A 56299-nucleotide genomic window follows, 5' to 3' on the forward strand; every position below is an offset into this window, starting at 1 on the left:
CCCGAGGCCGCCCGTGCCGTGCGGGTGGCGGCCTGGGCCTGCCTGGCGGGGGTGATGCTGATCGGTGCCTGGTTCCTGTGGCGGGCGGGGCCGGTGATGCTGCTGTATGGCCTGGCGGGGCTCGGCCTGGTGCTGGCCTACACCGGTTGGCTGACGCGCCGGCCCTGGCTCTGCCTGCTCGCCCCGGGGGCGGGTTTCGGCCTGCTGATGGTACCGGGCGCCCATCAGGCGCTGACCGGCACGCTGTCGGCCACGGTGGTGGCGGCAGCGCTGGTGCCCACGCTGATGGTCAGCGCACTGTTGCTGATCAACCAGGTGCCCGACATCGACGCCGACCGCCGGGTGGGGCGCGATCATCTGGCGATCCGCCTGGGGCCGCTGCGGGCCGCCCGGCTGGTGGCGCTGCTGCTGGCGGCCGCCTTCGCGGTGGTGCCCCTGGCCTGGTGGGCCGGGGCGTTGCCCACCACGGCCTGGCTGATGTGGCTGGCGCTGCCGGTCCTGGCGTGGCTGCTGCGTGGCCTGTGGCGCTTGCCGGCGGGCGTGGCGCAGGGCGAGCTGGCGCCGCTGCTGCCCTTGATGGGACTCAACGTCGTGCTGCTGCTGGCGAGCCTGGCGCTGCTCAACGTCGGGCTATGGCTGGCGGGTTGAGGTGCGCCGAAGCCCGGTGACGCGCCATCCTGCGCGGCGGAGAGGGATTCCAAGTGGCAGACGAGCTCGGACTCTGACAGGCTTGGGGTAGCAGGGTCCTGCTCCCCGGGCGTAGCCCGGGGTTGAGTCGAGCGGGATCGATCCCAAGGTGTACAGGTGGTACCTGGCCAGTCAGCACAAGGAGACCGTGATGATGCCCGATATTTCCGAGGAGCTGCGTCTGCCGGTGGCCTGCCCGAACTGCGGCAGCCACCTCTATCGTGTCTCGAAGGTTCATAACCCCGACGACAAGGTGTTCTGTGCCTCCTGCAAGCGTTTCCTGTGTCTCTACCATGAAGCGCAGGGCATGCTGGACAAGGGGCCGGGCGATGAGCTCGAGGCCATGATCGAAGAGGTCGTCAACCGAAACCACCACTAAGGCGCGCGTCGCGTATGCCGCCATTCGGTGAGTCGCTGCTGGCCGTGGCCTTGCTGCTGCTGGCGGTGGTGACGCTGCTCGAACGTCGCCTGGTGCGAGCCTGCATAGGGTTCGTGCTCTTTGCGCTGACGGTGGCGCTGGCCTGGGCCCGGCTTGGGCTGGTGTGGCTGGCGCTGCTCGAGCTGGTGCTGGGAGCCGTGCTGACCGGAGCCTTCCTGTTCCATGCCCTGGGGGTGTCGCTGCAGGCCAGGCCCCGCGGGGGCCGCCGGTATGACCCCGAACCGCTGGCCTGTCGGCCTGCCCTGGCATGCCTGCTGCCGGCCGCGGCGGTTCCTACCCTGATCGGCGTGGCCCTCGTTGCCCAGGAGGTGAGCCTCCTGGACGCGCTGCGTCCCGCCGGGCTTGGCCTGCTCGGGGCTGGGCTGTGGGCCTTCTCGCTGCATCGCCACTTGCTGCGGCGCCTGCTGGCCTTCAACGTCATCGGCACGGGAATTTTCCTGCTCCTCATGTCCCTGGCCGGGGACGGGGCCAGAGCGGCTGCCCATGGGCTGGTCATCTCCGGCCTGCTGGTGGCGCTGCTGGGCACGGCCCTAGGGGCGCTGCTGATCCGCCGTCTCGAGGACCTGGAGCCACCCGGCGCGGCGGCATCGGCGCACGGCGACGGGGCGCCATGATCGAGCGCCTGGGCTTGGCCACCGACCTGTCTGGGCAGGCCGACGCTCCGCTGATGCTCTACGCCGTGCTCGGCCTGCCGCTGCTGCTCGGGCTGCTGGGCGGCGTGCTGCGGCCCGCACGTGGTTGGCCCGTCGCCCTGGTGGGGCTGCTGCCGCTGTCGGCCCTGGGCTGGCTGACAGCCGCATCGGCCGGCGGGCCGGGGCAGTCGGGAACGTTCGAGGTCGGCTCGCTGATGCTGCATTGGCGCCTCAACGGCCTTACGCTCGTCCTGCTGCTGCTCACCCAGGCGATCGTCCTGGCCAGTGCGCTCTATGCGCCGTCCTACCTGCGCGAGATGGCCCAGGCCAGCCGTCGCGGCCAGGCCGGGTTCTGGCCGCTGCTGGGCGTCCTGGCCGCCAGCCTCTCATTGATCTGGGTGGCGGCAGACCTGCTGTTGCTGTACATCGGCCTGGAAGTGATGGGGCTGGCCGTGGTGGGGCTGCTGCTGCTGCCGGGCAAGGCCGACGCCCTGGTGGCGGGGCTGCGCTACCTGCTGCTGGCGTTGGTGGGGTCGCTGGCTTACCTGCTGGGCAGTGCGCTGCTGCTGGGCGCCTGGGGGCGGCTGGACCTGGCGGGCCTGGCCGAGGCGGCCGAACCCGGCGCCTTGCCGTGGGTGGCCGTGGCCCTGCTCAGTGCGGGCTTGCTGCTCAAGGCCGCCGTGTTTCCCCTGCACGCCTGGTTGGTGCCAGTGCATGGTGCGGCCTGGATCCCCATCAGTGCGCTGCACGCGGGCCTGGTGGTCAAGGCTTCCTTCTTCATCGCACTGCAGCTGTGGCTGGTGCTGGTGCCGGCAGCGGCGTCGGCGGCTGCGCTGATAGGCGTGATGGCGGCCGGGGCGGTGACCTGGGGCGGTGTGATGGCCTGGCGCGCGGCGACGCTCAAGGAGGTGGTGGCCTGGTCGACCGTGTCGCAGCTGGGTTACCTGCTGCTGGCGTTTCCGCTGCTGGTCGGCAGCGGAAAGGCTGTCGCCGCGCTGGCCTGGGACGGCACCTGGCTGCAGCTGGCCGCCCATGGCCTGGCCAAGGCGGCCATGTTCCTGGCCGCGGGCAACCTGATTCTCGCCACTGGCGAAGCCCGGGTGGAGGGGCTGGCCGGTGCCAGCCGCCGCTTCCCGATCTCCCTGCTCAGCTTCGGCATGGCGGCGATCAGCCTGGTCGGGCTGCCGCCGAGCATGGGCTTCACCGCCAAATGGCTGCTGCTGCATGCCGCGTTGGCGGGCGGCCATTGGGCCTGGATGGCGGTGCTGGCCATCGGCACGCTGCTCAGCGCCGCCTATGTCTTCCGTATCTTTCGCTACTCCTTCATCGAGGACGCCCCGGAATACGAGTATCGCCGGGTGCCCTGGGGCATGGAACTCATTGCCCTGCTGCTGGCGCTGGCGGCGCTGCTGCTGGGATTGGCGGCCGACTGGCCGCTGTCGCTGCTGCGCGGCGCGGGAGGCGAGCCATGAGCCAGGGCTGGCTGCCGGTCTTCACCCTGGCCACCTCGCTGCTGGTGGCACCGCTGATCTTCGCCCTGCCGGAGCGGGCCTGGCGGGCGCGCGCGGCAGTCAACCTGGCGGCCGCCGTGCTCAAGCTGCTGCTGGTCGCGCTGCTGGTGCTGGGGTTCTATCAGGGGCGTGACTACAGTTTCGGCTTCACGGTGGTGGAGGGCGCCAGCTTCCTGCTCCAGGTCGATGCCCTGGGGTTGATGTTCGCCGGCCTCTCGTCGTTGCTGTGGCTGGCCACCACGGTCTACGCCATCGGCTATCTCGAGGATTCGCCCAACCGCAAGCGCTTCTTCGGCTTCTTCAGCCTCTGCGTGGCCAGTACCGTCGGCATCGCCCTGGCCGGCAACCTGTTCACCTTCCTGCTGTTCTACGAGCTGCTCACGCTCTCCACCTATCCGCTGGTGGTGCACCGCGGCCACGCCAAGGCGCTGGCCGCGGGCAAGGTCTATCTGCGCTACACCCTGACCGGCGGGCTGGTGTTGCTGCTCGGCGTGGTGGCGCTGCACGCCCTGGTGGGCGATGTCGCCTTCGGGCAACGCGAGAGGCTCGCCGACCTGGGGCCCGAGGCCCATCCCATGCTGACCGTCCTGTTCCTGGTGCTGCTCGTCGGCCTCGGGGTCAAGGCGGCGCTGGTACCGCTGCACGGCTGGCTGCCGCGGGCCATGGTGGCGCCTGCGCCGGTCAGCGCGCTGCTGCATGCGGTGGCGGTGGTCAAGGCCGGGGCGTTCGGCATCGTGCGGCTGGTGTACGACGTCTTCGGCATTTCGCTGGTCCACGAACTCGGCCTGCTGATGCTGCTCGGCGTGATTGCCTGCGTCACCATCCTCTACGGTTCGGTGCGCGCCCTGTCGCAGCAGGAGCTCAAGCCGCGGCTGGCCTACTCCACGGTCAGCCAGGTCTCCTATATCGTGCTCGGCATCAGCCTGTTCGGCCCCTTCGGCACCATCGCCGGGCTCGTCCACCTGATGCACCAGGGGCTGATGAAGGTCACCCTGTTCTACTGTGCCGGCAACTACGCCGAGGAACTCGGCGTTCATCGTATCGACGAACTCGACGGCGCCGGGCGGCGCATGCCGCTCACCAGCTTGGCCTTCACCGTGGGGGCGCTGGGTATGATCGGCCTGCCGCCGGTCGCTGGCTTCATCACCAAATGGTACCTGGGGCTGGGGGCGGTCCAGGCCGGCATGCCCTGGGTGATCGGCGTGATCGTCACTAGCAGCCTGCTGAACGCCGCCTACTTCCTGCCCATCCTTTACCGGCTGTGGTTCCGGCAGGGGCTCGGTCGCTGGCCGGAAGAGCGCCGCCTGGGGCGCTACGAGACCAGCGCCTGGCTGCTGCTGCCGACTGCCGCCACGGCGCTGTTCAGCATCCTGGTGGGGCTGCTGGCGGGGGTTTCCTTCAGCCCGCTGGACCTGGCGACCTTCATGGCGACGCAGGAGTACCTGCCATGAGCCTGCTGCTTGCTGTGGTGCCGCTCTGGCCGCTGCTGGTGATGCTTTATGCCGGGCTGCGGCTGGCCCTGGCCCGGCTTGGCTCGCGCCGCGGCCGGCCGCGGCTGGAACTTTTCGATGCGGTGTGGCTGTCGGCACCGCTGCCAGCCCTGCTGCTGGCGCTGTGGCCCGGCGAGCTGGCACTGTCTATGCAGAGCTGGATGCTGGGCGGCCTATGGCAGCTCGACGGGGCGCGCCGGCCGTGGCTGCTGTTCGGCGCCCTGCTGTGGCTGCTGGCCGGCTGGTATGCGCGTGGCTACCTGGCCCACGAGCGGCGCCAGGCCGGGGAGGGCGACGCGGATGCCGTTGGCCGCCTGCTGGGCTTCACGCTGCTGTGGCCGCTGACGCTGGCCGGCAACCTGCTGCTGATCCTGGCCGAGGACATTCCCAGTTTCTATCTGGGCTTCGTCACCATGACCCTGGCCGCCTACGGCCTGGTGGTGCACGCCCGCGACCGCGACGCCAGGCTCGGTGGACTGGCCTACATCGTCATGGCGCTCGTCGGCGAGGGGCTCATCCTGGCCGGCCTGCTGTGGTCGGCGGGCAGTGCGGAGGCGCTGACCCTGAGTGAGCTGCGGGCGGCCATCGTCGAGGCCGAACGGGGGCCGTGGATGGCCACCCTGCTGTGGCTGGGGTTCGGCGTCAAGGCCGGCGTGATCGGGCTCCACGTCTGGCTGCCGTTGGCGCACCCGGTGGCGCCAACGCCGGCCAGCGCCGTGCTCAGCGGGGTGATGGTCAAGGCCGGCGTGCTGGGCTGGCTGAGCACGCTGCCGCTGGGCGTCCCCGAGGCGGGGCTGGTCCGGCTCGGCGAGGCGATCGTCCTGGCCGGGCTGGCGGGGGCCTTCGTCGCCGCCCTGCTGGGTGTGACCCAACGCCAACCCAAGGCGGTGCTGGCCTACTCCAGCGTCAGCCAACTGGGCATGCTAGCCAGCCTGGTGGGCGTGGGGCTGGCGGCGCCAGCGCTGTGGCCGGCGCTGCTGGTGCCGGTCACGCTCTTCGCCGCTCACCACGGCATGACCAAGGGTGCCCTGTTCCTCGGCGTGGGCATCAGCGAGCATCCGCCGCGGCTGCCGGCCTGGCTGATCGTGACGCTGCTGTCGGTGCCGGCGCTCTCCCTGGGCGGTGCGCTGACCTCGGGGCTGGTCGCCAAGGGGTTCATCAAGGAGGCGCTCTACGGGAGCGAGTACGCGGCGCTGACGAGCTGGCTCAGCCTGGCAGCGGTGGGCAGCACCCTGCTCATGGCACGTGCGCTGTGGCGCCAATGGCGGGGACGGGGCGAGCCTTCCCTTCCCTGGCGTGCGCCCATGTCGCTGGCCTGGCTGGGCGCCGTGCTGGCGGCGGTCTCGGTGCCGCTATGGCTTCCCATCGACGGCGCCAAGTGGCCACCGCTGAAGGATCTGCCGGGGCTGCTGTGGCCGGTGGCCCTGGGGCTTGGCCTGGCGGGCCTGGTGCTGCTGGCGGCCAGGGCCAGGTCGGGCGAGTGGGGTGTCGCGGCTCGCCTGCCCGCGGGCGACCTGTGGTGGGGCTACACGGCCCTGGCGCGGCGAGTGGTGGCGGGGCTGACGCGAGCAGGCGCCGGGCTTGTGGCCAGCGGGCAGCGGTTACGCGCGCGCCTGGTGGAGCGGGAGCATCGCGCCATCGACTGGCTCGACGGCCTGACCCACGCCGAGCGGGTCTTTACCCGCCTGGCCGTGCCGCTGATGGTGGGGGTGGCGGTGCTGCTGCTGCTGGGGTTCTGGCTGGGCTAGGCCCGGCGGCTGCCGGGCCTGGCCGCCTCGAGCTACAGCAGTTCTTCGCCGGCCAGCGCCAGTCGCGAGCGCTCGACGCTGCGCAGCGTCACGTGGCCGGCATGCGGCCAGTTGCTGAAGCGCTGCACCACCGCCGCCATGCCGCAGGTGTTGGCGGTGAGGTAGGGCGTGTCGATCTGGCCGACGTTGCCCAGGCAGACGATCTTGGTGTTGCGCCCGGCCCGGGTGAGCAGGGTCTTGAGCTGCTTGGGCGTGAAGTTCTGCGCCTCGTCGATGATCAGGAAGGTATCGTTCAGGGTGCGCCCGCGCATGAAGCCGGGGGCGCGGATCTGCACGCGTGAGCCGATCAGGGTGCGCGTGGCGTCCTGGCTCCAACTGGTGCTGCCGTCGTGCTCGTCGCGCAGCAGGTTGTCCATATTGTCGTGGAAGGCACCCATCCACGGCGACATCTTCTCCTCCTCGGTGCCGGGCAAAAAGCCGATGTCCTCGCTCATCGAGATTGGCGCCCGGGTGAAGACGATGCGCTCGAAGCGCTTGGCGTCGAGCGTCTGCTGAAAGGCCGCCGCCAGCGTCATGAAGGTCTTGCCGGTGCCGGCGCTGCCGGCAATGGTGACGAGGTCGATATCGTCATCCATCAGCAGGTTGAGGGCGAAGTTCTGGCGGCTGTCGTGGGCGTGGACACCCCAGACGCCGTCCCTGTGGCGGTAGTTGGTCAACAGCTGGAGCCGCGCCTGGTTGGGCCCCAGTTCGCGCACGATAGCTTCGAAGCTGGCTCCGTTCTCGCTGTCGGACACCAGCATGCCCAGGTGCCAGCCGCCGGGTATCTCGCCCTGCAGCCGGTAGAAGGTGTGGTGGTCGACTCGCTCCACCTCGACATTGACATCCATCTGATCCCAGGGGCCGCTGCCGCCCTCCGCTTCGGGATAGATGCGTACCCCCTCCAGCATGACGTCGCTGTCGCTGAAGGCGCGATCGGTCAGGTAGTCCTCCACCGGCACGTGCAGGGCGGCGGCCTTCACCCGCAGGTTGATGTCCTTGGTGACCAGGATCACCGAGGCATCGGGGCGCTCGTCGCGTAGCCGGCAGGTCTCGGCCAGCAGTACGTTGTCGGGGCTCTCCGCCAGATGCTCGAGCGGTTCGAGTTCGGGGTAGCAGAGGAAACGTAGCTTGCCGAGGGTGGTGCCATCGGCGCGGGGTATCGGTATGCCTTGCTGAATTTCGTCGAAGGTGACCTGGTTGGTGAGGTCGGAGAGGGTACGGCTGACCTGGCGGGCGGTGCGAGCGATCTCGCGCAGGCCATTCTTGTGCTTGTCGAGTTCCTCGAGCACGGTCATGGGAATGACCACCTCGTGTTCCTCGAACTGATACAGCGCAGCGGGGTCGTGGAGCAGGACGTTGGTATCCAGCACGTACAGCCGCTTGGCTTTCTTGTCGAGTCGTACCATCGGGGCAGCGCTCCTGAGTTGACGGCACCTACAACACTGGCCTTCACATCGTTCCGTGGTATGACAGTCCCGGCTCACTGGCGGCCAGTGTCACTTCGCGGGCGTGGCTCCTCTGTGGCTTCGTTTCCTAGAGCATGGAGTTTTCCACCCGCGGTTGCCATCGAAATTCTTCAACGCAAGCCGCTGGAACGCCTGCTACGGCACATTGCGCTCTGCCGGCGATACCGCTCCATCGCCGCCGTGGGGGAGCCCATGGCGGGCCGAACGAGGGGAGGGGCGAGTTAACGTTGATTGCGCATATAGCGATACGAAACGCAACGGCGTAAGGTAGAGCCAATAACAAATGGCCCGACACGGCGTTGCCTGGACGAACGTAGACGCGTGCGATCGGAAGAGGGCGCGGTGCTTGGGAAATGCCTCGTGGGCCAGCTAAAGGCAGAGGTACGCAGGATGGATCCGGTCGTAGCGGTACTGATCGTGGCGGGAGTGGCGTTGCTGCTCTCGATGGTATGCATGGTGGCCTTCGTGAAGAGCCGCGGTGCTCGCAGCGAGCTCGAGGAAGCGCCGCTGACAACGCGCCGCGTGGCGGAGGCCGCCCCCGATTCCCGCGCGGTGGAGGCGCCTCGGCCGGAAGCCGGAACCCTGCCCGAGCCGGATGTGCCGGAGCCGATGCACCGTTTCAAGATTGCCTCGGGCAAGGACATCAAGCAGTGCCTGTTCGTGATCCTCGACTGGCCGGGGCTGGACACCAACCGCCGCCTCGCTCGCCTGCTCAAGGAGTACAACGCCAACTATGACGCCAAACTGGGCGTCTACAAGATTCGCGACTCCCTTGCCGGCTACAAGCTGACCATTGCCAACTCGTCGCCGCCCGGGACTCTGCCACCCATCCACGAGGGCGACGACCAGCCCACCGTGCCCGGTGTCTCCATCCTGATCCACTTCGTCAGCAAGCGCAGCGTGGCGCGCAACCCCGAAACGCTGATCCAGATCACCCAGACGATCGCCTCCCTTGGCGGCCACATTCTCGACGCCGAGCGCAATGTCGTCAGCAACGAGGAGTTCGAGCTGCTGCGACAGCATGCGCAGGCGTCACAGGCGGCCGCGACGAGAGTCCGGCATCCCTCATGAGGCCGGCAACCCCAAGCGGCCGGCGCGTGTCGCCCGGTCCTGGTCTAAACTGACAGGCTATCTCCGCCAGAGCCGTTTGCGAGCCGTGATGCTGCCAGGGAGGGCACGATGTTCGAGTTGGAAACGCTGCGTCTACGGCTGCGCCCCCTGGCGACCGGCGATTTGCCGGAGCTGTCCGCGATGCTGGCCGACCCCGAGGTGATGCGCTACTCGCTGCGCGGCGTTTGCGACCAGACGGCGACCCGGATCTTTCTCGACTGGTGCTTCGACTGCTACATCAACCATCGCACGGGGCCATTGGCGCTGGTGGACAAGGACGAGCGGAATTTCGTCGGCTTCTGTGGCGTATCCCCTGAACGCGTCAAGGGCACTGCGGAGTTGAGCCTGGGCTACCGGCTTGCCCGGCGTTACTGGGGGCAGGGGCTGGCGACCGAGGCCGCGATCGCGGTGCTCGGCCATGCCTTCGACGATCGCCGCTTCAACTCGGTGGTCGCCATCGTCGAACCGGCGCACAAGGCCTCGCTGCGGGTGGCGGAGAAGGTCGGCTTCGAACGCTTCGAAACGTGCGAGTTTCACCAGCGGCCGGTGTGCCTGTCGCGAATGCGGCGAGCGCAGTGGCAGCAGCGCTTGGCTGCCGAGGCAGGCACAGCAGGCATGGACTGACTCAACACGAGGAAGCGGCATGAATCTGACGACGCTCTGGCTCTTCATCCCGGCATGCTTCGCGCTGAACCTGGCACCGGGACCCAACAATCTGCTTTCCATGAGCAATGCCAAGCGCTACGGCGTGAACGTGGCCTGCCTGGCGGGCATCGGTCGTCTGGTCGCTTTCATGATGATGATTGCGCTGGCGGCTTCCGGGCTTGCCACGCTGCTGTACGCTTCGGAGAGGCTGTTCCTTGCCGTCAAGCTGCTGGGGGCAGTTTACCTGTTCTGGCTGGCCTATCAGTTGTGGTTCGCCGCGCCTGGCGAGGAGCAGGCGATCGAAGGCCGGCAGCGCAGCCTGCTGGGATTGGCGCGTCAGGAGTTCCTGTTGGCCGCCGGCAACCCCAAGGCGATATTGATCTTCACCGCCTTTCTGCCGCAGTTCGTCGACCCGGCCGGTCACATTGCCCTGCAATTTACTATCCTCGGCGCGTTGTTCCTGCTGCTCGAGTGGATCGCCATTGCCGGTTATGCCTATGTCGGTGCCTTCCTGCGCCAGTGGTTCTCCCGTCCAGCCATGCGGCAACTGTTCAACCGCAGCTGCGCCACCTTGCTGGCCAGCGCCGGCGTCGGGTTGCTGGTCGCTCGGCGGGAGTGAGATCGTGGCCGCTAGGTCGTTACCTCGTACCATACCCACAGGCCGAACAGCGCCAGGCCCAGTACGCCGAGCGAGCGGGAGTGGCGCCGCCACAGGCGCAGCGCGGCATCGCCGGTGATGGCGACCAGGGCCGCCAGGCCGAAGTAGCGAACCCCGCGGCCGAGCATGGCCGCCAGCAGGAACAGCGGGAAGGGGTAGCCGCTGGCGCCGGCGCCCAGCATGGCGATCTGGAAGGGCACCGGCACCACCCCGATGGTGGCAATGGCCACGAACCCCTCCTCCTGCAGCCGTGAGCGAAAGGCCTCGTAGCTCTCCTGGCTGCCGAACAGGCCGATCAGCTGATCGCCCCATTGCTCCATGACGGAGACGCCCAGCAGGTAACCGAGCGTGGCGGCGGTCAGGTTGCCGGCCAGTGCCACGCCGGCGATCGCCCACTTGCGCTTGGGATGGCAGAGCATCCAGGGGATCAGGATGACCTCGATGGGGATCGGGATCAGCAGGGTCTCGAGCATCGACAGGGCGAACAGCAGCGTCAAGGCATGGCGCGAGCGGTCCAGGCGGTCGAGCCAGTCCTTGGCGGAGGTCAGTCGGTGGTGTGACATGGCCATGCGGCATCCTTGCGGGTGAGAACGCTAAGAGCTTAGCTGTCTCCACGCGCGGCGTGTATTGCTCAGGAGACGACAGGGGAGGAGAGACATGAAGCCACGGATCAGCATGATCACGCTCGGCGTCCGCGACCTTGCGGCGTCGATCCGGTTCTACGAGGAGGGGCTAGGCCTGCCGCGCATGGAGTCGCCGCCGGAGGTCGCCTTCTTCACCCTCGACGGTACCTGGCTTGCGCTCTATGGCCGCGAGGCGCTGGCCGAGGATGCCGGTGTCTCGCCAGAGGGCAGCGGCTTTACCGGCATCGCCCTGGCGCACAACCTGGCCTCCGAGGCGGAAGTCGACGAGCTGCTGGAGCAGGCGGTCGCCGCCGGCGCCAGGCTGGTCAAGCCCGGCCAGAAGGTGTTCTGGGGCGGCTACTCGGGTTACTTCGCCGACCCGGACGGCTATCTCTGGGAGGTGGCCCACAACCCCTTCGTCTGGATCGGACCCAAGGACGAGTAGCGCTAGGCAAGCAATTGCACGTGCCTGGCGATAAACTAGGCAGCTGCTCCACTGATGGAATCACCCATGACACAACGACGCCCTGCCTCACTCCTCGGCACGGTGGGCAGTTTGCTGCGCGAAGCATGGAAGGTCTACTGGACCCTGCTCAAGGTGATGGTGCCGGCACTGCTGATCGTGAAGGCGCTCGAAATGCTGGGCATGACCGAGCTGCTCGGCCACTGGCTCGCGCCATTGATGGCACCGCTGGGGCTGCCCGAGCCGCTGAGCCTGGTATGGGCCGCCACGCTGTTGACCAACATCTACACCGGCCTGGTGATCTTCTTCGAGGTCACGCGGGACACCCCCTTGAGCGTGGCGCAGGTGACGGTGCTGGGGGCGCTGATGGCCGTGGGCCACTCGCTGCCGATAGAAGGGGCGGTGGCGCGCATGGCCGGCGTGCCCTGGTGGCTGACCGTGCTGCTGCGCGTGGGTGGCGCCTGGCTGCTGGGCTGGTTGCTGCATCTGAGCTATTCGCTCGGCGACTGGCTTCAGCACGCCAACCGCGTGGTGTGGCAGCCTTCCGCCCAGGAGCCGACTTTGACTGCCTGGCTGCAGGGCCAGGCCACGACGCTGGCGACCATCTTCGTGGTGATCTTCGCGCTGATGAGCTTGCTCAGGCTGCTGCACTGGCTGGGCGTCGAGCGGCTGATCCACAAGCTGCTCTACCCCCTGCTGCGACTCCTGGGCATCGGCCCGGCAGGCGCCAACATCACCGTGATCGGCATTACCCTGGGCCTCACCTTTGGCGCCGGGCTGCTGCTGCGCGAGGCGCGCTCGGGCCGCCTGACCCCACGTGACATCCTGCTCACGCTCTGCTTCCTCGGCCTCTGCCACAGCCTGATCGAGGATACGTTGCTGATCATGCTGATGGGGGCGGACCTCTCTGGCCTGCTGTGGGCTCGGCTTGGCTTCGCGCTGGCGTTTATCGCCTTGCTGGCCAGGCTGCCCTGGCTGAAGCACGCCCAGTTGCCTGGCTGGATATTCGCCGAGCGAGCCTTGTCTGATGCCAGGCCTCATACGGGAGGGTGATGGGGCGACGGCATACGTTCATCGCCCAGTGACGGGGCTGACAGGTAGGTAAACGCTTACTGGGGCGGGGCATGCCAGGAGTGGGAAGGGGGCAGCTCCGGGGCATCCCCGTACAAATGGTAGCGTGGTAATCTTTCCCAACGTACCTGTCCTGACTGCATGGCGTTTCGCAAGCCACCAGCGGACACACCTTTCCGGGCCGAATGGAGATGGCATGAAGCTGTTGCGCGGGTTCCTGTGGCTGCTCGTCTTCCAACTGTTCGGCCATGCCATCGTCGAGCTGCTCTCGCTGCCGGTCTCCCATGCCCTGGCGGGGCTGCTGTTGCTGCTGACCTGGCTATTGGCGAGGCGCAGGCTCAACGAGAGCGTGGCCACGGCCAGCCAGGCGCTGATACCGCTGCTCGCCATGCTGATCATGCCCGGCGTGGTGGGCGTGTTCTTCGTGATCGACGAGTTCGCCGGCCACTGGACGGCGATCATGCTGGCCCTGGTGGTCGGGACCTTCCTCAGCGTGCTGACCACGCTGTGGCTGATGCGCCGCTTCATGCCGCGAGAGGCCACGGACAGCGATACGCGGGGCCGCCAGGGATGAGCGAACTGCACGCATCGCTGTTGGATAGCCCCATCCTGGCCGCCGCCCTGACGTTGGCGGCCTACCTCGGCGGCGTACGTCTGTTCGAGCGGCTCGGCCGGCCGAGCTGGTGCCCGGCGGTGCTGATCGGCGCCGTGCTGACGGCGGCTTCGCTGTGGCTGCTGCGCTACGAGTACGTCGACTATCGGCGCAACGTGGCCTGGCTGACCCTGCTGTTGGGCCCTGCCACCGTGGCGCTCGCGGTGCCGCTCTACCAGCAGCGCCACCACATCTTCGCCCTGTGGAGGCCGATCCTGTGCTGCGTGCCTCTCGCCGCGGCCCTGGCGGCGCTCTACGCCGTGCTGATCGCCTGGCTGCTGGGAGCGCCGCCCATGGTGCTGGCTTCGCTGGCGCCCAAGTCGGTCACCGCGCCCATTGCCATGGGCATCAACGAACAGATCGGCGGCTCGCTCTCGCTGATGCTGGGCGGCCTGCTGATCACCGGAGTGATGTCGACCATCTTCGTCTCGCTGCTGGCCAAGTGGCTCAGGATCGATGACAAGCGGCTGCTCGGCTTTGCCCTCGGCGTCAACGGCCATGCCATCGGCATCGTGCGCGCCTTCGAACTCGGCCCCACCGCCGGCGCCTTCGCCTCGCTCGGCATGAGCCTCACGGGTATTTTCACCGCGGTGCTCCTGCCGCTGGTGTGGCGGCTCTTCGGTTGATTGATGATGCCCTGATCGCGACGGTGCGCCGGGCAGCAGCCTGGCTGGGCGTGGATCGGGTACATCGGGGCTATGTCGTGCCACCCTCTTTCAACTGCTCAACGCCAGCTTGGTGCCGAACCCCATCAGCAAGATGGCGAACAGCCAGCGCTGGAAGCGTTGCGCCAGGGGATGACGTGCCATCCAGCGGCCCAGCGCCATGCCAACCGCCGTATAGCACAGGTCGAAGATCAGCCCGACGCCCACCAGCACGATACCGAGCAGTGCAAACTGCAACGTCACCATGCCGGAGTCGGCATGCAAGAACTGCGGCAACAGCACCGAGCAGAACAGCAGCGCCTTGGGATTGGCGATGTTGGTCAGCAGCCCGCGCTGGAATGCCAGGCGGTAGGAGCGCGGAAGTGGTGGCGACTGCGCAGGGTTTGCGGTGCCTTCCCATATATCGGCGCGGGCGAGCCGAGCGCCCAGCCAAACCAGGTACGCGGCGCCTATTCCCCGCATGAAATCGAACAGCAGCGGCGAAGCCTTCAGCAAGGCGGCCAGGCCCATCGCAGCCAGGGCCACTTGGGCACCCCGCGCCAACCCCAGTCCGCATGCCGTGGCCAAGGCAAGCCCTCGGCCCTGGCGGCTGGCAGTCTGCATGACCAGTACCATGTCCGGCCCTGGCACCAGGTAGGCAATGGCCAGCGCGGCCACGAACAGGCCCAGGTGTTCCATGCCACGACCTCCTGATCGATTTCAGATGACTAAAGCATAAGGAAAGTCGTGTCGAGGCGTGTTGCGTAGTGGGACTGTTTAGAGGGTATTCTTGGCATATTACTAACGAAAATGTGCTGCGGACTTATCTATCATGCCAAGAATGAAACTTGACAACCTGGACCGTCGGATCCTCTCGGCTCTGCAGCGCGATGCGCGATTGACCAACGTGCAACTGGCCGAAGAGGTGGGCCTGTCTCCCTCACCTTGCCTGCGTCGTGTGCGCCTGCTCGAGGAGAAGGGCATCATCCAGGGCTATCACGCCGCGCTGGATCGGGGTGGGGTGGGGTTGGGGCTCACGGTATTCGTCGGGATCAAGGTGAGGCAGCACCATGACGAAATGGCCCGGGCGTTCCGAGAGGAGGTGGTCAAGCTGCCGGAAGTCGTTGCCTGCCATCTGGTCTCGGGCGAGGCGGACTTCCTGCTGCAGGTGGTAGTACCGGATCTGGCCGCCTACGAGACGCTGCTGCTGGACAAACTGCTGAAACTACCGGGTGTCGGAGACATACGCAGCAACTTCGCAATCTCGACGGTCAAGGACCCTTCGGCCTTGCCTCTCGCACACCTGCCTCATCCTGGTTGAGAGGGGCTGGTTCGCTTTGCGGCATCAGGTTCGTTTGGCAACCAGCCAATGGGTGACGCCGAGCGCGAGAACCACGGCAGCGATAGCCAAGATCTCCATGGCCGTGACCGTCTCGGTATCCATGATGATGACCTTACGGGCGATTGCCATCAGGGCTGTGGCAATGACCAGTTGGATGGGCAGCATGTTGGTGCCCAGGTAAAGGCGAATGTTGATGAATATCTCGATCGCGATCAGTACCACCATGAAGGCACTGAATATCGCGAAGATGTCGCTCACCTCGAAGAGCAGGAAGGGGGGACTCATCAGGCGGGTGTAGAGCATGTACACCACGTCGATCACGCCCCAGATGATGACCATCACCATCAGCACCGAGAGAACCTTGACGGCCAGCCGTATGACTCGGTGCAGATTGCGGATCAGTGGATCCTCATGCTCCTTGGGCAGTTCATCATGGTACAGGTGCCGTCTTGGTAAACGCTTGTCGCTGGAACCAGGAAGCTCGTCCATTCTATTCTCCTGTAACGCCGCCAACCGCAGCCTGCCATGGCATCATGACACGAAACGCCTCGCTTGCCACCGGGGACGAACCAGAGCCGCCGAAGTGTCACGAGAGCGAAGTTGGCGGCAATCTTCGGCGGGTAACTCCTTGATGTAGAGCGCAAGACATCAACGGGATGAGGAAGCGATGCGCACGGAAAAAGAGAAGATGCTGGCCGGGGAGCTCTACGATCCGCGGGATGCCCAACTGCTGCACGAGCGCCATCGCGCCCGCCTGCTGACCAAGGCCTTCAACGATACGAGCGACGATCAGGGCCGAGAGCGCAAGCGGCTTCTGAGCGAGCTGTTCGGCGCCATGGGCAAGGGCACCTTCATCGAGCCGCCTTTCCACTGCGACTACGGCGGCAACATCACGCTGGGCGAGCGGGTCTTCATGAACTTCAACTGCGTGATCCTCGACGTGGCGGAAGTCACCATTGGCAACCACACCATGTTCGGCCCGAGCGTACAGGTCTATACCGCCACCCACCCGCTCGACGTCAAAGAGCGCCGCAGCGGCCTGGAAGCCGCCAAGCCCATTACTATCGGCGATGATGTCTGGATCGGCGGCGGCGCGATTCTCTGCCCCGGCGTTACCATCGGCGCCCGCTCGGTCATCGGTGCCGGCAGCGTGGTGACCAAGGACATCCCCGAGGATGTGTTCGCCGCCGGCAACCCCTGCCGCGTGATTCGCCCGCTCGGGGATGATGCGTCCCGCTGAAACAACGCAATCCCTCGACACGGACGGCGACTTTCAAAGCCGGCTGGCGGAACTCAGAGAAAAGCTCCATGAAGGGGTGGGGTGGTACGTTTAACGGCCTTTAGAGGTAAGTAAGTACTGACTGGGTAGGCTGCATCACCGATTGTGAGAACAACGACAATGAACGATACGAATCCGAAAGTGGAAGCCTTGCTGAGCCAGCCGCAATGGCATGAAGAGCGGAAAAAGCTGAGAGCGATAGCGCTTGCTTGCCAACTGAGCGAAAGCGTCAAGTGGGGCAAACTCTGCTACTCGTTTCAGAATGGAAACGTGGCCATGATCTTCGGTATGAAGGACTACTGCACACTCGGCTTTTTCAAGGGTAGCCTGTTAAAGGATCCGGCGAGAATCCTCGTCGCTCCCGGGGAGCATTCTCAGGCGATGCGCCAAGCCCGCTTCACTCGGGAGGAAGAGATCGATGCACAGGCTGCCACGTTGAGCGCCTATCTCCATGAGGCCATAGAGCTGGAGAAGGCCGGCACCAAGGTGGACTTCATCGAGAAGCATGAGCTGACTTACCCCGAAGAACTCCAGGCGGCTCTTGACGAAAATGCTGGGCTAAAAGCCGCCTTCGAGGCGCTCACTCTTGGTCGGCAGAGAGGCTACATCCTGCACTTCTCCGGGGCCAAGCGATCCAGCACCCGAGTGTCGCGGATAGAAAAATGCACGCCCGATATTCTTGCTGGAAAAGGTCTGAATGGTCGCTGAAATCTGACATGAAGGGTTAGTAAGCACTCACTGGGGATGGTTGCACGATAGGAGGTGTCATGATCGATCTTGAGCAGCGCCGCGCGGAATTTGCCAGGCTTCACGAATCGGGATGCTTCGTCATTCCCAATCCTTGGGACATCGGTACGGCGCGTTTTCTCCAGCACTGCGGTTTTCGCGCGCTGGCAACCACCAGCGCGGGTTTTCAATACAGCCAGGGCCAGATCGACAGTGTGCTGGGCCTCTCTTGCGAAGCGGCACTTGCTCATATTGCCGAAATGGTGAACGCCACCGACCTGCCGGTCAGTGCGGATTTCCAAACGGGCTATGCACACGACCCCGAAGGCGTGGCGGCCAATGTGGCCCGCTGCGTCGATACCGGCGTGGCCGGGCTCTCCATCGAAGATGCCACCGGAGAACCCGGGCAGCTATACGACCTGGCGCTCGCCGTGGAGCGCATTCGCGCTGCCCGGGCCGCCATCGACGGCACGGGCGCGCAGGTGCTGCTGACCGCACGGGCGGAAAGCTACCTGGTGGGCCACCACGAACCGCTGAAGGACGTACTGCAGCGTTTGACGGCATACGCCGAGGCCGGCGCAGACGTGCTCTTTGCGCCGGGGCCGCGAACGCCGAAGGAGCTTGGCGCCATCGTCAGTGCCGTCGCACCCAAGCCGGTCAATGCCATCGTGATGGGCAATATGGGGCTGACCGTGCAGGATTTGGCCGAGCTCGGCGTGCGACGAATCAGCGTCGGCTCGGCGCTAGCCCGTACCGCCTGGGGCGCCTTCGTGCGGGCTGCCAGGATGATGGCGGAGGAAGGAAGCTTCGAAGGCCTGGTCAGCGCGGCAAGCTTCGATGAGCTGAATGCCATTTTTGAAGCCTATGATGGGGCTAGTCCGCGGCAGGGCAAGGCGAGTCCGTAAGCGCCCTGACTGGCGGGGGCGCTAGCGTGCTGAGGGGAAGTGCGATGCAGGTCGAAGCGTTGACTTTGGAGGATGTGCTCTTCGAAGAGCTGAAAATTATAGGTGCAATGGAAGCCGGAGAGGCGCGCGACTACATCATTCCGTATAGCCTGGAAAAGCACCAGCAGGAATATGCGAAGTCCGCTGTAATCTACAAGGCTGTTCGTAACGGGAAAGTCCTGGTTGGCTTTGTCATGCTGGCGCTAGACCCGGATGGTGTGAGCGTTGAGCTTCGCCGAATCGTCGTGTCAGCTCCAGGGCGTGGCATTGGTGTGCGAGTCTTGGAGGGTATACGAGAGCTGTGCCGTAGTGAGTTAGGAAGAAAGCGAATCTGGCTGGACGTCTTCGAAACCAACCATCGTGCCAGGCATGTGTACGAAAAGGTGGGTTACTCATGCTTTGGAAAAACCGAGCATGATGGGCGAACTCTTCTTCTGTACGAAACCTTGGTGTAACGGAAAGGAGGCGTTCACTGTATGCCCTGCTCCGGCTTTATCCTGTGCAACAAATCGCCCTGAGGGGCATGAGGGCGACACTGATGGTGACGATTCGACTCTACCGCCAGGCGGACTGCGCTGTACTCCGCAGCCTGGTCCTCTACCTGCATGAGACCCTGCGGTCGTTCGATGCCGACCTTGCACCCGGGGATGAGATCATCGAAGGCTATTTCCAAGAGCTGATGGCAAAGGTAGAAAGCACGAACGGCGCGGTATTCGTTGCCGAGGATGGCAGCGGGTTGGTCGGATACGTGTGCCTTTGGGGTTACGTTTCCCCCGATGACCCGGACGAGAGGCCGGACCCATTCAGCTTCATGGCGGAACTCTTCGTGCGGCCAGAGAGCCGCCATCTCGGAGTGGGGCGCTTACTCGTGGAGCAAGCGGAACGCTATGTTGCCCAATGTGGCACCTACAAGATCGAGTTAAAGGTGCTGGCACGGAACGAACAGGCCATTCGCTTTTACGAAGCGCTGGGTTATGAGCCCCGTGTGGTGGTGATGAGCAAGCATTTCTGAGTCCTCCGCTCATGGCGCCAGCACGTAGTTTCCCGGCGCATCGGCGAGGGGAGGGTGCTGTTCGCCGCCCATGGCGGGCGGCGCCACCCGTTCCGTGGAGTGGGCCGCCAGCCACCGATGCACAGGCTGCCACATTGAGCGCCAATCTCCATGAGGCCATAGAGCTGGAGAAGGCCGGCGCCAAGGCGGATTTCAGCGAGAAGCATGAGCTGTCATATCCGGAAGAGCTCCAATCGGCCTTGGAAAGAGACCCTGAACTGAAGGCCGCCTTCGGAGCACTCACGCCGGGACGGAAAAGAGGCTACCTTCTGCACTTCAGCAGCGCCAAGCAGTCCAGCACCCGTGTATCTCGAATTGAGAAGTGCATCCCAAGCAACCTTTCGGGCAGGGATTGAATGGGCGCTGACCTTCCCGATCGGCGCGGTGCTGGCCTACTGCGCTAGCGCTTCGCCTCGCTTGCCGGGGCTTCGCTGCGTATCTAGCCTGAAGCATTAGAAAGCCTGGTACTTTTTTATTAGGAAACTCGTTCCATTGCACAGGGAGGGTGGCATGTCGGCGCGCGTCGGTTATACGGTGACGAGCCAGTGGAATAGTGGTTTCGTCTTCGAGGTCACGGTGACTAACGAGGGTACGCTGCCCATCGACGATTATCGGGTGGGGTTCGACCTGCCAGGCTCGGTAACGGATGTCTGGGGTGGCCGAATAAGCGCTCACGAAGGCCAGCGCTACGAGATCATGGCCGATGATGCGGACAACGACATCGCGCCGGGGCAGGCGGTCAGCTTCAAGGTCAAGAGCGTCGATGGCAGTTCGCAGATGCCGACCCGCTTCAGCGTCAACGATCAACCGATGATCGTCGAATCTCCCGAGGTCGACGAACCCGACAGCGTCGACGAGGCGTTCATCGACGGCGTGGCCACGGTCGAGCCCGGCGTCTCCGCGGCGGAACTGGAAACCCTGCTCAACGGAGCACCGAAGGGAGCCAGCGTGCGCCTGGCCGAGGGCGAGTACGTCTACGACGATTCGGTGAGCGTCACACGCTCGGATGTCTCGCTGATCGGTGCCGGCAGCGGCAAGACGACCATCACCTTCAGCGACACGGCGCTGGAGCGCGACGATGCCCATGGTCTGCTGTTCGAGGGGAAAGGCACGGCCAGCGCCGGCCGGCTGCAGGCGGATGCCGCGGAGGGCAACGACACGCTGACCCTCGAGAGTGGCCATGGCCTGGCCACCGGTGACATGGTGCGCATCTGGCAGGACAACGATGCCGAGTACTTCGAGGAGATCGGCAACACCTCCTGGCAGGGAAGCCAGTACGCGCCGCTGCGCACCAGCATGGCGCGAGTCCTCGAGCGCGACGGCAGCACGGTCACCCTCGACCGGGGCGTACACTTCGATTTCGACGGCGGCGAGGCCAGGATCCAGCGCGTCGATGCCCTTGAGAACGTTGCCCTGGAAGGGGTCTCCATCAACTATCCGCTCGGCACGCCCGATGCGGGCGCGTTCAACAATACGCTGCCGTCGCTGCTGGACTATCACGCCGTCGAGTTCAACGGCACCGTGGACGCGAGGGTCGCCGATGTCGAGGTGGCCAACGGCCCTTCGGTCGCCTTCGTTGCCAATCGCTCCGTCGACCTGCAGGCCGAGAACCTGCATGCCGAGGGTGCCTTCAACAAGGGGAGTGGCGGCAACGGCTACGCCTACGAGCTGTTCGAAAGCTACGATGGCACCTTCACCGACCTGAGCGACAGCGGCATGCGCCACAGCGCGCTGTTCGCCTCCTGGCGCTCCTCCGTGGGCAACGACATCCACGTCGAGTACACCGACCGCGACATCAACTTCCATGGCGGCCAGGATCATGACAACACGGTGCGGGTTTCGCAATCCGTGCGCGACCCGGCGAGCGATAACATGTCGCCTACCCTGTGGATCAACCAGGGCGGGGAGAGCTTTGGTGCGCCGACCGATCCCACCGCCAACCAGGTAATGTTCGACTACGTGGTCGGGTCACGGCGCAACGACGTGGTGCCGGGCTCCGACGATGGTGTCTATCTGGACGGGGCCAGGGGCCACGACACCCTGCTCGGCGGCGCCGGCGACGACATCCTGCGCGGAGGCCCGGGCAATGACCGTCTGGAGGGCGGGCCAGGCAACGACACGGCGCTGATGATGGGCGACTATGCGGCCTATGACCTGCAGCCCACGCCGGATGGTGGCCTGTTCCTGGATGGCTGGGGCGACGACGACCTGCTGGTCGACGTAGAGCGTGCGGTGTTCGCCGACGGCACCGTGCTCGACATCGAATCGCGCACGGTCACGTCCGGTGCGGCGCCGGAGATACCCACCGCCGATGAAATCCTCGCCGACGATATCATTCGCTTTCCAGACGACGAGGCACCACCGGAAACGCCGGGCGAACCGCCGGCGGACGATATCGCCGCGGCGGTGCACTTCGAGAGCGTCAGCCGCTGGGCGAGCGGCTACGTGATGGCCGTCGAGATCACCAACGAAACCGACTCGAACATCGAGGACCCGCGAATCGACTTCGAACTACCCGCCGAGATCACCCAGTTCTATGGGGCAAACCTGCTCGCGCATGAGGGCGATACATACTCCCTGGCGCTGTCCGGGGACGATACACTGACGCCGGGCGAGACTCAGCGCTTCTCCTTCAAGGCCTATGCACCCGAGAGCCACCTGCCACAGAGGCTGCGTCTTGATGGGCAGGAACTCGAGGTGGACCTGGATCAGCTCGTCGCCGGGAGGGAGAGCGAATCCGAGCTCGGCACCGAGACGAGTATTACCAGCAACCTCACGAGTACCTGGTCGAGCGGCTACACCGCCGAGGTGATCGTCGAGAACAGCTCCAACCTGGCCATCGACAGCCCCTCGATCAGCTTCGACCTGCCCGGCGAGATCGACACGCTATGGAACGGCACGGCGACGCGCGACGGCAATCGCTATACCGTCTCCGACGACAACCCGACCACGCTGCAACCCGGCGAAAGCTGGCGTTTCTCCTACAAGGCCTACGACACCAGCCAGGCGCTGCCGGCGAATGCCGTGGTGGAGGGCACGCCCCAGGTGCCGGCGAACGAGCCGACCGCCGTGACCAGCAACATTATCAGCGAGTGGTCGGGCGGCTATACGACCGAGGTACTGGTCGAGAACACCTCTACCGATGCCATCGCCGATCCCGTCGTAGACTTCGCGCTGCCCACCGACGTCGACACGCTGTGGAACGGCGTGCTGGAGCGTGACGGCGAGCGCTACCGTGTCTCGAATGACGACGCCACCGTGCTTCAACCCGGCGAGGTGTGGCGCTTCAGCTACCGTGTCTACGACGAGCAGCAGCACCTACCGGATGACATCGTGGTGGAGGGTCAGGCCGAGCCCGCCAAGCTCGACCCATCGGAGATCGAGCAGGTGGTGGATAGCGACGGCAACCCCGTTACGGGGCAACCCGGCAGTACCCTGACTGGCACTGACGGCGACGACACCCTGAACGGCCTGCGCGGCGACGACTACCTCACCGGCGGTGCAGGCAACGACCGCCTGGTGGGCGGCAGCGGTGCCGATACGCTGACCGGCGGGGCGGGTGCCGATGTCTTCACGTACCTTTCCACGTGGGATTCAACCCCACAACGCCAGGACACCTTGCTCGATTTCAACCGCCTCGAAGGCGACCGAATCGACCTCTCCGCGATCGACGCCAACAGCGAACTGGAGGGCCCCCAAGCGTTTACCTGGCGCGGCGAAGAAGGTTTCAGCGGCGACGGCGGCGAGCTGCGCAATTCGGGGAATACCCTGCAGGCGGACGTCAACGGCGACGGAGTCGTCGATCTGCAGCTTGCCGTGCTGGGGGTCAACGCGCTCGAGCAGGGCGACCTCATCCTGCAGAGCTGAGGGCATGCATCGCCCTCGGGGAGCGATAGCTGAATCGCCCAAGTCGTCCTCCGCTCATGGCGCCAGCACGTAGTTTCCCGGCGCATCGGCGAGGGGAGGGTGCTGTTCGCCGCCCATGGCGGGCGGCGCCACCCGTTCCGTGGAGTGGGCCGCCAGCCACTGATGCCAGGCCGGCCACCAGGAGCCGTCCTGCTCGGGCGTGATCTGTTGCCAGGTCTCCGGGTCCAGGTACGCCTTGCCATGATATTGCGTAGCCATCCGATAACGGCGCCCGGGGTGCCCCGGCTCGCTGACGATCCCCGCGTTGTGGCCTCCGCTGGTTAATAAAAACGTCACCTCGTCGGTGTCCGCCAGCAGATGGATCTTGTAGACGGATTTCCAGGGGGCCACGTGATCGGTGGTGGTGCTGACGACGAACAGCGGCGCCTTGATGTCCTGGATCACGACGGGCCGATCGTCTACCCGATAGTGGCCGTTGGCCAGGTCGTTGTTGAGGAACAGCTGGCGCAGGTACTCGGAGTGCATGCGGTAGGGCATGCGGGTCAGGTCCGCATTCCAGGCCATGAGGGCGTTCATGGGCTGACGTCCGCCCAGTAGATAGTCGTGCACGATGCGCGACCAGATCAGGTCGTTGGAGCGCAGGATCTGGAACGCACCGGCCATCTGGTTGCCGTCGAGATAGCCCTGATCCCACATCATGTTTTCCAGGTATGCCACCTGGCTTTCGCCGATGAACAGCATCAGTTCACCGGCCTCGGTGAAGTCCACCTGGGTGGCCAGGGTAGTAAGCGACGCCAGCCTGTCGTCATCGTCCCGCGCCATGGCGGCCGCGGCGATGGAGAGCAGCGTGCCTCCCAGGCAGTAACCCACGCCGTGCACCTTGCTGCCGCACGTGATGGCGGAGACCACGTCCAGCGCCGCCATCGGCCCCAGCCGGCGGTAGTCCTCCATGCCCAGGTTGTGTTCCTCCGAGCCCGGGTTGCGCCACGAGATCATGAACACGGTATGACCCTGATCCACCAGGTACTTGACCAGGGATTGGGCAGGCGTGAGGTCGAGAATGTAGTACTTCATGATCCAGGCGGGCACGATCAGCACCGGCTCGGCGTAGACCTGTTTCGTCGTCGGTGCGTACTGGATCAGCTCGATGAGTCGGTTTCGGTAGACCACCTTGCCGGGAGTGATCGCCAGGTTCTTCCCCACACGGAATGCTTCGGCGCCGACCGGCGGCTTGCCGGACACGGCCCGCTCCCAGTCCTCGGTGAAGTGCTGCCAGCCGACCACCAGATTCTGCCCGCTGGTCGAAAGGGTGGCAGCGACGACCTCCGGGTTCAGCCACGGGGAGTTGGAGGGGGAATAACGATCGAGGATCTGACGGGTGATGAAGTTCACTACCCGTTCGCTGTCGGGCGAGAGGCCGTCGATGTCGCTGGTGGCGTTGTGCCACCACTGCTGCGTCAAGAGAAAGGACTGGTAGATTAGGTTGTAGGGCAAGCGCTGCCACGCCTCGCCCCTGAAACGTTGATCCTGCTCCAGGGGCTCGATACAGGCGCAGGCGCTGGGTTCGAGAGCCTGACGATTGATGTAGTGGCCGAAGCGCGTCAGCTTGCGAGCGTACTTCTCGCCCAGCTCCAGTTGCTTGCCCGGGGAGAGCATCAGATGGACCAGCCACTCGAAATAGACGCTGGCCAGGCCGGCCGGGGTGATGCCGGCGGTCAGCCTGGCCAGGTTGGCCTTGAAGGCGCGATCCAGCGCATGGGTGGAGTAGAACCCCGGATTGGGGCGCTCCGTGGTAGCGGGAAGTCGTTCACAGGGAGCGACATCGGGATTGGGCGGGTTGGGTGAAATGGGCGACATGGCATGGCCTCCATGATCGAGGCGGGGTGGCCGCGGGCGATCGCCGTCGCGGTGGTCCGGTAAGCTCAAGCACCAGTATTGCAGGCTTCGTCGCTTCGGCCATTGACATTCATCAAACTTGCCTGGGATCAAGATCCTCGGCCTACCTCCGTTCTATTCTGGCCTCGTGGGCTATGATCAGGTGAATCTCATTGAGCGCTTGGGCGGTGGCTTGAGATGGACAAGAAGCAGCGGATCAATCTCGCGTATGCGGTCGCCGCGGTCCTGCTTTGGCTGGCTTTTCTAAACTGGTTCGAGAACTGGCGTCATGTGGAACCAATACCGTATTCGGAATTCGTACGGCTGCTGGATGAAGGCAAGATCACTGACGTCGTGGTGGGACCTGAGCGCATCGTTGGCCAGTTCACTCAACCGCAGCCCGATGGGCGTACTTCTTTCATCACCTATCGGGTAGACCCGCCGCTCGCGGACATGCTGACCCAGCACGGCATCCAATACGATGGCGAAGTCGAAAGCACCTTTTTCAGAAATCTGATGTCCTGGGTGCTGCCCATCGGCATCTTCTACCTGATCTGGATGTTCTTTTTCCGCCGCTTCGCCGAGAAGCAGGGCCTGGGCGGGCTGATGTCCGTTGGCAAGTCCAAGGCCAAGGTCTATGTAGAAACCGACACCAAGGTCACCTTCGACGACGTTGCCGGTGTCGATGAGGCCAAGGAGGAGCTCAAGGAGATCGTCGCCTTCCTGCGCGATCCCAAGACTTATGGCCGCCTGGGCGCCCATATTCCCAAGGGCATTCTGCTGGTCGGCCCGCCCGGCACCGGCAAGACCCTGCTGGCGCGGGCCGTTGCCGGCGAGGCCGGGGTGCCGTTCTTCTCCATCTCCGGCTCGGAGTTCGTGGAAATGTTCGTCGGTGTCGGAGCCGCCAGGGTGCGGGATCTGTTCGCACAGGCGGCCAGCACCAAGCCCTGCATCATCTTCATCGATGAGCTGGATGCGCTCGGCAGGGCACGCGGCCCCGGTATTACGGGTGGGTACGATGAGAAGGAACAGACCCTGAACCAGTTGCTCTCCGAGCTCGATGGGTTCGACCCTTCCGAAGGCATCGTGCTGTTGGCGGCGACCAACCGGCCGGAGATCCTGGATCCTGCTCTGCTACGTGCCGGGCGCTTCGACCGCCAGGTGCTGGTCGACCGGCCCGAGCGCAGCGGGCGCCTCGCCATTCTCGAGGTGCATATCAAGAAGATCTGGCAGCTGGGCGCCGATGTCGATCTCGACCATCTGGCGGCGCTGACCCCCGGCTTTACCGGGGCCGATCTTGCCAACCTGGTGAACGAGGCGGCGCTGCTGGCGACCCGGCGGGAGGCCGACGCCGTGGCCATGGCGGACTTCATCAATGCCATCGAGCGCATCGTCGCGGGGCTCGAGAAGAAAAGCCGCTTGTTGAATCCGCATGAGCGTGCGGTGGTGGCGCATCATGAAATGGGGCATGCCCTGGTGGCGGCGGCGCTACCCGGCATGGATCCCGTCCACAAGGTTTCGATCATACCGCGCGGCGTGGGGGCACTCGGCTATACGATCCAGCGGCCGACCGAGGATCGCTTCCTGCAGACCACCAGCGAGCTCAGGAACCGAATGGTCGTGCTCATGGGCGGACGGGCCGCCGAGCAGCTCATTTTCGGCGAAATTTCCACCGGAGCAGCCGATGACCTGGCCAAGGTCACCGACATCGCACGGCGCATGGTGACCCGCTTCGGCATGGCGGACTCCGTCGGTCAGGTAGTTTATGAAGAAGACCGACAAGCCTTCCTGGGAAACGATTTCTACGGCACGGCGCACCCCAAGGACTATGCCGAAGCGACCGGGCGCGAGATCGATCTCGCGGTGCGCGACCTGGTGGCAGATGCCTATACCCAGGCATCCCAGATACTGGAACGGCGCCGAGATGAGCTGACCGCCGGCGCCACCAAGCTGCTGGAGCGCGAGACGCTGACCGCCGATGAATTCCCCGCCATGAAACCGTCCGGGACGGTGCTCTCTTCCTGACGTTACGCGATGGATGGCGGCAGTACGTGAGATGCCCATGAGCCGATGGATCGTTCTCCTCGCTGCGCTGGTCGCCCTGCTGGCCGCGGGGCTCGTCTACTGGCGGATGCCTGTCGCTGCCACGGCGTATGAAGTGAAAGAGGGCGCATTGACCCAGCAGGTGGTGGCCAGCGGCCGGGTGGTGGCTTCGTCGCGGGCGCAGATCGGCAGCGAGATCGTGGGCCGGGTGACCGAGCGCCTGGTACGCGAAGGGCAGCAGGTCGAGCCCGGCGACATCCTGGTGGTGCTCGATTCATCGGAACTTGCCGAGCGCGTGCAGGAGACCCGTGCGGCACTCCGCCAGTTGGAGAGCGCACGGCGGCCCCAGGCCGAGGCCGGACTTGCCGACGCCAGGGCGCATTTCGAGCAGGCCCGGCGCGAACATGAGCGTGCGCGCCGCCTGGTGGAGAGCAACATGGTCTCTCGCCAGGCGGTAGAGCAGGCCGAAGAGCGCGAAGCCGCGGCCCGGGCCGCCCTGGAGCGTTCGCGCCTCGACGTGGAAACGCTGGCGCCGGGCGGTGCGGAGGAGGCGCTGCTGCGGGCACGGCTGGCCGCCGCCGAGGCCGCCCTGGAGCGTGCCGTCATCCACTCTCCGGTCACCGGCACGGTGTTGACCCGTAACGTGGAGCCGGGGGATGTGGTGCAGCCCGGCAGGGTACTGCTGGAGATCGCTAGCACCGGGCAGCGTGAACTGCGGGTGCCGTTCGACGAGCGACACCTTGGCCAGCTCGCCGTGGGGCAGCGTGCCCGCTGCGTCACCGACGCCTATCCCGACCAGCCGTTCGACGCCACGATCAGCCTGATCGCACCGATCGTCGACGCCGCCCGCGGCACCGTGGACGTAAGGCTGGTCATGGAGGAGGAACCCTGGTTCCTGCGCGAGGACATGACCGTCTCGGTCAATGTGGAAACTGCGCACCTTGAGCGGGCGCTGGTCGTGCCCAACGATGCCCTATTCGGGGTCGAGGGCGCCTCTGCCCGAGTGTACGGGGTCGAGGCGGGCCGTGTTTCACCTCGCAGCGTGACCCTGGGGCTGAAGGGGTTGCTCCACACCGAGATCACTGCTGGGCTGACGGCGAGAGAGATCGTGCTGGCCGACCCTGGTCTCAGCCCGGGGCAGCGTATCCGGCCCCGCATCACCGACCACCCGGTGCAGGGGGCGTCCGCCCCGTCCCGGGAGCCTTTTTCCTTCATTCGGTGACGCTCATGTGGATCGAAGGGTTCATCGCCTGGAGCCTGTTGCGTGATGGCCGCGCCCAGACCGCCCTGATGCTGGTCGGCATCATGGTGGGGGCAGCCGTGGTGGTCTTCATCAGTGCCCTCATTACCGGGCTGCAGGCCAACATCATCGAGCGCACCCTGGGCACGCAGGCCCACATTCGCCTGCTGCCGCCCGAGGAGTTCAATCGCGTACTGCCGCTGCAGGAGCCGGCGCCGATCGCCCTGGTGCTGGAGGACAGCAGACCGCAGCGCTTGCGCTCCATCGACAACTGGCAGGCGCTGGTGCCCGTGCTCGACCGCTGGCCGGGCGTGACCGCGGTATCGCCGACGATCAGCGGTCCGGCCCTGGCGGTGCGCGGCAGCGCCAATCGCTCGGTCTCGATCATCGGGGCCGACGCGGAGCGGCTGCGGGCCATACTGCCCATTGCCGAACACATGGTCGAAGGCGTGTTCCGGCTGCGTCCCGGAGAGATCCTGATCGGCCGGGAGCTGGCCGATGACCTGGGCCTTCAGAGCGGTAACCGGATGCGTCTCGACACCGCCGGGGAGCGTACCGTGGTCATGACCGTGGCAGGTATCTTCGAGCTGGGGGTACGCGAGATCGACAATCGGCTCATGTACCTCGACCTGGACGAGGCTCGCAGCCTCCTCGACCTGCCCGGGGGCGTGACGGCGCTCGAACTCACCGTAGCGGAGGTGTTCGCTGCCGACCGGCTGGCGCTTCGCCTCGGAGCGCTGACCGGACAGCGCGCGGAGAGCTGGATGGAGACGAATGCACAGCTGCTCAATGCACTGCGCTCCCAGACCCTCTCCACGACCATGATTCGCAGCTTCGTCAGCCTTTCGGTGGCATTCGGCATCGCCAGCGTACTGGCGGTCAGCGTGGTGCAGCGAACCCGTGAGATCGGCATCCTGCGGGCAATGGGCCTCGGCCGGGGGCGAATCCTGCGCGTGTTTCTGATCCAGGGGGCATTGCTGGGACTGGCCGGCGGGGGACTGGGGGCGCTGTTAGGCTCGCTGCTGGTGCTGGCCTTCGACGTGTTCGGTCCCCGCCTGTTCGTGATCGGCTTCAACCCCTGGCTCATTCCGGCGGCCATGGCGCTGGCCGGTATGGCGGGCCTCGCTGCTGCCGCCTGGCCCGCCAGCCGTGCGGCCCGACTCGACCCTGCAGTGGCCATTCGCCATGTCTGAGAGCCATGAGATTGAGAGCCACGAGGTTCAGGGCAACGAGGTGCTGCGGTTGGCCGGCGTGTGCAAGGCCTATGACGTAGACACCCCGGTGGAGAACGAAGTGCTGCATGCGATCGACCTGCGCCTCGATCGCGGCACCTTCGCCAGCCTCACCGGACCCTCCGGCTCGGGAAAGAGCACGCTGCTCAACCTCATCGGCCTGCTCGACACGCCGACATCGGGGGAGCTGTTCGTCCTCGAGCGGCCGACCAGCGCCATGGATGACCAGGAACGCACCGACCTGCGGGGCGGCACGATCGGCCTGGTCTTCCAGTTTCATCACCTGATCCAGGCCTTCAGCGTGCTGGACAACGTGCTGATGCCGCTGATGATCCGGCAAGGTCGGCCGACTGCCGCGATGATCGACAGGGCCAGGGAGCTGCTGGCCGCGGTAGGGCTCGCTGCCCTTGCGTCCCGGCGGCCCAACGAACTCTCGGGAGGTCAGCAGCAGCGCGTGGCAATCGCTCGCGCCCTGGTCAGCGAGCCGGTGCTGCTGCTCGCCGACGAACCCACCGGCAACCTCGACACCGCCAGTGCCGACGAAGTGTTCGAGCTGTTCCGTCGCTTCAATGCCGAGCACGACTGTGCAGTGCTGATCGTCAGCCACGATCCGCGAATTTCGGCGCGCTGCGATCGGGTCATCGAACTGGTGGACGGGCGTATCGTTCACGACGAGACAAGGCCATGAAAAGGCAGGCGGAACACCGTGGTCGGCCGGCTAACTCGCCGTCAGTGGACGAATGCGGTTCGTGTCGTTGCGTTGCCAGGTAAGCACTGACTGGTGGGCCCGACGTGCGACGAAACAGCGTCGGTTTGGCGCTCGCTCACGTTGCTTGAGCGCTTCCATAGGAGCCGCCAGCATGAAGGCCTCATGTCGTCAACGTTCGGCTGTGCTCCAACTGACGCTGGGCTTCGGCCAGCGTGTGGGTTTTGCCACTCCAGGGCAGACGATCGCCTGCGTGGTGAAGGTGATACTCGATCTGGCATCGGTCCTCGTCGTCCAGGATCTCGTAGCGGTGGATCTGGTCGCCGAACTCGTTGCACCACCAGTCATCAGGAAATTTGGTCCAGTTCATGGCGTCACCTCCACTGGCGCATCAGCGCCAGGATTCTTCAATTCGCCACAGCGCGCTTGCGCTCGGCGTTGATCACCTTTGCTTGGCGGGCTTCACGCAGCGCCGCCTTGAGCTTGTCGATCGTGCAGATACCCCTGCTGGCAACCGCCCCGACAGTACCGCATGGGGCTACCTCTGTAACTGCGAGGCACTGTCGATGGCGCTGCAATGATACATTCAGAGTCTTTTGGTAACGTTCAGTTACGAATAGTCTAGTAAAGGTCCATTGGCTTGCCCACACCAGACTCGAGCTTTTTTTACGAGGCCTGGGAGGAGCACAGTGGCGCTGGGTGGGGCCACGACCGTAGCCTCTGCCCGTTACGGTGGCAGCTATGTCTAGAGCCACAGAAAGCTCCAGCAGCAGATGCCAAGTAAGTAAGCACTGACTGGAGGGGTGGGGCTCGCTTCGCTATGCTGTCGCGAAATCGACGCGATACTTCCTACGAGACGCTCGGAGCCAGCCTGGCCTCGCAAGGAGTGCCCGAGGGTATTCTCTTGCACGCAGGCGACGGAACAATGCACTCCTTCTACCGGGTTCGCTGACTTAGGAAGTAATCGATGAAAAACGCCAGAGCGTTCTGGAACAAAAGTGCTGTGCGCTACGCCAAGCGCCCGATTCGCGACGAGAGCGCGTACCAGCAGAAGCTCGCCATTACCCAGGAGTACTTTCGCCCGGATTCGACCGTGCTGGAGTTCGGCTGTGGCACGGGAAGTACGGCGATCATTCATGCGCCCCACGTCAAGCATATCGTCGCCATCGATATCTCCGATCAGATGCTGGAGATCGCCGAGCAGAAGGCCCGTGATGCGGGCGTCGAGAACATCACCTTCAAACAAGGCACCTTGGACGGGGTAGAGCTGGAAGAGGCGAGCTTCGATGCCATCCTGGGGCTCAATATCCTGCACCTGCTCGAAGACCTTGAGGCGACGCTGGCCAGAGTGCATGGCCTGCTCAAGCCCGGCGGCGTGTTCGTTTCCAGCACCGTTCTGGTAGGCGACATCAACATCCTGTTTCGTATGGCGATTCCCCCCATGCAGATGCTGGGGCTTGCTCCCTATGTGAATCGCTTCGACAAGCAGACGCTGGTCGATAAGCTGACTGGCGCTGGGTTCTCCATCGAACGGGAGTGGCAGCCTGGTAAAGCGACGGTATTCATCGTGGCCAGAAAGGGCGTCGACGCAGCCCCCCAATAAATCCAGACCAAGAGACATAGATGAACAAGTCCGAGCTGTCGAACATCTATCGAGACTATATCGCCTGTCTGAACAGGCGGGACTGGTCAGCGTTGGGACGCTTCGTGCACGAAGACGTCATGCATAATGGCGAGCGGCTCGGGCTATCAGGCTACCGAAGCATGCTGGAGAGAGATTTCTCCGACATTCCCGATCTGTCTTTCAATATCGAGCTGCTGGTCTCCGACCCGCCCTACATTGCCAGCCGACTCCGCTTCGATTGCACACCCAAGGGAAGCTTTCTTGGTCTAAATGTTGATGGAAGAAGGGTCTCTTTTGCCGAGAACGTCTTCTATGAGTTCCGTGACAAGAAAATCGGGCAGGTGTGGTCCGTCATCGACAAGGCGGCCATCGAGGCGCAGCTATCGCCTTCCTGATGTCCTCATCCAGCTCTTACCCCTACGAGCTGTCGCACTTACCAGCCTTACCTCAACGGTGGCGTTCTCTGGCAAGTCCATAAGACGTAAGCCATTTCCTACACGCTGTAAGCGTCCTGCTACGCCGACACGACCAAGGTCAAAATTCAGGCCCGTTACGTAGATTTACAGGAATGAAGGCGTTAGCGTTGGGCTAAGCGGGGTGAACCAACAGCCTTGAGCCAGACCAGAGCGGGAAGCGCCTTGAACTACACCTCAATCATCTTTGACGCCGTGCGCCCCCTGTGGTGGCTCCTCCTCGTCGCTCTGTCGCTCGGCCTCCTCAAGTCTCGCTGGTTCAAGGGCCTGTTCGGCGAGGCCTTCGTCAAACTGATCGCCAAGGTGCGGCTGCCGGCGGATGAGTACCGAGGCATCCACAACGTCACGCTCCCCACGCCCGACGGCACCACTCAGATCGATCACATCTTGGTCTCCCGCTACGGCATCTTCGTCATCGAAACCAAGCACATGACGGGCTGGATCTTCGGCAGCGAGAAGCAGGCGCAGTGGACCCAGAAGCTCTACCGCAAGACTTTCAAGTTCCAGAACCCGCTGCGCCAGAACTACAAGCACGTGAAAGCGTTGGAAGCCCTGCTCGACGTACCCCTGCAAGCCATCCACTCCGTGGTGGTCTTCTCCGGCAGCGCCGTATTCAAGACCAGCATGCCGGAGAACGTCACCATCGGCGGCGGCTACGTGCGCTACATCAAATCGTTCCGCGAGCCTGTGCTGAACGATTTTCAGGTTCAGGAAGCGTTGGAAAGAATCGAAACCGGCCGGCTTGCACCCAACCGGGAAACGCACCGTCAGCACGTCAAGCAGCTCAAGGCCAGCTTCGAGTCGAGTTCCGACCGAACCTGCCCGAAGTGCGGCAGCGCCATGGTGCTACGCACCTCAAAACGCGGCGCAAACGCCAGCAACCAATTCTGGGGATGCTCGGCCTATCCCAAGTGCAGGGAGGTGGAGGATGCGGCGTAGGGCTGGGTAACAGGCGAGGGGAGTATCAATGCATGCCGGAAGTTGATACTTCAATGTTCGTGATTCCGGCCACTCCATAAGGAGCATGTCATGTCTAAAGGCAGCAGTGGTGGAAAAGGTGCCGGCGCAAGTGGCAGCAAAGGTGGTGGTGGCAAAGGCGCAGGACGTGGGCCTTCCAGTCATCCTGGGCCGGGTGGAAACTGGCCATCCACTTCGGGTAATCCATCTGGTGGCGATCGCGGTAATGCTCCGCCAAAAGGCGGTAGATAAGGGGTTGTTGGTTGGCCGCGGCATGCCTCGCTTGAAGGTGTTGAGGCTGTCCTGAGGAGGCCGGGCGTCATTGACGAAACTTGGGAAGCGTTTGAGCTGCTCCGGATCTGAGATGGCGCCTGGCAATACGCACGGTGGAGACGGCGACCTGCATCGCACGACTCCATTCCTCAAGATGCGGCGATACATGCCGATGGTTCATTTAGGTAGCAGGAAGTAATCAAAATCACATGCTTCGAAGCGGGTATTCATCTCCCAATGGAGCATGTCGGGGTTTTATGTCCGCCAGGAAGGGGGCTGATGTGCAGCATCCCCTGGCGGTAGCGTGCCCGAATGTCTAGTTGCCCAAGAGAGCTATGCATTCAGCGCCTGGTTTTGTGTGGCAGCTGCCACTTGACGCTCCACCGCAAGCTGCTCCAGGAAGGCACGCACCTCGGAACCACCCATGCTGGCAGGGTGGCGCACGCCATGGAAGCGAATGAAGTAGCGTATCCAATAGCAGTAGGTTTTCTCGGTACGCGGGCTGTAGCGCTTCACCCGCATGGTGGCCTTCACACGGTCCATCAGCTTCGGCGGTCTGATGTGCGTATCCATAGAGCAGCCCCCTCATGATCTGGATATGCATACAGTGTTATTGGTTCTGGCAAAACGCGCAAGCGCGCGAATTCTGCATAGGTGGCCGAGCTATACTTAGGTTGAAGAAAAATCAATGAGTTAGAATAAAGGAAGCGCGTCAGATAATATTGTTGAACGCGCAGGCTGTTCATTCAATATCAGGACGCGCAGTCCAATCACTGTTAGCACTCAAGGAGTAATGGGTGATCTCGAAAAAAGAACTTAAAGAACTAGCAATTGCTCTAGGAAAGAAGTACCTGTTCCCAGATTTCACGAATAAGCTTACTTGGTTTGTTGTTACAGTCGGTGGGACGATCATCCTGACCCCAACTGCTTTCAAACAGATTATATATAATTGGCTCGTTGCAACTTTTAACCTAAATTCTGGGGTTAAGTTAACGTTCGCAGAGTTGGAATCGAGCAATGCCGATTATATGCTTGGTTTTTCTCTGATTGCACTGGCATTACTTCATAATATAGCAAACAGGTATTTTATTTATAAAACTGGCGATATTGCGGCCTCTGAAGCAAAAGAGCTAGAAGCGGTTGATCGTAATTTATTTAATAGATTTTTGGCGGAATTTCCATCCAACTCAAGATCAGTAACTCTTCTAAAAGAGCATGACTTTGGTAACTCCTATCACGATAATAATACAGACGAAATTGATAACTTCGTAGATTCATGGAATACATCAGAAACAGAGTTTTTAGACCCAGAACTTGAAGCAGCTCGTAAAGAGCTATATGCCAAAATGTATGAATTTATATATAGATTAGCTCAAAATTCTGGATATGTTCATGCTGGACCTATGCTATCAGCAGTACCAGACGCGTACCGTGGCGCTTGGGACTGGCCAGAGCACGTAGATACACGAATTAAGGAGCTTAATGAGAAAAGTAAAGAATGCTATAAATTGCATCAACAGTTCGTCATGCTTGGGCGGCGTAAACTGAAGTGCTAACAAGTCACGGAAGGCGGACGCGTGAAACGCGCCGCTTCGCTCAGCGTTAGCGATAAGGAGAAATCGTGCTCTGTTTTTCTTATGGATCAAATATGTCGCTTGCTCGGCTCCGACAACGAGTCCCATCAGCTCAGTTTGTTGCTGTAGCAACATTGAGTGGTCACCGGCTTCGCTTTCACAAGATAAGTACAGACGGTTCAGGTAAATGCGATGCTGAAGCCACTAAAGACCCGAGTGATCTGGTGTATGGTGTGGTAATTGAGCTAGCGGCGAGCGAAAAGCCAGCTCTTGATAAAAAAGAAGGTCTGGGGCGTGGCTACGATGAAAAGGAAGTAGAGGTTGTTTCAGTGGACGGTGAAACAATGCGCCCCACTATGTACTTTGCAACGAATATCGATGGCACCAGGAAACCATACCATTGGTATAAAAAGCATGTGCTCATCGGGGCGAAGGAAAATCACCTTCCTAAAGAATATATCGAATCTATTGAAATTATTGAGTCGGTTGCCGACCCAAATGCTGAAAGGAGTGCACGGGAACTGGCAATCTATCGCTAACCAGTCGGTCAACCGGACCGCATTTCCGCTGTTGCTTCAATGCGCCCGGTTACCTCAGCATTAGGCACACATGAATCCGGCAGAACTGTTCGTCCAAGAGCTATACCAAACTTTCGAGGGCCGTGTGCCTTTCCCCGCTGGTATAGATGCGAATTTCAAAAAGGTTTATCCGGTTGTCTACGAGGACCAAAACGAGATTCCAATCGGTCTAGTTGCGGCCGCTTCGACGCAAGACGATCCTTCGGTTGTACAGCTCTATCATGTGAGTTCATTTAAGGTCGGGAAGGGTCATGGAGCGTTGATCATGCGGCACCTTTGTGAGTTGGCTGACAAACACAAAGCGAGCATATATCTCCAGGCAGAGGCCCAGTTCACGGATAAGGACACGCCGGTAGGGACAGACTTGGTTAGTTGGTATAAGCAGTTTGGGTTTGTAGGGGCGGGTATCATGCTGAGAAAACCAAATGCCTAACAAGGCCATTAAGGTTGCTCCGGGCCGAAGGCCCTCCACCGGACGCCCTTGTCAGGGCGCCGCTTATGGCTGGCGTTAGCTGGTAGTGCCTTGGGTCCTTTTGGGTGGTTTTGTGCCATCGGGCCTTGGCCGAAAACTAACAGCAAAACCGAGATTTTTGGGGTTTCGCCAAGGCCGTCAAAACTCGCAGTCTTGCTGGCAGCTCAATCGGAATATTAGGTAGGTATAAAATTCAGTGTTTGCCGTGCGGGGCAATCCGCCGAAAATTCCGTCCGGCTCTGCTACTCTGAAGTTCAGGTTCGTTCACCGCATCGTTTGAGGTGGTTTTAATCACGGTGCATCGGCAGGTGTTGGTGCCAGGGCTGCGGTGCAGGTCGTCATGTTGGTTGCCAGGGAATGGTCTTCAAAGTTACCCCCAGCTAACCAGTCGCTTAAGTACGTTCCGGCCTTCGGCCTCCACCGGACGCCCTTGTCAGGGCGCCGCTTATGGCTGGCGTTAGCTGGTAGTGCCTAGGTTTTTTGGGGTGACTGGGTGCCATTGGGCCTTGGCCAAGAATTGTCAGCAAAATCCGAATCAATAGTGTTCTGCCAAGGCCGTCAAAGTTCGTCGCCTTGCTGGTAGCTTAGCGGATTATGGTGCTGGTATAAAGGTAGGTGTTTGCCGCGCGGGGCGGTCCGCCGAAACCTGGTTCCTTGCGTACCTGCTATTCTGAAGTTCAGGTTCGTTCACCGCATCAAGGGCGGTGGTTTTAATCACGGTGCATCGGCGTATGGCGGTGCCAGGGCAGCGGAGCATGCCGTCAAATTGTTAGCCAGGGATTGGTCTTCTTCGTTACCCCCAGCTAACAAGGCAATTAAATTCGTTCCGGCCCGATGGGCCTCCACCGGACGCCCTTGTCAGGGCGCCGTTTATTGCTGGCGTTATGAGCAAAGACAAGCTTATTCTGAGAGGAATGGATGTCAGCAGATGATTATGTAAGACGTGTGCTCGCCAAATACGCAGTTAATGTTTCGGGTGCTGAAACTGCAGGAAACCTCTTATATCCCGTATTGCAGCATTGGGCTGGACAGTTCTTGGTCCGCGCTGAATTTTCCGGCTCCTTAAGCAAAGGGACTGCGGTTACGCTTAGTACGGATGCGGACATTTTCATTTCTCTTTCTTCTGCCACTCCAGACACTCTTGCAAATATCTACAATACTCTCGCTACTGCTGTGGCATCGGCTGGCTACCCAGTAAAACGGCAGAACGTATCTCTGGGGACCAACGTAAACGGCTATAAAATTGACCTGGTTCCTGGGCGCAGGCAATCGTCCAACGGGAATGATCATAGTTTATGGAAAGATCGGTCAAAAACTTGGACAAAAACCAATATTCGTACTCATATAGGTCTAGTAGCGAACAGCGGACGAACGGAAGAAATTCGCGCGTTAAAAATATGGCGTAGCCTCCATGGGCTTGAATTCCCCTCCATCTATCTTGAATTAGCAGTGATTGAGGCTCTCCGTAACGCTAGGGTTGGAAATGTCGCGAGCAACTTGAGCCTGGTCTTGGATTATTTAAGAGATAGTTTCGTGGGTGCTCGATTCGTCGATCCAGCAAACACAAATAATATCATCTCAGATGATCTTAACTTGACTCAAAAACAAGCGATAGCGCAACAAGCTGCACTATCTCGTGCAAAATCAACATATGATCAGGTTATTTGGTAATGACAAACAATCCTGCGAAAAGAGAATCGATGGCTGACGGCGCGTCATTTCTAAGAAAGGCATTCGCAGCGGAAGAGCAAGTCCTCTCACTTGAAATCAGCTTAGCCGCATCTTCTATTCCGCATAGTGCTACTGCAGGTTCCATAAATGAAAGGCACTTCATTGACTTGCTGAAAAGGTACCTTCCAAAACGTTACGAAGTCGACTCCGCTACTGTGATTGATAGTGAAGGCAAGACTAGTGATCAAATAGATGTCGTAATCTTTGATAACCAATATACGCCTACTTTACTAGACCAGAAAAACCATAGGTTCGTACCCGCCGAAGCTGTGTACGCAGTATTAGAAGTAAAACCGAAAATCGATAAGGCGTACCTAGAGTACGCAGCAGGCAAAGCTAAGTCAGTTCGAACTTTGCGTAGGACCTCAGTACCTATTCGACATGCTGGAGGGGAATACCCTCCGAAAGCTCACTTCCCAATAGTGGCTGGTATTGTCGCTCCAACTGTAGATTGGCGAGGTGGTCTCGACGCTAAAGCTTTTCGCAGTGCGCTTGAGGCCTTGAAGGATAAGGAGGCAATCGATTGTGGGGTTGGATTAATGTCTGGGGCGTTTGACTCATTTTCCGGAGATCTAATTTTAAAGAATGGGGAAAATTCATTTATTTATTTCGTGTTTCGTTTGCTTCAACAGTTACAGTCAATGGGCACCGTGCCTGCAGTCGACTGGAATAGTTATGCGACGGTGCTCAGTACAAGTAGCTCATAACAAGTGAATCAAGCCGACCAATTTTCCGCTGCCGCTCCAAATTGGCGGCTTATTCAGGGCGTTATAAGGCATAGGAGAACGTAGTGCCGTCAAAAACTGAGACCATTAAAAAGGAAGTAAAAAATCTTATTGTCAAGGGAAATCATCTGTATTTGGCGATGATTGAGGATGTATCTGGACTACCTGACGAGATACAGAAGCAGTTAAAAGACAATAAGATTAAGCTCCCTACGTTCGTCAACGAATATGACTCTTGGTACTCCGAAGCTCTTGTTTTGATTAAGCAGCTTTTGCCTGATCGACTAGAGGATTTTAAGCGCCAATACAAAGATGAAAAGCGAAAGGAAATATCTTTTCTCACTTATGGTATATCTGATTACCTGTACGGCCTCAGGACCACAAGAGGGTGGCAAGAAGACGTAGTTGCAGACAAAACGGCTGCTGTTGGGAAGATGCAAGTACAAAACTCTATATTAGTTGCGGTCGAAAAGCGTCTCGATAGCTCACTTTTCGACATCCAAGAAATCTTACAAGCCGATTTATTTGATTCTGAGCTTGACGTAGCCCAAGAGCTAGCCAAAAAAGGATTTGTTCGTGGCGGTGGAGCAATCGCCGGTGTAGTGCTTGAAAAGCATCTTGGCCATGTGTGTGAAATACATGGGCTTAAAACCCGGAAGAAACATCCTTCAATTTCTGATTTCTATCAGATGCTTAAAGAAAACGACATTATTGATACTCCAAAATGGCGTTTTATCCAGCATTTGGGTGATTTAAGAAACTTGTGCGACCACAACAAGGATAGGGAGCCGACTAAAGAGGACGTGCTAGAGCTAGTAGAGGGCGTGCAAAAGGTTATAAAAACGGTGTTCTAAAAATGCCTTATAACAAGTCAATCAACTACGCGCCTACGGCGCCGGACAGCCTACATTCCGCTTCGCTTCATTTAGGCTGCCGGTTATTGAGGCGTTAAGTATCCATAAAAGCGAGAAAGCATGGCCAATAACCAAAAATGGAAGGACAAGTTGCTATCATCAAGCTTCCCTCTTGAGTTTGAAGCAATGAGATGCCTTGCCGATAAGGGCTTTTCCGTCTCCTCTGAGTTTTCATATTCTAGATTGGACGGAGACATCCAAAAAGACTTTTCTGTTGATGTGGAGGCGATGGCTTTCACCCCTTTCGGTGAGGAAAATAACCTGACAGGAACGGTACATTTACTCGTAGAGTGTAAATATCGAAAGGATGGTACTAGTTGGCTGTTTTTGCCTGACCCCAATGATCCAGGATTTTCACCGTTTACGCTAGGTCGAACAATTAGGGCTGTGGATAGTTTTTCAAAGGATATATTAGTCCCAAATAGCGTAGTTTCGTTCGACGAGAATCTTCCATTCTGTTTTAAGGGCGTCGAGGTAGATCTATTTAACGCATCTGCGCATGACAAGGAAATAAAGCATGGCCTAAATCAATTGCATTATGCTTTGCCGTCAATGCTTGCGAGTGAGATCAGTAGCTCTTCATGGGATTCTCCCGACCCGTCCCAGCCTTTTTTTATTTGCCCTGTATTATTGACGACCGCCCCTGTTTATCTGGCTAAAAATAGCTTGTCTATAGATTTATTGAAAGCATCAAGCGATATCGAGGAAATCGCCGATCGAGTTCCTTACTTGGTTACCTATCATGATGTTAGTCCAGATTTTATTAGGCACTGTGTTAGAGAGTTTTCAGATAATTTAGTCTTCGATGTCGAGCATCTGAATGACATTGGAAATTACCGCCTGTCGAAGGGTGAGTATGAGCACCTTCTACCTTTGAACATCATTGAGTCACTGCTTTCCGGAAGAGTCAGTGAGCTTAAAAGTTATTTTACGCAATACATTGTTTGCGACTGGCAGTATTTCCCCGAGTTGGTTGATAATCTCAAAAAATCAATCACCTCCGCTATGAGTGGAGCTGAGAGTGATGCTAACAAGTGCAGGCAAGGGACGCTCCTGACGTCGCGCCTTTTACAAAAGCGTTAGGCACCACCCCTGTCGATTTCAGCCAGCTCCATTCGACGTTAGATTGCCACCCATAGCAATCACCCACAGAACGGAGCTGGTCATGAAGCACATAGCAAAGAACACGATATGCCTTTGGTACGATGGCGCCGCTGAAGAAGCCGCAAAATTCTATGCCGAGACCTTCCCCGATTCCTCGCTCGATGCGGTGCACCGCGCGCCTGGGGATTACCCAGCGGGGAAGGAGGGGAGCGTCCTGACGGTCGAGTTCACCGTGTTGGGCGTGGCGTGCCTCGGGCTGAACGGCGGACCTATGTTCAAGCACAGCGAGGCGTTCTCATTCCAGGTGGCGACCGAAGACCAGGAGGAGACGGATCGCTACTGGAATGCCATCGTCGACAATGGCGGCCAGGAGAGCGAATGCGGGTGGTGCAAGGACAAGTGGGGTATCTCTTGGCAGATCACGCCGATTGCGCTGACGAGAGCCTTCACCAGCCCCGACCGCGCCGCCGCCAAACGGGCGTTCGACGCCATGATGACGATGCAGAAGATCGACATCGCCAAGATCGAGGCCGCCTTTCGCGGTTGAGATGAGAAGGGGTTTACCCAAAGCCGCCGACGCTTCCCCAGCGTCGGCGGCTTTTTCTTTTCCAAGGCGAAAACCTCACTGGCCGTCTTGCAGGTAGTTCTCCGGTGGGTGAGATATGCTCCTAAGTGTGGAAGCGGGTTGGCCAACTGCTCAGCCCGCGAGTAGTGATTCAATGATTGCACCTTGCCGAGGACAATGGTCATGGCCGTAAACCCAATCCCGGTTGATCAGCGCGTCATCGACATCGACTCGCGTCGATTCGCCTCTATCGGCAAGGCGCTGGTCGAGCTGATCACCAACAGCGACGATAGCTACACGCGGCTGGAAGAAGCCAGCCAGCCGGCTTCAGGCCGGATCCGCGTGCTCTACGAGCCGCACCGGGCGGGCGCGCTCCTGATCGTCGCGGACCAGGCCGAGGGCATGTCGTTCGAACATGCATGCTATAGCCTCACCTACGGCGGGGCCCATAGCCCGTTGTCGCGTGGCGAGGGCGGTGGGCGAGGTTACTTTGGCCGGGGGCTGAAGCAGGGGATCTACGGGCTCGGTCACGGCTGGCTGGAGACGATCCGCGATGGTCGCTTCACCCGCATCGAACTGTTCCGAGGCGAGAACGGCGGCTATCTCTACGACGATGGCGGCGGTGACCGCCCCGCGACGCCGCGTGACTATGCGCGGCTCGACGTCACCGGCAATGGTACGCGAGTCGCGATCGTCATCGAGAACCCGCTGGTAAACATTCCGCGTTACCGATCCGTCGTGCGGGCCGTGGCGAACAATGTCTATCTGCGCGACGTGGTGGCACGGCGTCACATCGAGGTTGCCCATGTGCAGTCCGGCCAAGTCATGGAGATCGAAGGTCCGGTGCGTTTCGCAGAGCCGCCCGCACGGGTATTGCTCGGCCCCGACCTGGAAGAACACTTCGAGTTCGAGCGACGATCCTATCCGCTCACCCTGACGTTAAAGCGTGCGGTAAACGCGGAGCTTGCGCAGCGGGGGGACGAGCGCGCCAACGGGCTGGTGGTGATCTCGGGTACGGCGGTGCTCGACTGCCAGCTTTTCGACTACGAGAACCAGACCGGCACGGAGTACCTCTTCGGCACCGTCCGCTGTTCAGGGCTCATTGAGCGGCTCGGCCAGGGCGGTGCGATCATCAGCGACGAACGCGAGGGGCTGAATCCCAAGGATCCGTTCGTCGCTGCGTTTTCTCGCGCCGTTAGCCGGCTGATTGCGCCGTGCGTGCAGGCGGAAAAGGATCAGCTCAGGCAACTGGAGTACGTGACAACGTCTGGTCGCACGGCACTCATGATCGAGCAGATCCTCCGACGCATGAACCGGGCGGCTATCGAGGATCTCGGCATCGTGGTATCGACGGCCGCGGCAGGCGAGGAACAGGGGTTCGTCGAGGATGTGGAGCATCCCGCGGCCCTGCGCTTCTCAACGCCATTCTATTACCGGCAAGCGGGGCATCCGTTCCACGTCAGGCTGCTGGTCGACGCGAGGCAACTCGACCCTGATGTGGTCCTGAGTTTCGATAGTCGGCTGCCGGAAACCATGCGCATCGATCCGGCATTGCAGAATGGGACGCTGCGCGATCTCGCCACGGACGGCCGCGTCGAGTGGACCGTCACTGGTGACGTGCCGAGTGAGCGCGGCGAGATCATGGCTCGGGCCGGCAGTCATCTGGCCTGGTGCGAGCTGGTCGTGGCCGAGCACGGGGTGGGACATTCGCACCATCCGCACCATTCACCGCGACGCGTGGTCAAGCGTCGGGTTCCCCACGACCACGGTGAAGCCATGTTCACCGGCTACGAGCTGCGCAGACTCGAGAGCGAACCGGCGCGCGCCATCTACAGTCCCTCAGAGCGGCGGATTCTCATCAATACAGCTGCCCCGACGGTCCAGCTTTATGTCGATGGGCGCGGTCATTTCCGCGACTCGGCTCGCCTGCTGCTTGCGGAGCTGCTCATGGACGTCATTTCCGACGAGTTGGCCCGGCGCTCGATCGCGAAATCCAGGCATGAGAACGACATGGAAGCGCACCGTGCGATGAAGCTCGACATTATCCGGCGCTATGGCGGCGACATTCATCTGGCCTTCCAGGGAGGATGATGTAATTGCCTGAAGGGCCGGAATCTCTCACGCCTCGATCCACACCTCGTCGCCCTTGAAGCTCACCTTCCAGGTGCGAAGCCGCACGCTGTCGTCTTCCAGGCATTGGCCGTCTTCCAGGCGGAAGTGCTGCTTGTAGATCGGCGAGGCGACGACGAGTTGGCCCTTGAGGTCGCCGACGATGCCGCGGGCGATGACGTTGGCGCCGGAGAAGGGATCGTGGTGGTCGATGGCGTAGAGTTCCTGCGCCTGGCCGGGAAGATAGAAAATCGCCACTTGGGCCGGGCCTTCCGGGGTTTCCATCCAGGCGGCGACGCCGGAGTAGGGCACCAGGTCGGCGCGGGTGCAGAGGGTTTGCCAGGTCTGGGTCATGGTCTTCGCCGCAATTGCTGAACTCATTCAGGTCTTCTCCACTTTTTATCTGATCACTGCCGAGCGAGATGAAGCGGGCGGCGCGCTGGGCGCCGCCATTTCCATCACGCAGGCCTTAATTGCCCGCGCTCGGTGGTATAGATGATGTCCGGATCGGGGCGCGCGTCGTTGACGAAGCTGCGGAAGCGCTTGAGCTTCTCCGGGTCGCTGATGGCGTTGGCCCATTCGCACTCGTAGGTATCGATCACGGCCTGCATCTGCCGGTCGAGCTCTTCGCCGATGCCGAGGCTGTCCTCGAGGATCACCTGCTTGAGGTAATCCAGCCCGCCTTCCAGGTTCTCGCGCCACACCGAGGTGCGCTGCAGGCGGTCGGCGGTGCGGATGTAGAACATCAGGAAGCGGTCGATGATGCGGTAGAGCTCCTCGTCGCTGAGGTCGGTGGCGAACAGTTCGGCGTGGCGCGGGCGCATGCCGCCGTTGCCGCATACGTACAGGTTCCAGCCGTTCTCGGTGGCGATTACGCCGATGTCCTTGCTCTGGGCTTCGGCGCACTCGCGGGTGCAGCCGGAAACGGCGAACTTGAGCTTGTGCGGGGCGCGCAGGCCCTTGTAGCGGTTCTCCAACTGGATCGCCATGCCCACGCTGTCCTGCACGCCGTAGCGGCACCAGGTGCTGCCCACGCAGGACTTCACCGTGCGGGTCGACTTGCCGTAGGCGTGGCCGGTCTCGAAGCCGGCCTCGATCAGTTCGCCCCAGATCGCCGGCAGGTCCTCCAGGCGGGCGCCGAACAGGTCGATGCGCTGGCCGCCGGTCACTTTGGTGTAGAGCGCGTACTTCTGCGCCACCTGGCCCAGCACCACCAGCTTGTCGGGGGTGATCTCCCCGCCAGGCACGCGGGGAACGACGGAGTAGGTGCCGTTCTTCTGCATATTGGCCATGAAGGTGTCGTTGGTATCCTGCAGCGGGATGTGGGCCGCGTCGGTGATCGGCTCGTTGAAGCAGGAAGCCAGGATCGAGGCCACTGCCGGCTTGCAGATATCGCAGCCGAGTTTGTGGGTCTCGGGGTTGCCGTGCTTCTCCATCAGCTCGCTGAAGGTCTTGATGCCCTCCACCCGTACGATGTCGTAGAGCTCCTGGCGGGTATGGGCGAAGTGCTCGCAGATCGACTTGTCGACCTCCACGCCGCGGCTCTCGAGCTCATGGTCCACCAGGTTCTTGAGCAGGGCGGCGCAGCCGCCGCAGCCGGTGCTGGCCTTGGTGGCGCCCTTCACCGCGCCGAGATCCACGGCGCCGGCGTCGATCGAGGCGCACACGTCACCCTTGGTGACGTTGTGGCACGAGCAGATGGTGGCGGTGGCCGGCAGGGCGTCCGGCCCCAGCGCGGGGGCGGCTTCGCCACCGGCGGGCAGGATCAGCGCAGCCGGGTCCTCGGGCAGCTCGATGCGGTTGGCGTAGTACTGGTGCAGGGTGTCGTAGTAGCTGTTATCCCCCACCAGCATGGCGCCCACCACGCGCTTGCCGTCGCTGGAAACCACCAGCTTGCGGTACTGCTGCTTGATGGGGTCGAGGAAACGGTACTGCCGTGCGCCGGGGGTGCGGTCGCCGTGGGCGTCGCCGATGGAGCCCACGTCGACGCCCATCAGCTTGAGCTTGGTGCTCATGTCGGCGCCGCGGAAGGTTTCGCCACCTTCGAGGAGCGTTGAGGCCGCGACCTTGGCCATCTGGTAACCGGGGGCGACCAGGCCGAAGATGCTGTTGTTCCACAGCGCCACTTCGCCAACGGCGAGGATGGCCGGGTCGCTGGTCAGGCAGCTGTCGTCGATCACCACGCCGCCGCGCTCGCCGATCTCCAGGCCGCAGTCGCGGGCCAGCTCGTCGCGGGGGCGTATGCCGGCGGAGAAGACGATGAGGTCGGTTTCCAGCACCTTGTCGTCCTGGAACACCATGCGGTGGCGGCTGGCCTCGCCGTCGACGATCTCCTGGGTGGCGCGGCCGGTGAGCACCTGCACGCCCAGCGCTTCGATCTTCTCGCGCAGCAGTTCGCCGCCTTCGCTGTCCACCTGCATTGGCATCAGCCGCGGAGCGAACTCCACCACGGCGGTGTCCAGGTTGAGCCCGCGCAGGGCGTTGGCGGCTTCCAGGCCGAGCAGGCCACCGCCCACCACCACGCCGGTGGTGGCGGTTTCGGCGGCGGCACGAATGGCGTCGAGGTCCTCCAGGGTGCGGTAGACCAGGCAGCCTTCGCGGTCGTTGCCGGGAATCGGCGGCACGAAGGGGTAGGAGCCGGTGGCCAGCACCAGGCGGTCGTAGCGGTAGCGGCCCTGGGGCGTGACGACCTCGCCCTTGTCGCGGTCGATGGCGGTGACCGCCTCGTGCAGGCGCAGTTCGATGCCGTGCTCGGCGTAGTACTCGCTGGTGGAGAGCGCCAGTGAGGCGGCATCGCGGCCGCTGAAGTACTCGGAGAGGTGCACGCGGTCGTAGGCCAGGTGGCGCTCCTCGCCGAACACGGTGACGGCGTAGCGCTCGGTGGCGCCCTGTTCGACCAGTTGCTCGACCAGGTGGTGGCCGACCATGCCGTTGCCGATGACGATCAGTTGCGGTTTCGCGGGCGTGTTCATGCGGCCTCCTTGGCGGGGCGTTGCGGTGATTCGTTCGAGGCGTCGTCGAGCAGGGCCTGGGCGTCGGCGGCGCCGAGCAACAGCGCGGCGCGGCAGGCGGTGAGGTCGCGGCCAGCCAAGGCCTGCTCGAAGTACCAGGGTCCGGAGGCGGTGTCGCCGTAAAGCACGACGCCCTCCAGACGGCCGCCTCTCAGCAGCAGGCGGCGGTAGTCGCCCTGCTGGGGATCGCGGTAGCTGAGTACTTCGTGATCGGGTTCGGCTTCGGTGGGGCCGAAGGCGTAGAGCGAGATGCCGCTGACCTTGAGCTTGGTGGCGGTGGGCTGTTCGACGTAGCCCGGTACACCTTCGGCATTGGGGCGGCAGAGCCGCTCGGCCAGCACCTCGACCTGGCGCCAGATCGGCTCGACCAGGCCGTAGAGGTTGCCGCGGTGTTCGCAGCACTCGCCCAGGGCGTGGATCGCCGGGTCGCTGGTGGTCAGCCACTCGTCGACGATCACGCCACGGTTGCTCTCGAGCCCGGCGGCGCGGGCCAGTTCGGCATTGGGCACGATGCCGATGGCCACCACCACGCAGTCGGCGGCGAGCCGGGTGCCGTCGCTCAGATGCGCGGCGCACACCTGGCCCTCGGCGTCGGCTTCCAGGCGCTCGAGCTGGGCGTCGGTATGGATGTCGAGGCCGCGACCGCGCAGCTCGTTTTCCAGCAGGCGGGCGGCGGTGAGATCGAGCTGGCGGTTCATCAGCCGGTCGTCGCGCTGCAGCAGGCTCACCCGCATGCCGCGTTTGCGCAGCCCCTCGGCAGCTTCCAGGCCGAGCAGGCCGCCGCCGATCACTACGGCGTTGCGGCCGGTTTCGGCGGCGCGTGCGAGGGCGTCGGCGTCGTGCAGGTCTCGGAACACGTGCACGCAGGGAAGCTCGAGCCCCGGCACCGGCGGGCGGGCCGGGTTCGAACCGGTGGCCAGCACCAGGCGGTCGTAGTCGAGTTCACGCCCGGCATCGGTGGTGAGGGTGCGTGCGTCGCGGTCGATGGCCTCCACCCGCTCGCCGAGGATGAGTTCGATGCCCTGCTCGGCATACCATTCGGCGCTGCGCAGGGTGAGGGCCTCGCGCTGCATTTCGCCGGCCAGCAGCGGCGAGAGCAGGATGCGGTTGTAGGCCGGCGTCTGCTCGGCCCCGATGACCGTGATCCTGGCGGGGCGCTCGGTCCGGGCGAGGAGTGCCTCGGCCAGCCGGTGGCCGGCCATGCCATTGCCGACGATGACCAGGTGCTCGACGGTGGATGTCTCGGGATGTCGCCTTGGCATGCGAACACCTCCTCTCGCTGCGCTTGTCAGAATGACGGGCCTATAACGCAACGACGCCTCGGCGCTTCCCCTGTCGATTCGAGGATCGAACCGGGGAGCACAGAGACGTCGTTGTCGCTTTCATGTGGGCGATCGCCTTTGATCGCCGCTCTGTCCTGCAGGTATCAAGATTCCGGCCAAGGTAACAGGTGCGTGATCTTTTTCCTTTTGTGCCAGTGTCTTGGGGAGGAGGTCGAAGGTCTCGGTGCAGGCCGGTCAGCGCTCAGCTTGGCCGGCCGTGCACATCAGTGGTGCGTTGCGGCATCGAAATGCACAGGGCTGTAGCACGCCGCCAGCAGCGCGGGGTCGAAGCGGCCACCCTGGGCTTCCAGTTGACGCACGATGGGTTCGGCGAAGTGCAGGGCGGCCTGCGGCGTCGGGCGCAGCAGGTCCCCCCCGCAGAGCTGCTGATGGATGGGCGCTGCATCGCTGTCGAGGGTGTCGAGGTGGCGAATCGAGCGATCGAGGTAGGGCGGCAGGGCCAGCCATTCATGTGCCTGACGGCGATGATCCGGCGAGGCGGCCAGCCACTCGCCGGCTGCTACCAGGGCGCGCAGCAGGGCGGCCAGTGTGGCCGGGTAGCGCTGCGCCCAGGAGCGGGTCACGCCGAGTACCTTCTCCGGGTGGCCGGGCCACAGCTGGGCGCCGGTGGCGACCAGTTGGCCCGCGCCGCAGTGGCGGGCCAGGGTGCCCCAGGGCTCGCCGGCGCAGAAGCCGTCGATCTGGCCGTCGCGCAGGGCTTCCACCATGCGCGGCGGCGGCAGGGCGACCAGCTCGACGTCGCGGTCGGGGGCGATGTCGCCCAGGGACAACCATTCGCGCAGCTGGTAGTGCTGGCAGGAGTAGGGATACACCATGGCCAGGCGCGGGCGCCTGCTGCTGCCCGAGCCGCGCAGCCAGTTGCCCAGCGCCAGGGCGCTGCTGCCCGGGTCTGCGTCGAGGGCGGCACCGCTGGCCTGACACAGCGACGTGGAGAGCGTGATGGTATTGCCGTTGCGCGAGAGCAGCAGCGGAGCCAGCGTTTCGCAGGGCGCGCGGCCCAGGCCCAGGCTCATGGCCAGCGGCATGGGGGCGAGCATCTGCGCACCGTCGAGCAGGCCGGCGGCGACCTTGTCGCGCAGGGTGGCCCAGGCGTTCTCCCGCGACAGGCTGACGTCCAGCCCCTGGGCGGCGAAGCAGCCCCGTTCGCGGGCGACGATCAGCAGGGCGGCATCGAGCAGCGGCACGAAGCCGAGGGTGAGGCGCGCGAGTTCCGGGCTGGCGGCGTGAAGTGGCGGTTGGCTCATGAGCGGGTTCCCCGTTTGTCGGCGGCGTGCCCCTGGGGCAATAGCGGGTTCAGGCGGCCGAGAATGTCGACGACGCTGTCGGCGACCTCGGCGATACGCTGGCCGCGGTCCATGGCGAGCTTGCGCAGCATGCGGTAGGCCTGCTCCTCGTCGCAGCCCTGATGCTTCATCAACAGGCCCTTGGCGCGCTCGATACGCTTGCGCTCGGCCAGCTGGTTGCGCGCCTTGTCCAGCTCCTGGCGCATGCTGTGGAAGGCGTCGAAGCGGGCGATAGCCACCTCGACGATGGCCTCCACGCGCTCCGGCACCAGGCCGTCGACGACGTAGGCGCTGACGCCGGCCTTGAGCGCGGCCTGCAGCGTGTCGGAATCGTGCTGGTCGGCAAAGAACACCACCGGGCGCGGGTTCTCGCGGTTGAGCAGCGCCATGCTCTCCAGCGTGTCGCGGTCGGGGCTCTCCATATCGATGATCACCACGTCGGGCTGATGGCGCGCGACCATCTCGTTGAGGCTGGCCGGGTTCGAGAGCCGGCAGATGACCCGGTGTCCCTCGGCCATCAGCGCCTCCTCAACCATGGCGGCACGTACCACCTCGTCGTCGACCAGCAGAATGTTCAGGGGTGGTGGCATAGGGTCTCGCTCGTGAATGGCATGCCTAGGTGGTCTTTTCCTGTCTCCAAGCAAGAAACATTCCATGTTTCGCTTCGTCGCAGGCGGGTGGCGCCTCAGCCGGCGCTGGCGGCGGGCAGCCAAGTCATCCGGCGTGCCCGCTCGGCACTAGCCTGGTGCAAGGGCGGAGCCGGTCGTGGGGAAATGGTGCAGGGCAGCATGCGGGAGGGGCGCGGGAAAAGAGGCATCTAGCTGATAGCCGTTCGGTCTTCGGTGGATGGCACGCTTCCTGCTTGATGCGGGTCAATACTCTACCGAGGGCGCCATGCGGCGCCCCGAGCGGCAACGACGCCCGCCAACGCCGCCCTTCGGGGTTGGTCGTTGGCGGGCGTCGTCGTTTCGCCAGGAACAGACAGGAGATCGACATGCGCGAGGCCCGAACCACTTGCCCATACTGCGGCGTCGGCTGTGGCGTGCTGGCCAGCGTCGAGGATGGCGAGATCGTCGACGTACAGGGCGACCCGGCGCACCCGGCCAACTTCGGCCGGCTGTGCGTGAAGGGCTCGGCGCTGCACGAGACGCTGGGGCACCATGGCCGCCTGACCCGGCCCAGGGTCGACGGTGTCGAGACCGACTGGGACACGGCGCTGGACGCCGTCGCCGAGCGGCTCACGGCGGTGCGCGACCGCCACGGTGCGCAGGCCGTCGCCGCCTATCTTTCGGGGCAACTGCTCACCGAGGACTATTACGTCGCCAACAAGCTGTTCAAGGGATTTCTCGGCACGCCGCACCTGGATACCAACTCGCGGCTGTGCATGGCCTCGGCGGTGGCGGCCCACAAGCGTGCCTTCGGCGCCGACGCCGTGCCGTGCAGCTACGAGGATCTCGAAGAGGCCGAGCTGGTGGTGCTGGTGGGCTCCAACCTGGCCTGGAACCATCCGGTGCTCTACCAGCGCCTCAAGGTGGCCAAGCAGCGCAACCCGCTGCTGCGGGTGGTGGTAATCGACCCGCGGGTCACCGATACCTGCGAGATCGCCGACCTCTACCTGGGGCTCGCGCCGGGCAGCGATGCGCGCCTGTTCACCGGGCTGCTGGCGTGGATGGCCGAGCGCAACAGGCTCGACCGGGTCTACCTGGAGGCGCATGCCCAGGGCATCGAGGAGGCGCTCGCCGCGGCGCGCGAGCAGGACGCCTCGGTGGAGGCCATCGCCGCCGACTGCGACGTCGATGCCGAGCGCCTGGAGACCTTTTTCTACTGGTTCGCCACCCACCTGCACGTGGTCACGCTGTTCTCCCAGGGGGTGAACCAGTCGAGCAGCGGCACCGACAAGGGCAACGCCATCATCAACTGCCACCTGGCCGGCGGCAAGATCGGCCTGCCCGGGGCGGGGCCGTTCTCGATCACCGGCCAGCCCAACGCCATGGGCGGGCGCGAGGTGGGCGGGCTGGCCAACCAGTTGGCCGCCCACATGGACTACGACACCCCCGGCGCGCGGGATCGCGTCACGCGTTTCTGGGCCACCGAACGGCTGGTGCCGTCGCTGCCCGATGGCCCCGGCCACAAGGCGGTGGCGCTGTTCGAGGCGATCGAGCGCGGCGAGGTGCAGGCGCTGTGGATCATGGCCACCAACCCGGCCGTGAGCCTGCCGCGGGCCGACCGGGTGCGCGCGGCGCTGGAGAAATGCCCGTTGGTGATCGTTTCCGAGTGCATGGCCGACGCCGACCTGCTGGCCTATGCCGACATCGTGCTGCCGGCCTCGAGCTGGTCGGAGAAGGACGGCACCGTGACCAACTCCGAGCGGCGCATATCGCGCCAGCGCGGCATCCTGCCGCCACCGGGGGAGGCGCGCCACGACTGGTGGATCGTCTGCGAGGTGGCCAAGCGGCTGGGTTTCGGCGAGGCCTTCGACTACAGCCATCCCGGCGAGATCTTCGACGAGCACGCCCGGCTCTCGGGCTTCGAGAATGCGGGGGAGGGGCGCAGGCTGTTCGACATTTCCGGCCTGGTCGGGCTCGACCGGGCCGCTTACGAGGCCCTGGCGCCGATCCAGTGGCCGGTGAACGCCGCTGCCCCCCACGGCACCGCCCGGCTGTTCACCGATGGCCGCTTCGCCACGCCGGACGGCCTCGCGCGGATGCTGCCGGTGCGCCCGCGCCCGCCGGCACAGGCGCTCGACGCCGCGCGGCCGCTGCGGCTCAACACCGGGCGCGTGCGCGACCAATGGCACACCATGACCCGCACCGGCCGTGCACCGCGGCTGATGAATCACCGCGCCGAGCCGTTCATCGAGCTCACCCCGGAAGACGCCGCCGAGTGGGGCGTGGCGGAGCATGGCCTGGCGCGCCTGGCGGGAGCGGGCGGCGACTATGTCGGCCGGGTGCGGGTGTCGCGTGGGCAGCGTCGCGGCGAGGTGTTCGTGCCGATGCACTGGAGCGGCTACTTCAGCGGCACGGCGCGCATGGGGGCGCTGCTCGAGGCGCACCTCGACCCCTTCTCCGGCCAGCCGGAATCGAAGCACGGCGCGGTGGCGCTGGCGCCGCTGGCGGTGGAATGGGAGGCCACCCTGCTGGTGGCCGACGACCTGGGCGTGGCGGAATCGAGCTGGTGCGACGAGAGCCGCTACTGGGCACGCATTCCGCTGCACGGCTGCCAGCGATGGCAGTTGGCTGGCGGCGAGAGCGCCTGCGGCGGGGTTGCGAAAAAAACGGCGCAGCGCGACTGGCTGACCTGGCTCGAGGCAACGCTGCCGGTGGCGCCGACGCTGTGGTGCACCGATCCGGCTACCGGAAGGCTGCGTGCCGCCGGGGTGGATGCCGCAGGGCGCCTGCGCTGGTGGCTGATGGCGGGGCCGCCGCTGGAGCTGCCCAACCTGGCCTGGCTCGATGCGCGCTTCGAGGAGGCCAGCGCCGGCGCGGGGCTCTCGGCGCAGCACCGCCGCCGCCTGCTGGCCGGTTGCGACGACGGCGCCGCCAACCAGGGGCCGGTGGTGTGCAGCTGCCATCAGGTGGGCCAACGCGCTATCCTAGAGGCCATCCGTGAAGGCGACGACAGCGTCGAGGCGTTGGGCGCCAGGCTGGCCTGCGGCACCCAGTGCGGAAGTTGCGTTCCCGAGCTGAAAGCGCTGATCGAAGAGGAGAAGGCCCATGCGAGCGCTGAGCCAATTGAAGTCACTGCTGTCGCCTGAGCTGTCGCGCCTGGCGCAGCGGCCCCGGGCGCTGGGGCAGGCGGCGTTCTCGCGTCTGCACGGCCTGGGCCATATCGTGCGTTCGCCGTTCGGCCGTTCCACGCGCGTCGAGGCGCCCACCCTGACGCTGGACGGCGAGTGCCGTGCCGGCCGGGTCTACCTGGTGGGGGCGGGCAGCGGCGACGTCGAGCTGCTCACGCTCAAGGCGGCGCGCCTGCTGCAGCAGGCCGAGGCGGTGGTCTACGACCGCCTGGTGGGCGACGACGTGCTGGCGCTGATTCCCGCCGGCCACGAGCGCTACTACGTGGGCAAGGAGCGTGGCCACCACAGCGTGCCCCAGGCCGAGATCGGCGCTTTGCTGGTGAGGCTGGCGCGGGAGGGCAAGTCGGTGGTGCGGCTCAAGGGCGGCGACCCCGGCGTATTCGGGCGCATGGGCGAGGAGCTCGCCGCACTGGCCGAGGCCGGCGTCGAGGCCGAGATCGTGCCGGGCATCACTGCTGCCTCGGCGGCCGCGGCCGGCATGGGCATCCCGCTCACCGACCGCGCCCACGCCCAGCAGCTGCGCTTCGTCACCGCCCAGCTGTGCCGCAAGGACGGCGAGCCCGACTGGGCCACCCTGGCGCGCCAGGACGAGACGCTGATCTTCTACATGGGCCTGACCAAGGTCGAGGCCATCTGTGCCGGGCTGCGCCGCAATGGGCTGCCCGACGACTGGCCGATCATGCTGGTGGCCAACGCCAGCCTGCCCGAGCAGGCGTCGCTGGTGGGCACCCTGGCCGACATGCCGGGCAAGCTGGCCGCCTCGCCGCTGCCTTCACCCTGCCTGATTGTGGTCGGCAGCGTGGTGCGCATGGTCGCGACCAGCCCGGCCGCTGCCCCGTCTGCCCAGACCAAGGGCCACATGCACCAAGAGTGAGCGACGACACGCCGGGATGCACCGGCGTGGCCGATCTCGCCCGGGGCATAGCGCCTCTCTGACCGCCGGTCGTCGAATCCCCGTGGCTGGCGGCATCGCTTGAGCCCCCCGCGGTTGCCTTCCGCTGGCTTCCTTGTCGCAGTTGCCAATGAGTTGGCACGCAACGTGCTTGTTCATGGCAGGGCTCTGCTGCCAATGCAGGCGGGCCGGCGGGATCAACGACGATCGCCGCTGCCTTTCTTCGCAGGCCCACGACAACGCGACGAACACAGGCAAAGGCGCCTGAAGCTTAAGAGCTTCAGGCGCCTTTGCGTTTGTCACGTCAGCCACGAGACGAGAGGCGCCACGCGCGTAAGAACGTTATGTCCTATCTGCTTCCTTCCGAGTTCGCGACCAAGATGGTGGATGCCGGCGAGTCCAAGCTCCACATGGCCACCCGGGACGTCCTGATCCGCGCCTTCATGGCGGGGGCCATCCTGGCCCTGGCCGCGGTGTTCGCGGTGACCATCACGGTCCAGACCGGTTCGGCCATCCTCGGGGCCGCGCTGTTCCCGGTCGGCTTCTGCATGCACTACCTGATGGGCTTCGACCTGCTGACCGGGGTCTTCGTACTGACGCCGCTGGCCTGGCTGGACCGGCGCCCCGGCGTCACCATCGAGAGGATCCTGATCCACTGGGGCAAGGTCTTCTGCGGCAACCTGGCCGGCGCCCTGACCGTGGCGGTGCTGATGGCGATCGTCTTCACTTACGGCTTCGCCACGCCGCCGGACGAGGTGGGGCAGAAGATCGCCGGTATCGGCCATGCCCGTACCGTGGGCTACAAGGAGTTTGGCGCGGCGGGCATGCTGACCATCCTGATTCGCGGCATCCTGTGCAACTGGATGGTCTCGCTCGGTGTCGTCGGGGCGATGATCTCGACCACGGTGGGCGGCAAGGTGATCGCCATGTGGATGCCGATCATGGTGTTCTTCTTCATGGGCTTCGAGCACTCCATCGTCAACATGTTCCTGTTCCCCTCGGCGCTGATGATGGGCGGCGACTTTTCGATCGCGGATTACCTGATCTGGAACGAGATCCCCGTGGTGGTAGGCAACCTGATCGGCGGGCTCTCGCTGACCGGGCTGACGCTCTACACCACCCACGTGCGCACGGCGCCGCTGCGCGATATCTGAGATGTCGGCTTTCGAACCCGGCCGGATGCTGCGGGTGTCGCTGGGCCAGTGCTCGGAGGCAGGGCGCAAGGCGGTCAACCAGGACTTCCACGGCGCCTACGTGCCCCGCGAACCGCAGCTTTCGAGCAAGGGCATCGTGGTGGCGCTGGCCGATGGCATCAGCAGCAGCGAAGTGAGCCGGGTTGCCAGCGAGGCGGCGGTGAAGGGGTTCATCGAGGACTACTACTCCACCGCCGAAAGCTGGACGGTGAAGACCTCGGCGCAGCGGGTGCTGGTGGCGACCAACTCCTGGCTGCACGCCCAGAGCCGGCGCAGCGAATACCGCTGGGATAAGGACCGGGGCTACGTCTGCACCTTCACCGCACTGGTGCTCAAGTCCGCCACGGCGCACGTTTTCCACGTCGGCGATGCGCGGCTCTATCGGCTTGCCGCTGGCCGCCTGGAGCCGCTGACCCGCGAGCACCGCGCCTGGGTGGCACCCGACAGAAGCTACCTCAGCCGGGCGATGGGCGTCAGCGAGCAGCTCGAGATCGATTACCTCGCGCTGCCCGTCGCGGCAGGGGAAACCTTCCTGCTGATGACCGACGGCATTCACGAGCACGTCGGCGAGGCGGCGATGCTGGCGGCGCTGGCCGAGCACGAAGGCGACCTGGACGCCGCTGCCGCCGCCATCGTGCAGGAGGCTTATGCCCAGGGCAGCGACGACAATCTGACGGTGCAGGTGGTGCGGGTCGAGGAAGTACCTCCGCCAGGGGCCGGCGAGATCGCCCCGGGAGCGGTGTCGCTGCCGTTTCCGCCAGCCCTCGCGCCGCGCATGGTGCTGGAGGGGTATCGCATCGTCAGGCAGCTCCATGCCAGCCACCGCAGTCACGCCTACCTGGCGGTGGACGAAGCCAGCGGCGAGCAGGTGGTGATCAAGATGCTCTCTACCGAGCTTCAGCAGGATCCCGCCCAGGTGGAACGCTTCCTGATGGAGGAGTGGATCGGCCGGCGCATCGACAGCGCGCATGTCGTCAAGCCGCACCGCTCGGAGCGTCGGCGCCAATATCTCTACAGCGTGACGGAATACATCGAGGGACAGACCCTGGCCCAGTGGTTGCGCGACCATCCGCACCCGGCCCTGGAGACGGTGCGCGGCCTCGTCGAACAGCTGGCCTGCGGCCTGCGTGCCTTCCATCGCCTGGAGATGGTGCACCAGGACCTTCGGCCGCTTAACGTGATGATCGATGCCACCGGCACGGTGAAGATCATCGACCTGGGGTCGGTGCGCGTGGGTGGGCTGGTTGAGACCGCTTCGGCGCAAGCGGGGGAGGTACCGCTGGGTACGCTGGCGTACACTGCGCCGGAGTGCTTTCTGGGCGAGCCGGCCACGCCACGCTCGGACCTGTACTCGCTGGCCGTGATCGCCTATCAGCTGCTCACCGGGGAGCTGCCCTACGGGACCCAGGTGGCCCAGGCGCGTACCCGCGCGGCGCAGCGGCGGCTGAGCTATCGCCCCGCGCTGGCCAGCAATCGCGAACTCCCGGCCTGGGTCGACG

Annotated in this window: 52 protein-coding genes (2 of these 52 cut by a window edge); 40 read left to right on the forward strand and 12 right to left on the reverse strand. The window is 63.5% G+C overall.

Annotation, left to right across the window (positions count from 1 at the left end; all coding sequences use genetic code 11):
- The 6 genes from HNO51_RS05330 to HNO51_RS05355 form a co-directional block, all read left to right on the forward strand.
- Positions 1 to 648, forward strand: the 3' portion of a protein-coding gene (locus HNO51_RS05330; RefSeq protein WP_197449999.1) for a prenyltransferase. Its footprint begins 285 nt before the window's first position; the window shows 648 of its 933 coding nt (coding positions 286-933); its start codon lies off the left edge, out of view; it ends in the stop codon at positions 646 to 648.
- 190 nt (positions 649 to 838) lie between these two features.
- On the forward strand, positions 839 to 1066 hold the full coding sequence (locus HNO51_RS05335; protein ID WP_197450000.1) for a hypothetical protein: 228 nt from the start codon (positions 839 to 841) through the stop codon (positions 1064 to 1066).
- 14 nt (positions 1067 to 1080) lie between these two features.
- Entirely contained in the window at positions 1081 to 1740 is a 660-nt protein-coding gene (locus HNO51_RS05340) for a hypothetical protein (protein WP_209538668.1), read from the forward strand.
- Positions 1737 to 3230 carry a complex I subunit 5 family protein gene (locus tag HNO51_RS05345; protein WP_209538669.1) on the forward strand — a complete coding sequence of 498 codons (1494 nt, stop codon included), beginning with the start codon at positions 1737 to 1739 and terminating at the stop codon, positions 3228 to 3230. Before HNO51_RS05340 ends, HNO51_RS05345 begins: the two co-directional genes overlap by 4 nt.
- Positions 3227 to 4720, forward strand: a complete 1494-nt coding sequence (locus HNO51_RS05350; RefSeq protein ID WP_209538670.1) for a proton-conducting transporter transmembrane domain-containing protein — start codon at positions 3227 to 3229, stop codon at positions 4718 to 4720. The genes HNO51_RS05345 and HNO51_RS05350 overlap by 4 nt, the downstream gene beginning before the upstream one ends.
- Positions 4717 to 6507: a complex I subunit 5 family protein gene (locus HNO51_RS05355; RefSeq protein WP_209538671.1), complete on the forward strand. Its 1791-nt coding sequence runs from the start codon at positions 4717 to 4719 to the stop codon at positions 6505 to 6507. The genes HNO51_RS05350 and HNO51_RS05355 overlap by 4 nt, the downstream gene beginning before the upstream one ends.
- 32 nt (positions 6508 to 6539) lie before the next feature.
- On the opposite strand, the gene HNO51_RS05360 is transcribed toward HNO51_RS05355, so the two are convergent.
- Positions 6540 to 7952: a PhoH family protein gene (locus tag HNO51_RS05360; RefSeq protein ID WP_197450005.1), complete on the reverse strand. Its 1413-nt coding sequence runs from the start codon at positions 7950 to 7952 to the stop codon at positions 6540 to 6542.
- 450 nt (positions 7953 to 8402) lie between these two features.
- Between HNO51_RS05360 and HNO51_RS05365 the strand changes: the two genes are divergently transcribed.
- The 3 genes from HNO51_RS05365 (at position 8403) to HNO51_RS05375 (ending at position 10386) form a co-directional block, all read left to right on the forward strand.
- Complete coding sequence (locus HNO51_RS05365) at positions 8403 to 9083, forward strand: cell division protein ZipA C-terminal FtsZ-binding domain-containing protein (protein ID WP_209538672.1); 681 nt, start codon at positions 8403 to 8405, stop codon at positions 9081 to 9083.
- A 108-nt stretch (positions 9084 to 9191) separates the two neighbouring features.
- Positions 9192 to 9746, forward strand: a complete 555-nt coding sequence (locus tag HNO51_RS05370) for a GNAT family N-acetyltransferase (RefSeq protein WP_197450007.1) — start codon at positions 9192 to 9194, stop codon at positions 9744 to 9746.
- A 19-nt stretch (positions 9747 to 9765) separates the two neighbouring features.
- Positions 9766 to 10386: a LysE family translocator gene (locus tag HNO51_RS05375; protein ID WP_197450008.1), complete on the forward strand. Its 621-nt coding sequence runs from the start codon at positions 9766 to 9768 to the stop codon at positions 10384 to 10386.
- A gap of 11 nt (positions 10387 to 10397) precedes the next feature.
- Here HNO51_RS05375 and HNO51_RS05380 read toward each other — a convergent pair whose 3' ends face one another.
- Positions 10398 to 10994, reverse strand: a complete 597-nt coding sequence (locus HNO51_RS05380; RefSeq protein ID WP_242597209.1) for a YqaA family protein — start codon at positions 10992 to 10994, stop codon at positions 10398 to 10400.
- Between the two features lie 88 nt (positions 10995 to 11082).
- On the opposite strand from HNO51_RS05380, the gene HNO51_RS05385 reads away from it, so the two are divergent.
- The 4 genes from HNO51_RS05385 (at position 11083) to HNO51_RS05400 (ending at position 13860) form a co-directional block, all read left to right on the forward strand.
- Positions 11083 to 11493, forward strand: a complete 411-nt coding sequence (locus HNO51_RS05385) for a VOC family protein (protein ID WP_197450009.1) — start codon at positions 11083 to 11085, stop codon at positions 11491 to 11493.
- Between the two features lie 66 nt (positions 11494 to 11559).
- Positions 11560 to 12564, forward strand: coding sequence for a nucleoside recognition domain-containing protein (locus HNO51_RS05390; protein ID WP_234283566.1), 1005 nt, complete (start codon positions 11560 to 11562; stop codon positions 12562 to 12564).
- 214 nt (positions 12565 to 12778) lie between these two features.
- Positions 12779 to 13156 carry a CidA/LrgA family protein gene (locus HNO51_RS05395; RefSeq protein ID WP_197450010.1) on the forward strand — a complete coding sequence of 126 codons (378 nt, stop codon included), beginning with the start codon at positions 12779 to 12781 and terminating at the stop codon, positions 13154 to 13156.
- Complete coding sequence (locus HNO51_RS05400; protein ID WP_209538673.1) at positions 13153 to 13860, forward strand: LrgB family protein; 708 nt, start codon at positions 13153 to 13155, stop codon at positions 13858 to 13860. The genes HNO51_RS05395 and HNO51_RS05400 overlap by 4 nt, the downstream gene beginning before the upstream one ends.
- Positions 13861 to 13950: 90 nt before the next feature.
- On the opposite strand, the gene HNO51_RS05405 is transcribed toward HNO51_RS05400, so the two are convergent.
- Positions 13951 to 14577 carry a LysE family translocator gene (locus HNO51_RS05405; protein WP_209538674.1) on the reverse strand — a complete coding sequence of 209 codons (627 nt, stop codon included), beginning with the start codon at positions 14575 to 14577 and terminating at the stop codon, positions 13951 to 13953.
- Between the two features lie 142 nt (positions 14578 to 14719).
- Here HNO51_RS05405 and HNO51_RS05410 point away from each other — a divergent pair, with 142 nt between their 5' ends.
- On the forward strand, positions 14720 to 15199 hold the full coding sequence (locus tag HNO51_RS05410) for an Lrp/AsnC family transcriptional regulator (RefSeq protein ID WP_330932859.1): 480 nt from the start codon (positions 14720 to 14722) through the stop codon (positions 15197 to 15199).
- 24 nt (positions 15200 to 15223) lie between these two features.
- Here HNO51_RS05410 and HNO51_RS05415 read toward each other — a convergent pair whose 3' ends face one another.
- Positions 15224 to 15709, reverse strand: a complete 486-nt coding sequence (locus tag HNO51_RS05415) for a phosphate-starvation-inducible PsiE family protein (RefSeq protein WP_197450014.1) — start codon at positions 15707 to 15709, stop codon at positions 15224 to 15226.
- Positions 15710 to 15887: 178 nt separating this feature from the next.
- On the opposite strand from HNO51_RS05415, the gene HNO51_RS05420 reads away from it, so the two are divergent.
- The 7 genes from HNO51_RS05420 to HNO51_RS05450 all read left to right on the forward strand — a co-directional run bounded on the left by HNO51_RS05420 (position 15888) and on the right by HNO51_RS05450 (position 23087).
- The gene (locus tag HNO51_RS05420; protein ID WP_209538675.1) at positions 15888 to 16460 is read left to right on the forward strand and encodes a sugar O-acetyltransferase; all 573 of its coding nucleotides are present in this window, start codon (positions 15888 to 15890) and stop codon (positions 16458 to 16460) included.
- Positions 16461 to 16619: 159 nt separating this feature from the next.
- Positions 16620 to 17207, forward strand: a complete 588-nt coding sequence (locus tag HNO51_RS05425) for a YdeI/OmpD-associated family protein (RefSeq protein ID WP_209538676.1) — start codon at positions 16620 to 16622, stop codon at positions 17205 to 17207.
- Positions 17208 to 17266: 59 nt separating this feature from the next.
- On the forward strand, positions 17267 to 18130 hold the full coding sequence (locus tag HNO51_RS05430) for an isocitrate lyase/PEP mutase family protein (RefSeq protein ID WP_209538677.1): 864 nt from the start codon (positions 17267 to 17269) through the stop codon (positions 18128 to 18130).
- Between the two features lie 44 nt (positions 18131 to 18174).
- A complete protein-coding gene (locus tag HNO51_RS05435; RefSeq protein ID WP_197450018.1) occupies positions 18175 to 18624 on the forward strand; it encodes a GNAT family N-acetyltransferase in 450 nt (149 codons plus the stop codon).
- Positions 18625 to 18707: 83 nt separating this feature from the next.
- Positions 18708 to 19181, forward strand: a complete 474-nt coding sequence (locus tag HNO51_RS05440) for a GNAT family N-acetyltransferase (protein WP_209538678.1) — start codon at positions 18708 to 18710, stop codon at positions 19179 to 19181.
- Positions 19182 to 19315: 134 nt separating this feature from the next.
- Positions 19316 to 19576, forward strand: coding sequence for a YdeI/OmpD-associated family protein (locus HNO51_RS05445; RefSeq protein WP_242597210.1), 261 nt, complete (start codon positions 19316 to 19318; stop codon positions 19574 to 19576).
- Between the two features lie 154 nt (positions 19577 to 19730).
- On the forward strand, positions 19731 to 23087 hold the full coding sequence (locus HNO51_RS05450; protein WP_209538680.1) for a cellulose binding domain-containing protein: 3357 nt from the start codon (positions 19731 to 19733) through the stop codon (positions 23085 to 23087).
- 54 nt (positions 23088 to 23141) lie between these two features.
- Here HNO51_RS05450 and HNO51_RS05455 read toward each other — a convergent pair whose 3' ends face one another.
- Positions 23142 to 24944 carry a PHA/PHB synthase family protein gene (locus HNO51_RS05455; protein ID WP_242597211.1) on the reverse strand — a complete coding sequence of 601 codons (1803 nt, stop codon included), beginning with the start codon at positions 24942 to 24944 and terminating at the stop codon, positions 23142 to 23144.
- A gap of 216 nt (positions 24945 to 25160) precedes the next feature.
- Here HNO51_RS05455 and ftsH point away from each other — a divergent pair, with 216 nt between their 5' ends.
- From ftsH to HNO51_RS05475, 4 genes are read left to right on the forward strand one after another with little or no spacing between them, the layout of a single operon-like run.
- On the forward strand, positions 25161 to 26987 hold the full coding sequence (gene ftsH / locus HNO51_RS05460) for an ATP-dependent zinc metalloprotease FtsH (RefSeq protein ID WP_209538681.1): 1827 nt from the start codon (positions 25161 to 25163) through the stop codon (positions 26985 to 26987).
- A gap of 37 nt (positions 26988 to 27024) precedes the next feature.
- Complete coding sequence (locus HNO51_RS05465; protein WP_209538682.1) at positions 27025 to 28227, forward strand: efflux RND transporter periplasmic adaptor subunit; 1203 nt, start codon at positions 27025 to 27027, stop codon at positions 28225 to 28227.
- A gap of 5 nt (positions 28228 to 28232) precedes the next feature.
- Positions 28233 to 29438: an FtsX-like permease family protein gene (locus tag HNO51_RS05470; RefSeq protein WP_209538683.1), complete on the forward strand. Its 1206-nt coding sequence runs from the start codon at positions 28233 to 28235 to the stop codon at positions 29436 to 29438.
- Positions 29431 to 30165, forward strand: a complete 735-nt coding sequence (locus tag HNO51_RS05475; protein ID WP_209538684.1) for an ABC transporter ATP-binding protein — start codon at positions 29431 to 29433, stop codon at positions 30163 to 30165. The genes HNO51_RS05470 and HNO51_RS05475 overlap by 8 nt, the downstream gene beginning before the upstream one ends.
- A 181-nt stretch (positions 30166 to 30346) precedes the next feature.
- Here the strand turns inward: HNO51_RS05475 and HNO51_RS05480 are convergent, their stop codons facing one another.
- Positions 30347 to 30553: a hypothetical protein gene (locus HNO51_RS05480; protein ID WP_209538685.1), complete on the reverse strand. Its 207-nt coding sequence runs from the start codon at positions 30551 to 30553 to the stop codon at positions 30347 to 30349.
- 597 nt (positions 30554 to 31150) lie between these two features.
- On the opposite strand from HNO51_RS05480, the gene HNO51_RS05485 reads away from it, so the two are divergent.
- The 3 genes from HNO51_RS05485 to HNO51_RS05495 all read left to right on the forward strand — a co-directional run bounded on the left by HNO51_RS05485 (position 31151) and on the right by HNO51_RS05495 (position 33219).
- A complete protein-coding gene (locus HNO51_RS05485) occupies positions 31151 to 31786 on the forward strand; it encodes a class I SAM-dependent methyltransferase (protein WP_209538686.1) in 636 nt (211 codons plus the stop codon).
- Between the two features lie 20 nt (positions 31787 to 31806).
- Entirely contained in the window at positions 31807 to 32202 is a 396-nt protein-coding gene (locus HNO51_RS05490; protein ID WP_209538687.1) for an ester cyclase, read from the forward strand.
- A gap of 243 nt (positions 32203 to 32445) precedes the next feature.
- Entirely contained in the window at positions 32446 to 33219 is a 774-nt protein-coding gene (locus tag HNO51_RS05495; protein ID WP_209538688.1) for an NERD domain-containing protein, read from the forward strand.
- A 624-nt stretch (positions 33220 to 33843) separates the two neighbouring features.
- Here the strand turns inward: HNO51_RS05495 and HNO51_RS05500 are convergent.
- Positions 33844 to 34083 (reverse strand): phage integrase N-terminal SAM-like domain-containing protein, encoded by a 240-nt coding sequence (locus tag HNO51_RS05500; protein WP_209538689.1) that lies wholly within the window; start codon positions 34081 to 34083, stop codon positions 33844 to 33846.
- 224 nt (positions 34084 to 34307) lie between these two features.
- Between HNO51_RS05500 and HNO51_RS05505 the strand changes: the two genes are divergently transcribed.
- From HNO51_RS05505 to HNO51_RS05540, 8 genes are all read left to right on the forward strand, one after another.
- Entirely contained in the window at positions 34308 to 35066 is a 759-nt protein-coding gene (locus HNO51_RS05505; RefSeq protein WP_209538690.1) for a hypothetical protein, read from the forward strand.
- A 65-nt stretch (positions 35067 to 35131) separates the two neighbouring features.
- Entirely contained in the window at positions 35132 to 35623 is a 492-nt protein-coding gene (locus tag HNO51_RS05510) for a gamma-glutamylcyclotransferase family protein (protein WP_242597212.1), read from the forward strand.
- Between the two features lie 1429 nt (positions 35624 to 37052).
- Positions 37053 to 37805: a nucleotidyltransferase family protein gene (locus tag HNO51_RS05515; RefSeq protein ID WP_209538691.1), complete on the forward strand. Its 753-nt coding sequence runs from the start codon at positions 37053 to 37055 to the stop codon at positions 37803 to 37805.
- Entirely contained in the window at positions 37805 to 38572 is a 768-nt protein-coding gene (locus HNO51_RS05520; RefSeq protein WP_209538692.1) for a DUF6602 domain-containing protein, read from the forward strand. Before HNO51_RS05515 ends, HNO51_RS05520 begins: the two co-directional genes overlap by 1 nt.
- An 83-nt stretch (positions 38573 to 38655) precedes the next feature.
- Complete coding sequence (locus HNO51_RS05525) at positions 38656 to 39444, forward strand: hypothetical protein (protein ID WP_209538693.1); 789 nt, start codon at positions 38656 to 38658, stop codon at positions 39442 to 39444.
- 120 nt (positions 39445 to 39564) lie between these two features.
- A complete protein-coding gene (locus tag HNO51_RS05530) occupies positions 39565 to 40587 on the forward strand; it encodes a hypothetical protein (protein WP_209538694.1) in 1023 nt (340 codons plus the stop codon).
- 82 nt (positions 40588 to 40669) lie between these two features.
- The gene (locus HNO51_RS05535; RefSeq protein ID WP_209538695.1) at positions 40670 to 41155 is read left to right on the forward strand and encodes a VOC family protein; all 486 of its coding nucleotides are present in this window, start codon (positions 40670 to 40672) and stop codon (positions 41153 to 41155) included.
- Positions 41156 to 41356: 201 nt separating this feature from the next.
- On the forward strand, positions 41357 to 43264 hold the full coding sequence (locus HNO51_RS05540; RefSeq protein ID WP_209538696.1) for a hypothetical protein: 1908 nt from the start codon (positions 41357 to 41359) through the stop codon (positions 43262 to 43264).
- 27 nt (positions 43265 to 43291) lie between these two features.
- Here HNO51_RS05540 and nirD read toward each other — a convergent pair whose 3' ends face one another.
- The 5 genes from nirD to HNO51_RS05565 all read right to left on the reverse strand — a co-directional run bounded on the left by nirD (position 43292) and on the right by HNO51_RS05565 (position 49509).
- Positions 43292 to 43663: a nitrite reductase small subunit NirD gene (nirD, locus tag HNO51_RS05545; protein WP_209538697.1), complete on the reverse strand. Its 372-nt coding sequence runs from the start codon at positions 43661 to 43663 to the stop codon at positions 43292 to 43294.
- A 77-nt stretch (positions 43664 to 43740) separates the two neighbouring features.
- Positions 43741 to 46254, reverse strand: a complete 2514-nt coding sequence (nirB, locus tag HNO51_RS05550) for a nitrite reductase large subunit NirB (RefSeq protein ID WP_209538698.1) — start codon at positions 46252 to 46254, stop codon at positions 43741 to 43743.
- Positions 46251 to 47555, reverse strand: a complete 1305-nt coding sequence (locus HNO51_RS05555) for an NAD(P)/FAD-dependent oxidoreductase (RefSeq protein ID WP_209538699.1) — start codon at positions 47553 to 47555, stop codon at positions 46251 to 46253. The genes nirB and HNO51_RS05555 overlap by 4 nt, the downstream gene beginning before the upstream one ends.
- A gap of 284 nt (positions 47556 to 47839) precedes the next feature.
- On the reverse strand, positions 47840 to 48880 hold the full coding sequence (locus HNO51_RS05560) for a CmpA/NrtA family ABC transporter substrate-binding protein (RefSeq protein WP_209538700.1): 1041 nt from the start codon (positions 48878 to 48880) through the stop codon (positions 47840 to 47842).
- Positions 48877 to 49509, reverse strand: coding sequence for an ANTAR domain-containing response regulator (locus HNO51_RS05565; RefSeq protein ID WP_197450059.1), 633 nt, complete (start codon positions 49507 to 49509; stop codon positions 48877 to 48879). The genes HNO51_RS05560 and HNO51_RS05565 overlap by 4 nt, the downstream gene beginning before the upstream one ends.
- Before the next feature lie 404 nt (positions 49510 to 49913).
- Between HNO51_RS05565 and HNO51_RS05570 the strand changes: the two genes are divergently transcribed.
- The 4 genes from HNO51_RS05570 to HNO51_RS05585 form a co-directional block, all read left to right on the forward strand.
- Positions 49914 to 52673 (forward strand): nitrate reductase, encoded by a 2760-nt coding sequence (locus HNO51_RS05570; protein ID WP_209538701.1) that lies wholly within the window; start codon positions 49914 to 49916, stop codon positions 52671 to 52673.
- Entirely contained in the window at positions 52633 to 53589 is a 957-nt protein-coding gene (cobA, locus tag HNO51_RS05575; protein WP_209538702.1) for a uroporphyrinogen-III C-methyltransferase, read from the forward strand. Before HNO51_RS05570 ends, cobA begins: the two co-directional genes overlap by 41 nt.
- Positions 53590 to 53951: 362 nt before the next feature.
- The gene (locus tag HNO51_RS05580) at positions 53952 to 54761 is read left to right on the forward strand and encodes a formate/nitrite transporter family protein (protein WP_209538703.1); all 810 of its coding nucleotides are present in this window, start codon (positions 53952 to 53954) and stop codon (positions 54759 to 54761) included.
- 1 nt (position 54762) lies between these two features.
- A protein-coding gene (locus HNO51_RS05585; RefSeq protein ID WP_209538704.1) for a bifunctional protein-serine/threonine kinase/phosphatase crosses the window boundary here: on the forward strand, positions 54763 to 56299 show its 5' portion. 200 nt of this gene lie beyond the right edge of the window; only the first 1537 of its 1737 coding nucleotides appear in the window; its start codon is at positions 54763 to 54765; its stop codon lies off the right edge, out of view.

The organism is Billgrantia sulfidoxydans (assembly GCF_017868775.1).
Classification (GTDB): Bacteria; Pseudomonadota; Gammaproteobacteria; order Pseudomonadales; family Halomonadaceae; genus Halomonas; species Halomonas sulfidoxydans.

Coding starts and splice junctions, on each gene's coding strand:
- HNO51_RS05485 (WP_209538686.1), top strand. CDS start 31,151: ATGAAAAACGCCAGAGCGTTCTGGAACAAAAGTGCTGTGCGCTACGCC.
- HNO51_RS05395 (WP_197450010.1), top strand. CDS start 12,779: ATGAAGCTGTTGCGCGGGTTCCTGTGGCTGCTCGTCTTCCAACTGTTC.
- HNO51_RS05345 (WP_209538669.1), top strand. CDS start 1,737: ATGATCGAGCGCCTGGGCTTGGCCACCGACCTGTCTGGGCAGGCCGAC.
- HNO51_RS05440 (WP_209538678.1), top strand. CDS start 18,708: ATGGTGACGATTCGACTCTACCGCCAGGCGGACTGCGCTGTACTCCGC.
- HNO51_RS05555 (WP_209538699.1), bottom strand. CDS start 47,555: ATGCCAAGGCGACATCCCGAGACATCCACCGTCGAGCACCTGGTCATC.
- HNO51_RS05370 (WP_197450007.1), top strand. CDS start 9,192: ATGTTCGAGTTGGAAACGCTGCGTCTACGGCTGCGCCCCCTGGCGACC.
- HNO51_RS05520 (WP_209538692.1), top strand. CDS start 37,805: ATGACAAACAATCCTGCGAAAAGAGAATCGATGGCTGACGGCGCGTCA.
- HNO51_RS05480 (WP_209538685.1), bottom strand. CDS start 30,553: ATGAACTGGACCAAATTTCCTGATGACTGGTGGTGCAACGAGTTCGGC.
- HNO51_RS05580 (WP_209538703.1), top strand. CDS start 53,952: ATGTCCTATCTGCTTCCTTCCGAGTTCGCGACCAAGATGGTGGATGCC.
- HNO51_RS05490 (WP_209538687.1), top strand. CDS start 31,807: ATGAACAAGTCCGAGCTGTCGAACATCTATCGAGACTATATCGCCTGT.
- ftsH (WP_209538681.1), top strand. CDS start 25,161: ATGGACAAGAAGCAGCGGATCAATCTCGCGTATGCGGTCGCCGCGGTC.
- HNO51_RS05465 (WP_209538682.1), top strand. CDS start 27,025: ATGAGCCGATGGATCGTTCTCCTCGCTGCGCTGGTCGCCCTGCTGGCC.
- HNO51_RS05335 (WP_197450000.1), top strand. CDS start 839: ATGATGCCCGATATTTCCGAGGAGCTGCGTCTGCCGGTGGCCTGCCCG.
- HNO51_RS05420 (WP_209538675.1), top strand. CDS start 15,888: ATGCGCACGGAAAAAGAGAAGATGCTGGCCGGGGAGCTCTACGATCCG.
- HNO51_RS05380 (WP_242597209.1), bottom strand. CDS start 10,994: ATGGCCATGTCACACCACCGACTGACCTCCGCCAAGGACTGGCTCGAC.
- HNO51_RS05350 (WP_209538670.1), top strand. CDS start 3,227: ATGAGCCAGGGCTGGCTGCCGGTCTTCACCCTGGCCACCTCGCTGCTG.
- cobA (WP_209538702.1), top strand. CDS start 52,633: ATGCGAGCGCTGAGCCAATTGAAGTCACTGCTGTCGCCTGAGCTGTCG.
- HNO51_RS05360 (WP_197450005.1), bottom strand. CDS start 7,952: ATGGTACGACTCGACAAGAAAGCCAAGCGGCTGTACGTGCTGGATACC.
- HNO51_RS05540 (WP_209538696.1), top strand. CDS start 41,357: ATGGCCGTAAACCCAATCCCGGTTGATCAGCGCGTCATCGACATCGAC.
- HNO51_RS05390 (WP_234283566.1), top strand. CDS start 11,560: ATGACACAACGACGCCCTGCCTCACTCCTCGGCACGGTGGGCAGTTTG.
- HNO51_RS05570 (WP_209538701.1), top strand. CDS start 49,914: ATGCGCGAGGCCCGAACCACTTGCCCATACTGCGGCGTCGGCTGTGGC.
- HNO51_RS05400 (WP_209538673.1), top strand. CDS start 13,153: ATGAGCGAACTGCACGCATCGCTGTTGGATAGCCCCATCCTGGCCGCC.
- nirB (WP_209538698.1), bottom strand. CDS start 46,254: ATGAACACGCCCGCGAAACCGCAACTGATCGTCATCGGCAACGGCATG.
- HNO51_RS05425 (WP_209538676.1), top strand. CDS start 16,620: ATGAACGATACGAATCCGAAAGTGGAAGCCTTGCTGAGCCAGCCGCAA.
- HNO51_RS05535 (WP_209538695.1), top strand. CDS start 40,670: ATGAAGCACATAGCAAAGAACACGATATGCCTTTGGTACGATGGCGCC.
- HNO51_RS05365 (WP_209538672.1), top strand. CDS start 8,403: ATGGATCCGGTCGTAGCGGTACTGATCGTGGCGGGAGTGGCGTTGCTG.
- HNO51_RS05355 (WP_209538671.1), top strand. CDS start 4,717: ATGAGCCTGCTGCTTGCTGTGGTGCCGCTCTGGCCGCTGCTGGTGATG.
- HNO51_RS05415 (WP_197450014.1), bottom strand. CDS start 15,709: ATGGACGAGCTTCCTGGTTCCAGCGACAAGCGTTTACCAAGACGGCAC.
- HNO51_RS05475 (WP_209538684.1), top strand. CDS start 29,431: ATGTCTGAGAGCCATGAGATTGAGAGCCACGAGGTTCAGGGCAACGAG.
- HNO51_RS05435 (WP_197450018.1), top strand. CDS start 18,175: ATGCAGGTCGAAGCGTTGACTTTGGAGGATGTGCTCTTCGAAGAGCTG.
- HNO51_RS05340 (WP_209538668.1), top strand. CDS start 1,081: ATGCCGCCATTCGGTGAGTCGCTGCTGGCCGTGGCCTTGCTGCTGCTG.
- HNO51_RS05430 (WP_209538677.1), top strand. CDS start 17,267: ATGATCGATCTTGAGCAGCGCCGCGCGGAATTTGCCAGGCTTCACGAA.
- HNO51_RS05410 (WP_330932859.1), top strand. CDS start 14,720: ATGAAACTTGACAACCTGGACCGTCGGATCCTCTCGGCTCTGCAGCGC.
- HNO51_RS05515 (WP_209538691.1), top strand. CDS start 37,053: ATGTCAGCAGATGATTATGTAAGACGTGTGCTCGCCAAATACGCAGTT.
- HNO51_RS05470 (WP_209538683.1), top strand. CDS start 28,233: ATGTGGATCGAAGGGTTCATCGCCTGGAGCCTGTTGCGTGATGGCCGC.
- HNO51_RS05500 (WP_209538689.1), bottom strand. CDS start 34,083: ATGGATACGCACATCAGACCGCCGAAGCTGATGGACCGTGTGAAGGCC.
- HNO51_RS05405 (WP_209538674.1), bottom strand. CDS start 14,577: ATGGAACACCTGGGCCTGTTCGTGGCCGCGCTGGCCATTGCCTACCTG.
- nirD (WP_209538697.1), bottom strand. CDS start 43,663: ATGAGTTCAGCAATTGCGGCGAAGACCATGACCCAGACCTGGCAAACC.
- HNO51_RS05385 (WP_197450009.1), top strand. CDS start 11,083: ATGAAGCCACGGATCAGCATGATCACGCTCGGCGTCCGCGACCTTGCG.
- HNO51_RS05455 (WP_242597211.1), bottom strand. CDS start 24,944: ATGTCGCCCATTTCACCCAACCCGCCCAATCCCGATGTCGCTCCCTGT.
- HNO51_RS05530 (WP_209538694.1), top strand. CDS start 39,565: ATGGCCAATAACCAAAAATGGAAGGACAAGTTGCTATCATCAAGCTTC.
- HNO51_RS05375 (WP_197450008.1), top strand. CDS start 9,766: ATGAATCTGACGACGCTCTGGCTCTTCATCCCGGCATGCTTCGCGCTG.
- HNO51_RS05565 (WP_197450059.1), bottom strand. CDS start 49,509: ATGCCACCACCCCTGAACATTCTGCTGGTCGACGACGAGGTGGTACGT.
- HNO51_RS05560 (WP_209538700.1), bottom strand. CDS start 48,880: ATGAGCCAACCGCCACTTCACGCCGCCAGCCCGGAACTCGCGCGCCTC.
- HNO51_RS05450 (WP_209538680.1), top strand. CDS start 19,731: ATGTCGGCGCGCGTCGGTTATACGGTGACGAGCCAGTGGAATAGTGGT.